Origin of the sequence: Bacillus sp. MYb78, from assembly GCF_002975115.1 — a bacterium.
In the GTDB taxonomy this organism is placed as follows: Bacteria; Bacillota; Bacilli; order Bacillales; family Bacillaceae_G; genus Bacillus_A; species Bacillus_A cereus.
This window is the reverse complement of the sequence record NZ_PCOB01000010.1, coordinates 115343-173013: the sequence shown is the minus strand read 5'-3', so window position 1 is coordinate 173013 and position 57671 is coordinate 115343. Positions and strand designations below refer to the sequence as shown.

Genomic DNA, 57671 nt, shown 5'->3' with positions numbered 1-57671 from the left:
CATTTAGGAAAACTTTAAAAAATCAGACAGTATACTTGAATTGCTCTCCGCAAGAGAATATACTAATAAAGCAGGCTATGACGTTCCTTCCTTCTAACTTCTTTGGCGAAATAGGGATGTTACTTTCCTGCTAAACACATAGGCTATGACAATTCTTCCTTCTTTGTAGAAATTTCAAATTGTTTTAGAGTTGTCAATTTCCTATGAAAATAATTAGACTATAAAACCTCTTTCTTCTTTGGTCCTGAATAAACTTTAGTTTATCAACCATTGATGTAGAGGTTTTCTTTTCTTAATTAACAAATTACCACTTAACACCTAAATGTTATACCCCTAATTTTTCACTAAAAAATAGCTTTATACCCTCAGTGCATTTCTCTACAATTAGTGTGTTTATGCATGTAAAAATAAAAATCTACCACTGAAAGGAGGACAGTCAGACTATTCCCCTCTTTTATAAGGAGTGAATAGCTGGCGTTCTCATGAAAAATTCTATTTACATAAGAAGAAGTTTGAAAGTAATTATAAAAAGAGAAGAAAATAAACTACCGAACATTTATTTAGCCACTGTTTTAAAAAACTTGGAAAGTTTAGGATTTACTTTTTCCGAGCCTTTAATAGAAGAGTTGCAAACACTTTCGGTTGATGCATTCACATCGTTTTACAAAGAGTTGGTAAAACATTTAAAAGAAATGGTTGGTGCACATATTCAGTTTACTCCTATGTATCCAAACTTTCCGCAACAAATGATGGATTTAAGTGACGCTGATTTATACATCAATGCCGTTATTCATTATGTGACGTTGCGCCTACCTGTATCAAAAGTAGAAGAACGACTCCCTCTTTTAGATAGCGTTGATTTGAAAGTTATTGACTTAGGAAGTGAAGAAGATTTCAATCAAATGATTTCTCAATTGATTAGTGCAAACAGCTCTATTTCCTCAACTGATAAGACAGATGTAGAATGGGCTATTACACACACTGAAGATGTTTCCTGTTTTCTACCTAATGTAATTCCTCATAAGGAAAATATGTCTTTTATAATTGGGGTTTTATTAATAAACAGAAAAATATCAGCCGATGCTGCTGCAAAGTATTTTAAAACGGCAACTGATGTTCTTCGCCTTGCAGTTGCTTTATCTGAAGGCGATGTGAGTTTAGCATCCTCCGTTCGATTCAAGAAGTTTAACCGAGCAGAAAGACGCTTCCTTTTAGGATTGTTAGAGCAATGCGGAAACATTACCGAAGATATGATTCGATACAAAAAACGTTGGATTCGTTTAGGTGAAATTCTTCATCCAGCAGAATATCATACTCGTTTCCCAAAAACCCACCGAGCATTTGAGATGCTTCGCAACAACATTAAAGTTGAAACATTTAATGGAAAAATAGAAGCAGCTTTGTTGAATCGTGATATCATGACAGCGAAAAATCTTTTAAAAACTCGCCCAGGGGAATTTGCCAGACGCTTGGATCATTTAATCCGTTTATGTAGTAATAAGTCAACAGATGTTTTCAATATTCTCGAAGATTTTCTAAGTATAATGGGAAACGTTTCTACTCCTGTATTACTTCAACTCACGGCTCATTTTAAGCATCGAAATGATAAAAATGAATTTCGTACCTTTTTTCCAAAGGGAAATGTAGCAAAAGCTATAGGTATTGAAAATACACTTCCATTTATCTCAGAGGATATTTGTTTAATGATTGTAAAAATGTGTGAAGATACTTTAAAAAATCGCTTCACGGAGCTTCCAAGTCTTGGAAAAGTATTTTTGGATGAACAGTTAAAAAATCACTTAGTTCCCTTCTCTCAACGTTCAGCCAGCAAAGCGCTTCGCACATTATCTCGAGGAAGTAAAGTAGATTTGCCAGAAGGAGATACGATTCGTTTTTTCCTATGGTGGAAAGAAGGCTATGTGAATGGACAACATACAGGACGCGTTGACATTGATTTGTCTGCTGCAATGTACGACGAAGATTGGCAATACAAAGAACATGTATCCTTCACGAACTTACGTTCAAAAATTTCAAAGCCTACCATAGCGGAGATATTACTTCTGCACCAAAGGGAGCATCTGAATTCATTGATTTCGATATTCCGTCTGTGCTGAAATATGGTGGACGCTATGTAGTTATGACTTTGCTTTCTTACACAGACCAACCATATAAAGATTTACCAGAATGCTTTACTGGTTGGATGGTTCGTCAATATCCTGGTTCAGGTGAAGTATTTGAACCTTCTACTGTTCAAGATAAAGTGGATATTACTGCCGACACCCAAATCTCTATTCCAGTTATTTTAGACTTAAAGGAACGAAAATTGATTTGGACAGATTTGTCTCTTACAAGAGATCTAACTTATGATAATACCATCGAGGCTAATCAAAAAGGTATGATACTAGTTGGAAAGGCTTTAACTAATTTAGTTAAACCGAATTTATATGACTTGTTCCGATTACATATTGAAGCTAGAGGTGAACTCGTTCAAGAAATCGAAGAAGCAGAAAGCATTTTTTCTTTGGATAAAGGGATTACTCCTTTCGATATCGAAAAAATAATATCTGATTTTATTGCTGATCCACAAGGCTAACTACATTACAAACATTGATAATGTGTGGAAAATATCCATGTATAATGTCTATGTGAAACAGGACCTGATAGATGCATATCAGGTCCTGTTTTTTATTTAGTAGATACTAAATAGTCCGGTTAATCATTATTCATCTAGATACACTATACTAATAAAGTGAAATTTATTAGTTAATACGTAACTAATTAAGAAACATTCATATACCAGCCCAAACATCTTTTCCATATCGCCCTTCATCTTGCACACGATCCAACCAATTTCTTGCTTCTTGTTCACTGACTTCATGAATTTCTTGATATGCTTGACAAAGGGTATCTTCTACATCCGGAGCCATTCTACTTCCATCACCACATATATAAAGATGAGCTCCATTATCTAATAACGAAATTAAATTGATTCTATCTTGTTTTATTAAATGCTGTACATATGTTTTTGGATGTCCCTCTAGACGAGAAAAAGCTGTGTGTAAAGAGATTAATCCATCTCTTTCATCATTTTCTAATTCTGTACGATAGAGATAATCTTTTTCAGGATGACGACAACCAAAATATAGATGCGCTTGTCCTAAGTTAATACCTTTTTGCTTTTGAACACGACGCGCTTGCAAGAATCCACGGAATGGTGCAATTCCAGTACCTGGCCCAACCATAATAATTGGTGTTTCTGGATCTTTAGGTAATTCAAAGTTTGATTGTGGCGTTCGAATGAAACAGATAATCTCATCTTTATTATGACGCTGAGCTAAGTAATTAGAAGCGACTCCTTCATATGTCCCTTCCCCACTCCATGCAGGCGCATTAACAACACCGACCGTAATGCTCAGACGATTGTGTGCAACGAGTGGAGAGCTTGAAATAGAATAGTAACGCGGTTTGAGCGCAGGAAGAAGTTCTAAAAAGCGTTCAAATCGGATTTCACAAGCCTCATACTTTTCAAGAAGGTCCAACATTGAAATCCGTTTCTTTAGTATTTGTTCATGGTAAACTCCTTCTTCTAATAATGCTTCCAATTCTTTTTTATGAGGAGGACATGCTGTGAATGTTACCATTTCTCGTATTTGTGCTCGAGTGGCAGCTTCTTGAACTTCAACACTATAACTAAGAAGGTCCAATAAACTAACAGGACTGTCTAAAGGTATGTGATTTATACTTCGTCCACTTGCACTCAGTATAACTTGATCCTTCCCATTTAATCCAAAACGTTTTAAAATTCGGTTGATATTTTTCTCGCTATTAACTGGCAACACTCCAAGGTGGTCTCCTTCTTTATATGTAGCGCCTTCTGGCAAAGATACCTCGATATGTCGTGTACTTCTATCACTGCTGGGTGATTGGAGTTCACGATTTTCTAGTATAGATGCATAAACTGCTTCATATGTTCGTGCAAGAGGAGATCCTCCAAGACGACTAACAAATTGCAGACTCAAAGTACTGCGCTCTTTTTCTATATTTTTGTTGAGCTCCAATCCAAATGCCTTCATCGCATCAGACCACATGTTTTGTTTCCATTGCTCAAGCTGTTCCTCGAAATCACCACTTGCATCTGCTTCTCCGCGTTTAGAAAATCTTGTTGCTCCTTTTTGAGCCATCTGCTCATCAATGTATCTTGGAATCCGTTGATAGGTACTAGCCCAATTATGATCTCCACAACCAAAAACTGCGTATTGAACACCTTTTAGCTCATCCGGTTTTAGTTCCTCCAACCATTGCACAAACTGTCCTGCATTACTTGGCGGTTTTCCATTATAAGAAGAAGTTACAATAAGAACCGCTCCTTCTTTTGGCAAACTTCCAATCCGATCGTTAAGAGCTACCACTTCCGTTCGAACTCCTTCTAAACTAGCTGTATCTGCTAATTCTCTTGCAATACCTTCTGCTACACCTGTATCCGAGCCGTACAGAACAAGAAGTGAAAGATTATCGGCCCCAATAATAGAAGGTGGCTTCTGAACGTGCTGCTTAATTTCATCGTTTTTCAGCTTGTCCTCTGTAGGTGTAAGAACAGTAGGATGACTAATAGTTTGTTTTCGGGGTAGAATCCTAATCTTAAAATCACCGGGCTTTAGCGTTAATGTTTGTTTTACGTCCAGCTGATAGTTTTGATAATCGATTAATTCAAAATGTTGAAGAAGCATTCCCATTACAAGAGTGGCTTCATGAAGTGCAAATTGCATACCGATACATGCTCTCTGGCCATTTCCAAATGGCTTATAAGCATGATGAGGAACCTTATCCAGCTCTTCAAATCGTTCAGGTTGGAATTCTTCCACATTGTCTCCCCATGCATCTTTATCCCTATGTAGCTGTGGAATAAGAACAGAAATACGATCTTCTCCTTTCTTAATTGGGTATTTCCCGCCAATCACTGTATCTTCTTTTGCATAGAGACTGAATGCTGGAGCGGTAGGCCATAGACGTAGCGATTCATTTAAAATCATCCGTATATACTTCAGTTTCATAACTTGTTGGTATGTTGGAGTAGGATCTGTCAAAACACGGTCTACTTCTTCATAGGCTTTTTTCAACTTATCCGGATTCTTTAATAAAAAATAAATTGCAAAAGATAACAATCCACTTGTTGTCTCATGTCCAGCTATTAAAAAGGTAATAATTTGGAAACGAATATTTTCATCATCTAATTTTTCACCAGTTTCCGGATCTGGCACATTTAACATACGGGAAAGTAAATCATTTTCTTCCTGATTCCCATTACTTTTACGTTCAGCAATAATATTATCTACTAAAGAAAACATAGATTGAATATCATGCTGAAATTGACGTTTCGTTCTCCACATGAGTTTATCTTCTATATCCAGCCTCTGTAATTGGTGCATCGCTTCATCTAGAGCACGGGTCATGCTAGTAATAAAAGGATGAGGGGTCTCACGATAAAAGCTATTGAATCGGTAATTAAAACCACATAGACCAATTGTATCTAACGTAAGACGAGTCATATCCCCCGGAACATCTACGTTTTCATTCGGATTAAGTCGTGCCCATTTTTGAACGAGTTGTACAGCAATATCGACCATCATGGCATGGTAATCTTTCATTGCCCGTTGGCTAAATGTAGGCATCAAAATATTATGAGCTTTTTTCCAGTTAGGCTCGTGAGTCTCGCTAGTAAATAATCCGTCCCCAGCAAAGGCACGAACTTTTGCTAAAGCACCCTCTATACTTTTATCGAACCGTGTTTCATCACAAACTTCTGCTACCAATTCATGTCCAGAAACGACAATGATGGTATCACTTAAAGTTTGAATTTGAAAAATGGGACCATACTCTTCCGCTATCTTGATAAAGGATAGGGTCGGTTTATCTTTATCGATTAATGGGAGATTACCCAGCGGTCCATATGTTTTCGGCTGAGGAATGGCAGATACTTTTTTTTCCATTTAAAACACCCTTTCAAAAAAGCATGAAATAAAGTGAAACTTTAATCAGTGGGGGTTTTGTTCATCCCCCACTGATTATTAGTTGAACCAATCGGGCTTTTACGGGCAGTTGGTCCCCCACCTAACTTCTTTGCTTCCGCTAAATTTTGAGGTGGGGGTCTTACTGCCCGTTAATTCGGGATAACATATCCCATTTAATAAAGAAGAAATAGCAACTAATCGCCTGGGATAAAGATATGTAATTGATTACCTTATTTTATCTTTTCCCTAACTATTCATGATTATGATATTGCGTATAAGCTTGGCAATTAAATTTATAACTTGTAGAAAAATACTAAATTAAAATGAAGCGAATAAATATAATTGGAGCCTTTTAATGTTGGTGTTAAAAGATAATCTAGACTTGTAATGTTTATGAGAAATTGCAAACGGATCTCATCTCTTGTATTTGTTTATAAAAACGATTATTTTGATTTATTTTCTTCTAAAACACCCCAAAATAGAAAAGTTGATGAGCTTAAGATTGTAGTATTCGAAAAATCAGTAGTTTAGTTAAACCAATACGATAAGCAAGTATACTGTGTTACTAATGAAAGAGGACCTGATATGAACATCAGGTCCTCTTTTACTATATAATTATTTCTCTGCTTCTTTTAGTTCTTTTCCAGCTTTAAATACCGGCGCCTTAGCAGTAAAAAACTTGTAGGAATCATTATCAAGCGTTTTATTCTTCTCTACCGATTTAACTTCTCGACAGCTTCCGCACTTGTATCTACACGTTTAACGAAAAAAACTAATAGTAGTGCAACAACATTCATGCCAAGCGCTACATAAAATGAATATTGAATTCCAGATAATAAAGCCTTCTGAGTTACTATTGCCTTCGTAGTTTCTGTAAAGGTTGTTGGATCTATATGAGACATTAAACTTTCAGCTTTTGTTTTTGTTACAGAGTTCATAATCGTAACAAGAATAGCAGTACCAATCGAACCGGACACTTGTTGAGCCGTATTATTAACAGCTGTACCGTGCGGATTTAAGCGAGTTGGTAATTGATTAAGACCATTTGTCATAAGTGGCATCATAACCATCGCCATCCCAAACATCCGCAGTGTGTAGATAAGAATAATATGTGTGTGACTAGAGTCAATTTGCAGACTTGCCAACATATAAGTTGAAACAGCTGTAATGGAAAGCCCCACTATGCCAAGAATCCGAGGACCATATTTATCAAATAGTTTACCTGTAATTGGTGACATAATCCCCATTATAACCGCACCTGGAAGCATCATCAGCCCAGAGCTCAGCGGCGAAATACCACGGACGTTTTGTACATAAGCTGGTGTTAAAATCATACCCGAAAACATGGCCACCGCGTTAACAATTGCAATTACAGACGCAAGTGCAAACATTGGGTACTTGTAAACACGTAAATCCAATAACGGCTCATCCATTTTTAATTGACGAATAATGAAAGCAATTAGGGCAATAGCGCCTATGATTAAGGTTGTTAAGACAACTTTATTTGTCCAACCATCGGAGCTTGCAGAACTGAATCCATATAACAAACCGCCAAAACCGACAGAAGATAATAGTAATGAGAGATAATCAAGTTTTGCATTTTTGTTTTGTTTCATGACATTCTCAGATTTCCAAATCCCTAACAGTAAGCTAATGATTGCTAACGGTAAAATCATTTCAAACAGCAAACGCCAGTCATAATACTCTACAATATAACCTGATAGTGTTGGCCCAATTGCTGGAGCTGTAATCATAACTAGTCCAAAAATCCCCATTGCTGTTCCCCTTTTTTCTCTCGGAAAGCTTACTAGCATAATATTCATTAACAAAGGTCCCATAACTGAAGAGCCTGCCGCTTGAACCATCCGACCAGTAAGTAATAAACCAAAGTTCGGTGCTACAGCCGCTAAGGCAGTACCAAGAATAAAAATCACCATAGATGTAATAAATAGGCTCCTATTTGAAAAACGCGTTATTAAAAATGCTGATGCCGGAATTAATACACCACTTACAAGCATATACCCTGTAGAAAGCCACTGGATCGTTGAATAATCTTGAATGTTTAAATCTTTCATTATTGATGGCAAGGCTACATTTAAAAGGGAGTTATTTAGAAATGAAACAAATGCCCCAATAAAAAGGATTACAAGCATTACATATGGTGGTTTTCTTTTATGTAATGTTTCACTCATATATTTAATTGCCCCTTCATTATAAATTTCATTGATTCGTTTAAATCGTTTACATATTTGCACAAGAAAACATTACCCTTGCAGTATTTTGCCAAACTCTTCGAATGGATATTCTCTTTTTAGCAATTCCACTTGCTCAACATACCATTTTAAAATCTTTTTGTTGATGAAACCTTTATAAAAACGTTTGTTAACGGAATTTAAATTAGGCTGAAATACACAAAATAAGCAACTGAAAATCACCTTCTAAAATAAAGTGAAACTTTAAATCAATGGGTATTTTACGGGCAGCGAGAAAAATCAAAAAGACCACGCACCCATTCCTTTAAATACAGGCTTGTAGATCTAGTTATGTAACCATCCATAAAAAGGAATATTACATAGGCTAAGTCTAACATTACATTTTTAAAGTGAGGAGAATAAGCGTATGGACCAATATTGGTATTTGAATTCAAAGGGAAACGGGGAACAATATACTAACCAAATTTCATTATATTCACAGCCCGAAATAACTAAATCTGAGGTAATGAATGATTTGAAGCTTCCTGAGAATTGGAGTTACCGAGTCTATCCAGTTAGTTGGGATTCATCAGCCAATTATACGAGGTTCAATCCCCAACCTCCTCCCTTCTCTTGGGGGCAGCCAATCAATTATGCAGGGATGATGCCCCAAGGACATCCCGATAATTGGACTCCACTACCAGGTCATGCAGGTTTTAATTTTCAAAAACCTCCCTTCCCCTGGGCGCAACCATTCAATCATACAGGGATGTTCGCACAAGGTCATCTTGCAGCTTTACTATCGCCGCCAGCCAAGCCTTTTCATTTCAATACCAATAACTCGGGTGTTTTTGGAAACCCTCCAGGATGGGGTAGTCCGTGGGCCCCAATGGGATGGGGAAATAACGGAGGTAACGGTCAGCTAGGAATGCTTGGAAACTTACTTACAGCAGGAAAAGGTACCATGAGTGGAATAGGAATGATTAGTAGTCTAATCGGGATGGGGAAATTCTTCTTTTAGTTAATTAAAGTGATAGAATTGGTCCGCAGCTCAGACATTCCAACAAAATATTTCATTTTCCATTGATTTAATGTTTTCAAACATGTACTCCTCAATATATTTATTGTGTGCTTCCAATACTCCATCCAAGTTCGTCTCCTTGTCTTTCAATTTATAAAAAAATCTGTTGCAACTCTTTAGACAACAATTCCAATTCATAAAAAATTGATAAGTTCATAACAAAAACGCCATCTCTTCCTTTGATTCTAGGGAAAGAATAGCGTTTTTGTTACGTAACAATTAAGTTGTTTCATTCTTATTTATTCAATAATTTCATTGTCATTTCTCTGCATTTTTAGCCTGATAGCGATATGATCATAACCCGTAAAATGCCATTTCTTTTACTTATGCTTTGCTAAAAATTCTGTTATGCGACGATATACATATATTTCATTTTCTTTTTTTGAAAATCCATGCCCTTCATCGTCTAATACTAGGTATTCTACATCTACTCCTTGTTCTTGCAACGCGTGAAAAATTTGATCCGATTCTTCCTTTACAACTCGTGGATCATTTGCCCCTTGGATGATAAGGAGTGGTTTATTCATTTGATTTAAGTAAGTAATTGGTGAATCTTGTATAAGCTTATCTTTATCATTATTAATATCACCTATTAAATTAACTGCGAGCGGTTTCCAATTTTCAGGCATAGATGCGATAAAACTAAATAAATTGCTAGGTCCAAAAATGTCAATGGCTGCACGGAAATACTCTGAATGACGCCCGTGAAGCAATAAGGTCATATATCCTCCATAACTACCGCCCATAACAAATAATTTATCAGGAGTTGATATCCCCTGTTCAAATAACCATTCGATCCCTGCTACACAATCTAAACGCGGCGCTTCTCCCCAATCACCTTCAATCATTTTTGTAAACGTTGAACCATATCTTGTACTACCTCTAAAGTTTGGCGCAAAAATATTATATCCCTGCCTTAATAAATATTGAAATAATGCTCTGAAATCTTTCGTCTCAGCACTTTGTGGACCACCATGAGGCCAAAATATTGTATATCCGTTTTGTACTTCTCCTTTCGCCCGGAATAATAATGCTTCTATGTTTAACCCATCAAAAGAGGCATATGTTATAACATCCGGTTCAACAAAAGAAGATTCAGATAGACCAATAACATAGTTTTTTGTTAATGCTGCCCATTCTGTATCTCTATTCTTCTTGTAATAGATGTTTGCTGTTTTCGTCGCACTTTCACCTAGTAAATATAAATTTTCCGATTTTGTAATTTCAATTTGACTTATCGTATCTACCGGAGAATTCAATAGAATTAACTCTTTTTTATCCCATACAAATTTATATAACCTATCTGTAACACCTTTCGACGAAACAATGTAGCCATTTTTTGTTTCAGCATGCCATTTTATATTGGATATATCTTCCTTCTCTATTTTACAGATTGGTTTGAATTCCTGTTTATTTAAATCAAAAGAAGCTACATAGGAAAACTCTTCTTCATAATTTGTAACGAAAATCACTGTATTTTCATCAATATAAGAAATGGAGCCTACAGTATGTTCTTTCTCACTGGAAGGTACTAAACAAATAAGTTCTTCTCCTTTTTTTACATATCCTACATTATATGTATTACTATATGACTTTAAAACAATGTAACTTGATTCATTCGGACTTACTGCCTCTACATATGTAGGTGTCTCCACACCAGTTAACAACAGCGTATCTTCTTTTGTGCGTATATTATAACAACGAGAGTTTAAGAACATTGGGTTATCTTTACTTGTGACATAGTATAATCGTTCCCCATCCTCTGTTAAATGCACAAAGTAATCCTTTTCTGTCTCTCCTGCTGGAATCAATTCAAGCAATCCACCACCCTCTGGTTTTAATGCATAAATATGATAATTTTCATCCCCATCTTTATCAAATCCAGCTAAAATAAATCGATTTAAAGAATCCATTTTAATAAAATTGCTTGATTGATTACAATATGTTAAGGGATAAGGGGATAAATTGGGTAAATCCATCGCCCATAAATTAGAATGACCATTTAAGTTTGTACTAAAAATTAATTTCCCTTCATCTTCACTAACTGTAAACCTACCAATACTATAGGATCTAAAAAATTGTTCAGCATCTTCCATAGGAAATTGAATCATCTTTCTTCCTCCACTCTACCTTATATCTAAAAATTCAGAACATCTTATATATAAAGATTCTACATTTTCCTATTTATCCCTTTTGGGTTTTATTTAGATTTACTTCTACCTTCTACTTCTTCTTATTAACATTACATAACGATGCGGAGAGTTTTTTAAACAACTCTTCTTTTAGCAGTGAATATATTCTTTACTATTTCACGATTACTTCTCATTCGATATTTCTCACTAATTATCCCTCAAAGCGAAAAATAAGCGGGGAATTAGAGAGCAAAATCTACCATATACTTTTATTCAGCTAACTTCTCACCAGTAACAATCTTCATAAAAGCAGCTGCGTCTTTCTCTGCTAATTGAGCGTACTGATTATCCCCCGCCATTATTTCTACTTTATCCTTATTAGGACTAATCCACATTTGATATAAAACAGCTTTCGCTTCTATTTTCGGATTTTTAAACTGAAAAACAAACTGATAATCAGCTGAACGAGACATTTCCACCTTTTTATTTTCAAAGTTAGTATCATTTAATATTTTCTTTACTTGCAATACTTTATTCTTGTCTGTAATTACCTTCAAATCCTCATAATGATTATCACCAGCATGTTTTTGCACTTCGATTGTTTGATTATGATTTCCTATATTATTTGAACAGCTGGTTACTACAAATAAACAAATCACGCTGAAGACTAAATACAAATTTCTAATTTGCATAGCGCTCTCCGCCTTTAGTGTATATAATAGTTCACTTCCATTACGCTTTTAAAATGTAAAATAAGAATACACCCCATAAGCCACAAATAAGATTAATAGAATAGAAATGCCGAGTACCGTATATATAATCCATTTTAAATTTGAATTCATATCATCCTCCTACCTCTCGGTAATTCCAGTATATAACAAAAAAAGCATTGGATACCCAATGCTTTTTACACTTACGCAAATAAAGAAGTATTCGCATATAAAGCTGGTGAACCACCTGAATGTACGAATAAAATATTGTCTTCCTTATTAAATTTACCTTTTCTAATTAAGTCGATTAATCCCGCTACTGCCTTACCTGTATACACTGGATCAAGTAAAATACCTTCTGTTTTCGCAAGTAACTGAACTGCCTCTACCATTTCCGGCGTTGGTAACGCATAGCCTGGTCCTACATATTCATCAAAGCACGTAACAGCGTCGCGCGAGATAAAGTTTGGAATACCAACGTGTGCTGAAGTTTCATCTACAAGTTTTGCTACTTTCTCTTCTTGCTCAGCTTTTCCTCTACTTACATTAATCCCGATTACAGGAATATGGCTTTGTGTTCCAGAAAAACCAGTAATTAAACCAGCATGCATACCGCCGCTACCACTTACACAAACAACTGAACTGAAATCAATTCCTTGCTCAAATGATTGCGCCATAATTTCTTGCGCACAAGCAACGTATCCCATTGCGCCCGTAGGGTTTGATCCACCAACTGGAATTACATATGGTGTACTACCTTTTTCACTTACTTCTTTCGCTACTTTATTCATCTCTTCCATCAGGTCTGCTCCGTTCGGTACAACAATGACGTTTTCAGCACCTAATAAGTGATATAAGAAATAGTTTCCGTTAAAGTCTCTCTTCTCTTCTGGCTCAAGCCCTTCCTCTAATACAAGAATACATTTCATTTTTTCTTTTACCGCAGCAGCAAGTGTCAGGCGGCAATGATTTGACTGAATACCACCAGCTGTAATTAACGTATCTGCACCCTTTTCCTGTGCATCCGCAACTAAAAATTCTAACTTTCTCGTCTTATTACCACCGGCTGTTAAACCAAGTAAATCATCTCGTTTAAAATAAATAGTCGGGCCACCAAGTGCTTCAGAAAAATTGTTTAACTTTTCAATTGGTGTATATGATTCTGTATATTTTTTTCTCGGGAATTTAGCTAAATTCATTGTAACGCTCCTTTTGTACTTCTTTCGCAATATATGTAACGTTACTATTATTACATGTAAAAATGGTGAAGTCACCTTTCTCGGTTAAAAATGTATTAGAATTTCATTTTGATAAGTAAAACCGTATTAATGATTTTAACTTAATTACGGTACATGAAATTTATATCAACGATTTTTTAAATATATCGTTCATTACTTACAATATATCAACGATTTTTCAAATATATCGATCGTAACTTGCAGTATATCAACGATTTTCTTAATATATCGATCTATCGACAAAAAACGACAGACAGGCAACCCCTTTCTCATCAACAAAAAAAGAGCCCACACATTCAAATGCAGACTCCCTCCAATCACTTATTTACCGAAAAACGAAGTAACTGCGTTAATCCCGGCTCTAAATTCATTTCACCTTTATTACGTACGTATACAGTTTTATCTCCATCAAATTTCGGAGGATTTGCTTGACTATACGTATGCCACTCATTCGTTCCTTCTATAGAATACTCCATATATTCATTTGCACCGACAATTATATTTTTACGATCATCTGCCGTTACATTTGGTGCCATCTGCGCAATTTTTGAATCACTAATTAATAACTTCTTTATATCCTTATCACGTTTGTAATCGTAAGCTGTCACAATTACATCGTTACCATATGCTTTCACTTGTAACCCTTGTTTAAATGAATAGCCATCTGGAGCAGTTTTCTCTCCTCCATTTGGTCCTGCTGACATCCAGCCTGTTTCAATCCCGCCCGTATTTACAACAGTGAAACCTTTTTCATCTCCGCCTTTAATTTTCTTTTTACCAGCCCAGTCAGGTAAGTTTAAATCCCAATGTGTATGACTCGTGAAGAAAACAACCTGCGGATAGTCTTTTAATATATCATACAATTTATCCACGTTTAAATAATCTTGTAAATATGGTGATTGCCTTGATCCAGATACTGTATCAGGTAAAACGTGATGAGAGAAAATAAAGATTGGCTTATTTTTATCTTTTTGACTGTACTCTTCTAAATTTTGTTTTAACCAACCTAATTGCTCATCACTCATATATACTTCGTCCCACATTTTTGAATCGTGGTATTTCATATATTTTTCAGTTCCTAAAAATAAAAGTGGATAGCCATCTAATTCTTTTTTATGATATACCTTTTCTTGTCCACTAAATTGTAAGTAGCGACCAAATAGTGTTTCTTCCGTTACACCATTTGGCCATGTACTTTGAGAGAGTTTCCCATCCGCTGTCCATTTACCAGCATAAAACTCATGATTCCCAACAGTAGACCATACATTTTCTGGATGCTTATTTTTATTTAACACACGCTTTACATCATCATATTGTGACTGTTGTCCAGTCGGCGTTATATCCCCATTCATAATAAGCGCTCTAGAAAGTGGCGTCACTTTGTTCATATCTTTTAGCACATGATCAAAATCCCCTAAATCACCTTGAATATCACTAATAACATTAAAAGTTGTAGCTGATTTTCGGGCTTGCTCTTTCCCTTCCGCATGCACTGAAAACGTCGGTAATAATGCCGCCATAACTGCTAACGAAGCAACTGTCTTTTTCATACAAATTCTCCCCCTAATAATAGAATGTACAAACTGACATGTTCTGCTTTCTCTTAGGTGCTTGTCCAATTCACATTATAGGGAGGGATTGTAAAGATAGATGGAGTTAAAAGTTAAGTGTTTTTTAAGAGATTTTGTCGTTTTTACACGCCCCATTTAACAATTAACACTAATTTTTCTATTAACCTACTAATATTAGCTGAATGTAAATTTATACGATAAATCACTTCGTTTAATATGTTGTGTTTTAATTTCCTTTACACAATTTCAATAAAGTACTTTACCATTTTAAATTCTCTTCATTAATCCTCAATTTCTATTCCAGCTTGTTTTAATGGTTCTAATACTTTCGGGTAACACATTGAAATATATTCCACTGTTTTTAAATTTTTTAGATTTTGAAATCCTTCAACAGATATAACATCAAATAAACTGTCTTCACCGTCCCAATCAGGCTTTAAAATATGATAAATTTCATTCCCACCATCAAAGCAAAGGGACTCAATCTTTTCCAAATCACTTATTTCCAAAGTTAACGCTTCTAAAAAAGCTTTGATTTCAACAATTGGCCCAACTCCTGAATACCATTCAAAATTATTCGTATGCTTTTCTATTAAGTCTTTCAATTCTTTTAGAAATAGTGGCTCTTTATCTAATAAAGCTTCAATTACCACTAACTTAAAATTAAAATCCTGAAACATTTCACTCTTTCTCATTTTAACTTCCTCCTATCTTGCCCTGTCCTAGGGTTTTAATCTCCTTTACACAACTTCCAAAAAGCACTTTACCTTTTTAAATTCTCTTCATTTAATCCTAACAGCCCTGGTAAAATAAAACACCCATCTTTTCTAATCAGTACATCATCAAACCAAATTTCACCCCCGCCATACTCTGATCTTTGAATATTCACTAAATCCCAATGTATCGCTGATTGATTCCCGTTTTCTGCACCTTGTAACGAATCCCCAATTGCTAAATGATAACTACCATTTATTTTTTCATCAAATAACGTATTATTCATCGGATGTAGTATGTAAGGGTTAAAAGCCAGTGCAAACTCTCCGATATATCTTGCTCCCTCGTCCGTATCAAGAATTCGATTTATTCGCTCTGTATCGTTTGCATATGCCTCTATTATTTTCCCATCCTTAATATGTAACTTAATATTTTGAAACGCATAACCTTGTTGAATAGATACTGTATTGAACGCTACTATCCCATTCACTGAATTTTTGACAGGTGCTGTATATATTTCGCCATCAGGTATATTATCTGTACCATCTCCCTTTAAAACACCGATTCCTTCAATGGAAAAATTCAAATAAGTACCATTCCCAATGATTTTCACTTGTTTTGTCTTTTCCATTAATTCTTTTAACGGATCCATTGCTTTCGACATTTTTTTGTAATCTAACGTACAAACATCATAATAAAATTTCTCATAAGCCTCGGTACTCATATTCGCTTCTTGCGCTGAAGCCGCATTCGGAATTCGAGTTGTCACCCATCTCGTTTTATACACTGCTTCACTATGAGCCTTTCCAAATACCTTTTGATATAATTTCATTTTTTCTGCTGGTACATCTGCTAGTTCGTATGCATTTCTAGGACTACGGAGATTAATATATACTTGCATCTTACTTAAACGGTAACACTCCCAATCTGCAAATAACTTAAACTGTTCTTCAGATCCAGACAAAATTAATTGCCGCGTAACAGAAACGTCACGCATTGATACATGTGCATATCCACCTGCTTTTTCCACTGACTTAATAATTTCACGAACTACTATAGGGTCTATTTCCGTAACACTTTGAATTAACACATGATCACCAGGTTGCACTTTAGTAGAATGGTTGACTAGTATATCTGCTAATTTAGATAATCCCCTCTTCATTACGTCCCTCATCCTTTCATTTCCGTTTCAATAGCTTAATAAAAAATAAAAAGAGAACTACTCTCTTTAAGCAATTCTCTTTTTCACCCAAACAATAGATATAAAATAAACCCTTAAAAATAATTCCGTAACGTTGGCATTGCAGCTATACTAAAGTACAGAGTCCCAGGTACTAACCACGCGCCACAAAGCATCAGCAACACAGTTTTCCTAACAAGCCCTGCAATAAAAGACGGAAGCACAAAAATAAACAATACAGTGATATATACTTCTTTATCAAGTAATTGAGTGCTATAAGGGTTGAAATATAGAAAAATAATTGAAAGGATAAACATACGTACAGCTGCTTTTACACCTAAATAAACATTTAAATTATTCTTCACAATTTCCCTACTTCCAATAGCACCATGCTTAATACTTTCCAGCACTATACCTCATTACAATAAAAGTTACTCCCCTTCTAGTTCGCCTTAAAATTATAAATCGGCTTAATAATATGTTTAATATCAATTGTGTCCTTTGTATTCTCAACAATCTCATCCATTGGCTTATATACCATTGGTGCTTCATCTAAAGTACTTTCTGCAACAGATGTAGTCCAAACCTCTGTCATTGTATTTTGAAAATCCTCTAAGTTAAGTACTTCTTTCGCCTTCTTACGGCTCATAATACGTCCTGCTCCATGAGGGCCAGAAAAGTTCCAATCTGGATTTCCTTTACCAAATGCAATGATAGAACCGTCTCTCATATTAATTGGAATGATTACTCGTTCATCTTTCTGAGCTGAAATAGCACCTTTTCTTAGAATCATATTGTCCATATCGATGTAGTTATGAATTGTAGTGAATTGATCTGTTACTTTCCAATCCATTTTAGTGACGATTTCATCAATCATTGCTTTACGATTTAACACCGCATATTTTTGAGCAATTTTCATATCATTCATGTAATCTTTAAATCCTTGTCCTTCTAAATAAGCTAATTCTTTGCGAATCACCGGTTTCTTAATTTCACGTAAAGCTTCATGTATTTCTTGTTGTCTACCTTCTTTCGTTAAACGTTCAATGATTTCTTCTTTAATAGATTTAACGTTTATAAGTTGCTCGTAAGCAAAGTTTTGATAATACTCTGCTACCTGTTTCCCTAAATTACGCGAACCACTATGAATGACAATGTATATATTTCCTTTATCATCCTCATTCAGTTCGACAAAATGATTGCCCCCGCCAAGTGTACCAATACTTTTTTGAGCACGTTGCAATGTAAACGGGGCTCTTACACTATCAAAATCAATCATTTTTGAAAATCTATGTTCCTTATCTCGAATACGAAAACCACTTGGGACAAATTTACGTATCGTTTCGTCTAAGTGATCGAAGTTGATTTCCTCTTTTTTCTTATTAATCATAACAACTTCCATGCCACAACCAATATCGTACTTACCTCTCAGTTTCCTGAAAGAGTGGACTATACCTTCTCTACAGTCATCGAGATATGCAGTCTCTACTGTAGGCTCACCGTATTAATTATTCCTCTTCAATTCAAAATGGATGAGGAATAATTCTGTACCTTAGTCTGCTAACATGGTACAAGTCTCTGAACCATTCGATTATGTCACCATAACCACTGGCTGCTGATTGCCCTCGCCTTTTATCGTTAGGGTTCCCAGTCAATTGAGTGAGTAGTTTAAAGTCTGAGCCGATTAGTTAACCCCGACTAAATTAGGAACAATCTTATCTTGAATTGTCATTGTTGTCCCAATCGTACAACCTGCACCCGCATGTGTATCTGGCATAATACGAATCTTGCTATCCTTTACGAATTCTTGGTTACAAAGATCAATAATTTGACCTGCTGCAGTTTTTTCTACATTCGTAGTAAACACTTTCGCTTCATTGTATTTCCCTTGTAATTTCAACATCTTCTATTTCCCCTTTCCTTTAGTTTCTACAAAAAATCAATTCATACATATTATATAAATATATTTCCCACCACTACAGCTCATTTCCTTTTTTATAAAAAAAGACACAGAGATTCCTCCCTATGCCTACTAATTCCCTACCTTTTCACCGCATGTACATAATGCACTGTCTCAAAAGCTTCTAAATAATCGTTTCGTCCTTCAAAATATAATACATCAATATCCTCTGGTGATAAATGCTCATAAATGAGTAAGCCCGCCTTCTCTAACAGTGCTTCCATTTCAGCATAAGAATAACATGATTTCATCGGTTCTCCGCCTACCGCAGCCATTTTCACCATATTTTCAACTCGATTGGACAGTCCCTTTTCTGTAAACAAGTTTTCATCAGGATAATCAAAAACGATAGAACTACCTGCCGGAACCATCTCGAATAAACATTCTAATAAACTAGCAAGTTCCTCTTTCGTTAAATAGTACGTAACACCTAAAAGGCTAAAGAAAGTCTTTTTATGTTCAAACCCTTCATTGCGTAACTGTTCATAGGAAAATCCTTTCGTAAAATCCATTGAAACAAAATGAAGGTTTTTTGGAACTTCAAGTTCTGTTTCTTTTATTCTTTCCTTCTTAAACACCTGCGTAGAAGGATGATCCACTTCAAATATTTCTATTTTATTTTCTAATTCTCGGTGTCTAAAACTGAACGTATCTAAGCCTGCACCGAGTACGACGTATTGTTTCGCTCCTAATGTAATTTCATGTAGTAATACTCTTTCACAATATGCAGCACGTGCTAAAGGTGTTGGTGATAACTGAACTTGCGTAATCCATTTTAATATTTCTTTTGGATTGTCTTGAAACTGCTCTGCAATTTCTTTATTGAAAAAGTGAATCCCTTGAACCATGTTCGTTTCAATATTGTTACGTTCTTTTTGTGAAATGAAATCTTTAGCTACATAATCATCAAAGATTTTAGGATTATCAAATTCACTATGATACGCCCTTCCGAAAGCTGATACTAACGACGTTACACTTGCTTCACCTTGTTTCACGCACATACACTCTCCTTCATGTTCACAACAAAAATAGGGTTCCCCTGGCCAGGAGAACCCTATTATACACCTTATTTTTATATTGGTAAATTATAGCATAAATAAGTTTTTTTGTCAAGTTTTCAGCCTACTACGCTCCAACAATTTGTGTAATCTCTAGCAGGAAGATTTCGATCTACACCGAATATTCCAGTTCATAACAATACAAATGGAGGGCGTCATGAAAAGATTAGTCATCATTACAGTAGGAAAAACACACAGTGGAAAAACTACATTTGCAAAAGAGCTAGAAAAAGAGTTACCTAATTCTTTTATTATGGACCAAGACAACCAAGCTGAATTTATTAACACACATTATGAAAAATTACAGCCGACAGAAGGATCAAATACACTAAAGCACAGTCTTTCAAAATTCATTGTTGATTATGCGAAAGAACATACAAATTTACACCTTATTATTTGTAACTCCAATCGCAGTAAAAACGGAAGGTTCTATTTACTAAACGAATTATTTCCACAGAATGAATATGTACGCATATTAGTTCACTTTGACATCCCAGATGATGTACTTTACGAAAGAGTGGCTAGAAGCACGCGAAGTACGAATATTTTTAGAGGTGGATATTCTAGTTTCAAAGAAGTACTTGATCGACAACAAACTGAATCACTTCACGATGATGTGGTAGATCCTATAGAAAACGAGGCTGATTATTTGTTTGTTATTCGTAACAGTAAGGATGCAAACTCTACTATATTAAAAATTGTCCATCTTGCTAAAGAGTTCTCCCCTATCCGAAATAAGAGATTATAAAAATTACATAATCATAGATTATTATGCAAATACTTCCTCTAGACGGCGTAGATGGTATATAATGATGGAAGAATCTACTTCTATATGCTCATTTTTACACAAAATAGCTCATGCATATGAAAGAAAAGAGGTACAAAAATATGAAAACAAAACAAACAATCGCTGCGTCTACACTAGCTTTAGCAATGATTGCTGGCGCAAACTCTGCTCATGCAGAAGTAAATGATGCTACTCCTCAGCAAAGTACGGGAGATCGATTAGCTGAAATTAAGCAACATAAACAAGAGTTAGATGCGAAATTACAGCAACACAAAGAAAACGTGGATCAAACATTAAATGAACTTAACAAAGTTAAGGAAAATGTTGATACAAAGGTGAATGAACTACATGAACGCAAACAAGTTGCTGATGAAAAAATTAACGAAGTTAAACAGCATAAACAAGAACTAGATGCAAAACTTCAGCAAGACAAACAAATCGCCGAAGATAAAATCGCTGAAATTAAAGAGCATAAAAAACAAGTAGAAGATAAAGTTGCTGAAGTAAAAGAACATAAGCAAAATATCGATAACAAAGTGAATGAGATTAAAGAACATAAACAAACTGTCGATGAAAAAGTGAATGAAATGAAGCAACATAAAGAGAACATTGATCAAAAGGTTAATGAACTTAAGGAAGTTAAAAAACAAGTAGATGAAAAATTAGCTGAGTTAAAGAAAGCGAAACAAACTGCTGAAGACAAACTCGCTGAACTAAAAGAAAACAAGCCGAATACTGGTAACACGTTAGAGGAACTTAAGAAAATTAAAGGCAATTTAGACAGTCTTTCCGCTAACTTAGAACTAGCTAAACAAGATGTAAAAAACAAACTAGCTGAATTACAAAAGGCTAGAGAAGATTTACTAAATAAAATTAACGAAATTAAACAATCGAAACAAACTGTTTCAGACGATTTAACAAAGAAAAAACAAGACTTAGATATTAAAATCAACGACTTTAAGCATACTGAGAAAAAAATTGACGACAAATTAGCTGAGTTACATACAACGAAGCAAAATGTTGATAACAAGATTAATGAAGTATCACAGTCTAAACAAACGCAAGCAGATAATGGTACTAAAAACAATAACGCTAAAGAACTTCCTAACGCTGGTAGCGAGCAATCAAACAATATGGCTCTAGGAATGCTATCTGTATTAGGCGGTGTTTTATTACTTACTCGTAATAAAATTAAAAAGTATTTATAAAACAGCTATCATTTTGATTATATAATCTACTGTCCCTTCTCTAAGAAGCCTATGCATAGGCTTCTTAAGGAAGAGACCAAATATAAGTACGTTTACAAACTAGTTATCCCTCTACAGTTAGATTCTATTTCTATCCACATATCATTTGTTGCAGAGCCCAACCTTTCACTTTTTCATTATGATAATACCTCAAAAATAAATATAATTATCAAATTTCAAACTTAGATTAGTTCCTTATACTTTAACAAAACTGAAAAACTGTCATTCCCCTAAGTCATACTAATAGGAAAGTGTACAATTCTTTAACAATACTAACTCTTAATTCATACACTACTAATAGAACTTGTGTAGCAATAAAATTTTCCAAATCATCTAAATCACCATATATTTAACCTCTACTCGTACCTACATGATATTTTCATCCCCCTCTCATAAAGTTCTTATTCTTCTAATTACTACATGACCATGTTCCATTGCTACATTAGAACGACATCTATAAATATTGATAAGGAGTGAAATACATGGGTTCAACAAAACTTACAGGACGAGTAATTTACAAAGGAGATCCCGGTTATTTAGAAGCTATTAAGAATTGGAATCCTTACGTTGATGTCTTCCCCCTCGTCTTTGTTTTTGCACAAAATTCATATGATGTTAGTAACGCCATTAAATGGGCTCGCGAAAATCATGTTCCGTTACGTGTTAGAAGTGGTCGACATGCACTAGATAAAAACCTTTCTGTAGTAAATAGCGGCATCGTTATCGATGTAAGTGATATGAACAAAGTAAGTTTAGATAAAAAGAATGGTATCGCAACCGTTCAAACTGGAATTCACGTCGGGCCACTTGTAAAGGGACTAGCTAGAGAAGGTTTTATGTCACCGTTTGGAGATAGTCCTACAGTTGGAATCGGTGGCATTACAATGGGCGGTGGTTTTGGAGTAGTCTCACGAACAATCGGTCTAATAAGTGATAACCTTATTGCTTTAGAAACAGTAGATGCGACAGGCCGAATCATTCAAGCAGATCAATGTTGCAATAAAGATTTATTATGGGCTTCTAGAGGTGGTGGTGGTGGAAACTTCGGATACAACACTGAATATACATTGAAGCTTCATCGTGCCCCTAATACTGCCACAGTCTTTAATATCATTTGGCCATGGGATCAGTTAGAAACTGTTTTCAAAGTTTGGCAAGAATGGGCACCTTTTGTAGACTCACGATTGGGCTGCCTTCTTGAAATTTACAGCAAAATAAATGGACTTTGCCATGCAGAAGGTATTTTTTTAGGTTCCAAAAGTGAACTCATCAAACTATTAGAACCTTTAACAAATGCTGGAACTCCAACACAAATTGTTATAGAAGAATTACCTTACCCAGCCGCTATCGATTTCTTAGATCCAGATGAGCCAATCCCTGGTCGATCTGATCAAAGTGTGAAATTCTCTTCTGCCTGGGCACTTAACCTTTGGCCGGAAGAACCTATTTCCATTATGAAACGATTTTTAGAAGAAGCTACTGGAACAGAAGCTAATTTCTTTTTTATTAATTGGGGAGGTGCTATTAGTAAAGTACCTAGCAGTAAAACAGCGTTCTTTTGGCGTAGCCCGTTATTTTATACAGAATGGACTGCTAGCTGGAAAGACAAGTCTGAAGAAGCTGCCAATCTAGCATCAGTTGAAAGAGTTCGTCAATTAATAAAGCCGTATGTAACTGGTTCTTATGTTAATGTTCCAGATCAAAACATCGAAAATTTCGGACAAGAATATTACGGAGCAAACTTTGATAAGCTGCGGAAAGTAAAAGCAAAATATGACCCCGAAAATCTTTTCCGTTTCCCACAAAGTATACCCCCCTCTTCCTCTTGTTAATGCTTGAAAAAACAAAAAAAAGAACTCTTACAATTGTAAGAGTTCTTTTTTTCATCATACCAATTTCCCATCTCTCAGCGTCAATATACGATCACATACATCAAGCATTCTTTCATCATGTGTAATCATAATTGCTGCTTTTTGGCTCTCTTTCACTTCACGTTTCATCATTTCAACAACTTCACGTGCGCGTTTTGAGTCTAAGCTTGCCGTTGGCTCATCCGCTAATATTAAATCTGGGTTGTTCATGAACGCACGAGCAATTGCTACCCTTTGTTTTTCCCCACCAGATAGTTGATTTGGATAATGATTTTTTCTTTCTCCTAATCCAAATGCCGCTAATAAATGATCCGCACGCTTTTCTGATTCTTGTTTACTTTCTTTTTTTAACTTAGCAATGTAAAGCAATTGTTCTTTCACATTTAAATATGGAACAAGATTTGCGAACTGGAAAATGAAGCCGATTTTTTTCAAACGAATGTCTGTCATTTCCTTTTCTGATAGCTTCGTAATATTTTGCTCACGAATGTAAATATCCCCTTTTGACGGTGATAATAGTGCACCCGCGATTGATAATAATGTACTTTTCCCTGATCCAGAAGGACCGACGATGCCGATAAACTCTCCAGCTTTCACATCAAGCGACATCGGATGAAGGGCTGTTACTTCCGTATTTCCTTCTCCGTACACTTTACTTACTTTGTCTAATTTCAATAATGAAGTCATTACATCCCGCCTCCAATTGCTTCTAATGCATCAACTTTTAATACTTGGTATAACGAAATAAGTGTTCCTAAAATACTAATTACAATAAAGATTGCTGCATATTGTGCAATCATCGGTGTTGTTAATAAGAACGGCATACCTGCTGGTAAAATTTGTTCTAACCCTTGTACAAGAACGATACTGATTACCATCGCAACGACTGATAAGAATAACGCTTGCACGACTAAGCTATTTGCTAAATACGAGTTCTTCGTACCAATTGCTTTTAATACACCTAGTTGCTGTGTTTTTTGTAGTGTAATAACATAGAAGAATACACCGATTAATAACGCAGCGATCACAAGTAAGAACGCAATGATCATCGTTAATGTTCCTTGCTCTTCTTTAAATCCTGGAATACTTTGCAGTACTTCTTTTTTATCGATAACGTGAGCATTTTTAATTTCTTTATCTGTGTTAAGTGCAATTGCACTATAATCTTTTTGATTTGGTTGTGAAATAGATCCCCATACGTCTTCATTTACATAAACGACTGGTGTATGGCTAAACATTTGATCTTTCGTAAATCCGACGATTTTAAATTCTTTCTTTGAAACAGGATCGATAATTGTATCTCCAATATCGATTCCCTTCTCTTTAATCGATTCATCAGCAACCATCTCGTTGTTTGCTGTACCTAATTTCTCACCTTTTACAATGTTCGGTTCTAAAAATGAATCTCGTTCGCTTGAAAAAATAGCGATATCAACCTTTTTCGAACTATCTTTCTTTTCATACGTTGAAACTTTCACCCGAAATGGAACTGCCTCTTTCTCGCCCACTTGATTTACTACGTTATCTACATCGTCTTTCTTAATTTGTGAACGAAGTAATTTATTTTCCGCATCATCTGCTAAAACGAACTTATTTGCCTCCATATTTTGAATCGATGAAGCATTATCATATGATAATCCATTTGCTAATCCCGAAATGACAAGAACTAAAAATGATAGTAACACCATAATCAGTCCGATTAATCCGTATCTTAATTTTGATTGTTTCAATTCACGCAGAGCTAAAAACATTTCGCTCGCTCCTTCCTCTTTCTTTCTATGCACTTATCATAAAAAAGAAATATGAACGGAATATGAACAGAAGATTACAGAGTAAAAAAATAAATTTTCTGAAAGTATTGAAAATAAATAGAATCCTTGATACAATTCAGTCAAATAATATTGACCGAGTAATTTAATTCAAGGAGTTGATCATGTTGAAGCCCGTATTAACACTAACTACTTATAGCCAACTAAAAGCATTAAGCGATCCACTACGTGCCGAAATGATGATACGTCTATGCGAACGTCCTTATACTGGACAATTACTATCTGAGAAATTCGGCATTTCAAGGGCGAAAATTCATTATCATTTAAAAGAATTAGAAAAGAATGGTCTTATAGAGATCGTTTATACAGAAGAAAAGAATGGGATTATTCAAAAGTTTTATCAATCTGTCGCGAAAGGCTTCACCCCTGCTGCAGATCTATTACCTCATTTAGAAATATTAAGCGAATCAGGTCGCCAAATCTTTTTACAAATGATAGAAAGAACGAAAAGCCAAATTCTCGCTGCACCAGAAGAAGCTTTTACATTACGAAATGCAAGTGAAGATCCAGCTAAGTGGAATTACGTTTCATCCTGCTGGGAATTTGATGCTACGCCAGAACAATTTCAAGTGTGGGTAAAAAAGTTTTATGAATTAATGGCTGAATTAAACGAAATCACAAAAGGTGCAGATAAAGATCCGAATAGTAAACCTTATTATATTTCTACTACTGCACTTCAAATCGCTGAGAGAACAATGCAGCAATTTATTAAAAAAGAAGAAAAATCGTAATACGATTTTTTTTACATAAACGGTCAAATTTATTTTACCGAATAAATTTATTATAAAGGAGTAGATAAAGTGGACATATTAAAAAACCGGAATTTCCTCTTATTATTTTTAGGAAGAATTTTCACCAACATAGGAGATAGTTTGTATTATGTAGCCGCGATGTGGCTCGTATACAAATTAAGTGGTAATCCTTTTTATTCTGGATTGGCTGGTTCCCTTACGTTATTACCTTCTGCATTACAATTTCTTACTGGTCCATTCGTTGATAGATGGTCAATAAAAAACACCCTCGTCATCACACAAGTTTTGCAATGCATTCTTATTTTAATCATTCCTATTACACACTACTTCGACCTACTAACAGTCCACCTACTACTCATCATCATGCCAATCGTAGCCTTTATTGAACAATTCGCCTATCCCGCACAATCAAAAGCTTTACCACTTCTACTGCATAAAACACAATTATTAAAAGGAAATTCACTCTTCTCATTTGCATATCAAGGCATTGATTTAATTTGTACGACTCTTTCTGGAATATTAGTAGCACTATTTGGCGCCATTACTTTATATGTAATCGACTCCTTTACATTCGCGATTACTGCCCTTTTGTTCTTTTCATTAAAAATGCCAAAACAAACTGAAGCAGACACAACACTTTCAACTAAACAATATTTTACTGATTTAAAAGAAGGGTTTTCAATCGTATTTCGTTCCTTAATGGGCGTCTTCTTAATTGGTTCCGTTGTCGCTAATTTTTCAATCGGTATGACGATGGCAATACTCCCTTCTTTCGCTGATTCTTTAGGCGGTGTAAAATTATATGGTTTCTTTTTAGCCGCTATATCCGCCGGTTGTTTAATTGGAGCACTATTCAGTTCATGGGTTGGTAAACATAATGTTGGCCGTGTCTCCATTATTAGCTTTGCGACTGGCGCTTTCTTTTGGTTTCTCTCTACAGTTGTACCGTTTCAATGGTTATCCATTTTTTTATTCGGCTTAGCTTGGATACCAATTGGTGCGACCAACATATTATTTGCGACTATTGGTCAAATTGTAATTCCAAACCAATATCTTGGGCGTATCAATTCAGTCACACGAAGCATGGGCACAATTGCTATGCCACTCGGCTCTTTAATTGGCGGATACACTGCGAATGTATATAGTAGCCAACTCATTTTCGCGCTTGCTAGCATTGGGATTTTATTCATTTCCCTCGTATGGCTGCTTCATCCAAAATTACGGGCTTTGCCGAAAGCTGATGAAATTACGGCAGATACTTTTGAGCTTCGGTTTAAGGAAGAACGCGGGAAAGGTGCGGCTTTATAGCAACCAAACATAACCCCGTTCTAAATTGGGGACAGGGTTAAAAATATAGTTATTTCATTTTGGATGTAAAATACTTCACTAAAAATATAACAATAAAGTCGTTTGAATATCTAAAATTTATTCAACAATAGCACCAACTAAAAGGTTCCGTTAACGCTTTGATGGCCATGCCCCCTGCATTTTCCTTAATTGAATAATTTGGCCTGTATGATAAGCATCATGAAGCATGATGTCCAGTAATTTACCTTCAAGTGAATTTTGTTCAAGCTCTCTTTCAGAAATTGCACTTAACACCTGTCTTAAATTACGCTGAGCATTTTCAGAGCGTTCAACGACTTCCTTCCATTCCGTATCATTATTAGATTGCTTAGTAAGATAAAAGGTGTCATTACCGTCAAGATTATGTGTCCATTCACGTCCTTCCAAGTTTGCAGCAAGTCTTTCTTTGTAATAAGTGAGATGATTAACATTCTCCCAAATGGTATTTGTTGTCTCTCCAGCTGGTTTCCACATAGCCTGTTCAGCTGTAAGTCCTTCTATAGCATGTTTAAACGGTGCATACCAACTCTCTTTATCGAATGTTGAATCTAGTACGTTTAATAACAAGTCAATTCGTTTCAAAGTAATTTCCTCCCTAAATAGCTAAATTTTCAATAAAATCCTTATAACTCTGTAGAGATTCTACATTTTCAAATAAACTTCCTCCTAATCTTATTCTACAAACAAGTCCAATTATGGATTAGGATTACTCACATCTTTAAAACAACTCTTTTCACTTTACACATAGACTAACGAACAAAAAAGAGGCCGTTCCGAAACAGCCTCTTTCATCTATTTAGGAAGCTCCACCCGAACAGTCGTCCCTTCCCCTTTCGTGCTATATACCAAAACGGTCCCTTTATGCAGTTCAACAATCTTCTGCACAATCGACAATCCTAAACCGCTACCTTCTACGTTTCTTGCCCTTGCTGTATCCACCTTGTAAAAACGATCAAAAATACGATCCATTTCTTCTTGCTCCATACCGATTCCGTTGTCTGATATAGAAATTATAACGTTAGACTCTAACTCTTCCACGAAAAACTCAATCGTTCCACCATCGTTCGAAAACTTAATGCTATTCGTGAAAATGTTACTCCATACTTGATGAAGTAAGTTTTCATCACCTTTTATAGTGATATCTGGCACATCAAATTCAACGGCGATATCTTTTTCCCGCCATTTCCATTCAAGCATAAAAATGACGTCTTTAATTTGTTTTTGTAAGGAAAAGTCTTTTATTTGTAAAACCTTTTCCTCCTTATCTAATGAAGCGAGCGTAAGTAACTGTTTACATAAACTAGACATTCGCTTACTTTCGCCTTCAATAATTTGTAAGTAATGATTTCTTTCTTCCTCACTCATCTTTTCTGTTTGCAACGTCTTTGAAAAACCTTGTATAGAAGAAAGCGGCGACTGAAATTCATGTGAAACGTTCGAAACGAATTCTTGTCTCATTTCATCTAGTTCTTTTATACTTTTCGTCATCTTTTGGAAGCTTGTAGATAACGTTCCTATTTCATCTTTTCGTTTTACATCTAATTCAATTTCATATTCCCCACTCGCAATTTTTTGCGTAGCCTTCGTAAATTTACGGATTGGGCGAACGATATAACCTGCTGCAATCGCTATAAAGATAATGCTTAATAGTACGATAAACCCAAGTAATACCGCTAAGAAAATTCGCATTTCGCCAAATTGGTTCTGAATGTCGGGGCGAATAAATAATGCGTACTGTTTATCACCGTGCTTTACCGGTACACCAACACTATTTATTAATTCATTATCGAAAAACCCTGTAATAAAGAGACGAGTTGGATAGGTGGAAACACCATTAAACGTTTCTCCTTGCAATACTTTATGAACAGTAGCATCGCTAATAGACGTCTTACGAAACGCATTGCCAATACGCTTTCCATTCTTTTGATCATCGACAATATAAATTTCATACCCTAACTTTGCGATAGAATGTAAGTACGCCTCTTGATTTTCTTCACTTTGCTTTTCATATAACGATTTAACTTCTTCAGCATACTTTAAAATCTTTTCACTGTTATACGGTTTTAACTTCACTTGATAATATACGTTCGTTAATAAAAAGCCGATAATACTACTAAGTAGCATAATGCCGACCGTCATAAATACAAATCTAGAATATAGTGATTTCATCTTATTTCAACTCCAACTTATACCCGAGGCCGCGCACTGTCGTAATTTGAAAATCATCCGTTCGTTTTGAGAAACGATCTCGTAGTCGCTTCACATGAACATCAACTGTTCGTTCATCTCCCTCAAAATCCATTCCCCATACTAATTCAATTAATTCTTCTCTTGAAAATGTTCTTCCAGGATAACTAGCAAGTTGTGATAATAGCTCAAATTCCTTTAAAGGAAGCAAAATTGTTTGACCGTTACACTTTACTTCCACACCTTTTCGATCAATTGTCGTTCCGTGCAACGTAATAATATCTGCACTCAGCATTTGATAACGACGTAATAAAGCTTTCATACGGAAAATCACTTCAGCTGGTTCAAATGGTTTCACAATATAATCGTCTGTACCAGAAATGAAGCCTTTTTCTTTATCCACTAACTGGTCTTTCGCAGTTAATAAAATAACAGGAATATCATGATACTTCCGTATTTCTTCACATAACGTATAGCCATCAACAAATGGCATCATAATGTCTACAATCGCAAGATGAATATTTTCCTTCTCTAATACGTCTTGCGCTACCTTTCCATCTTCCGCCTCAAAAACTTGAAATCCCTCTTTTTGTAAATGATAATGCAACAACTCTCTAATATGTTTATCGTCATCAGCTAATAAAATATGTATCATCTTCATTAAACCCTCTCTCGTTCATCCTTCTACATCACTACATTAAGAAACAATTAGATTTTTTGCAAGAAAAAGAAAAAGAATCTATTTTGAAAAAAGATTATTCAAAATAGATTCTCACGTTTTAGTATTAAGATTATTTTAATCAAAAACAATTTTTAAGCCTTCGAAATATCAACAAATCCTTCTCCGAACACATCACGAACATCGTGTATAGCGATGAACGCCGCCGGATCCGTAGTTTGAACAATCCGCTTTAGCTTCACTACTTCTTGCTTATTAATAACAACATAAAGAATTTCCTTCGGAGTTTTCGTGTAATAGCCATGACCTGAGTACACAGTAACCCCTCTGCCCATTAAGGTAGTTACCTTCCCGGCAATTTCATTGGGATTATCAGAAATAATCGTAATGGCTTTCTTCGGATTTAAACCTTCAATTACAAACTCCATCACTTTCGTTGCTACATATAACATAATAATTGTTATCATCAGTTTTTCTGCACCAATGATGAAATACGATGAAAACGCAACGATTAAATCGAAGAACAGTAGACCGTAGCTAATGCTCCATCCTAAATATTTATGTGTCATCCTTGCTAAGATGGTAGTACCTGCAGTTGTTCCGCCAACACGAATGATTAGACCAATCCCGCATCCAATAAATATTCCTCCGAAAATGGCATTTACGAGCATTTCATCCGAAGCGATCGTCCAACCTTCTGTCAAATGAAGAAATAGTGAGTTTGTAACTACAGCAATGATTGTATAAATTGTTGTAATCTTATTTAAAAATTTATAACCGGCTATTAACAAAATCGCATTTAAAATTAAGTTAACTAAACCCGGTGACCATTCAAATAAATAGTACGTAATAATCGTGATACCTGTTACTCCACCCTCACCAAACTCGTTCGGGATAACAAATAAATTGACACCTAACGCAAAAAGAAATGCACCGATAATAATAAAAATAATGTCTGTCGTTCTTTTTTTCATACAGTACCTCACTTCTTATGTAAATATTTATTCTGTCATAAACTCTCACCATTATATCGTGGAATATTCAAATCGAACAGTGGTTTATTTTTATTTTAATATAGGATGATAAGTCAACTTTATCCTATATCCACTTGTAATTAAGAAAGTAAAATAACTGTATTTATTATGTACTACAACTAAAGTTTTGATTTCACATGCAATTCAGCCTAAAAAATGAATATAAACACTCTCACTCGCACAAACTTCAAATACAAAGCAAATAAGCGAAGCTATAGAATAGACTTCGCATCAAGCGTGTGATCATAGAAATTCATATGGGATTTTATATTCATACGTTTCAGAAATAAATTCACTTATCTTTCTCCATATATTCTTTAATCTTTCGTTCTTCCCACTCTTTCCCAAATATCCCAACTGGAAAAGTTGTCAAACCGTGTATAACGATACCTATCCCCCAGCCTGCAAGTGGATATAAAAACCATAATTTACTTGAATCAGAACTTATATTTATAATAAAAAGCATTAAGTTCACTAGTATATAAACCGTTAAATGAATGTAAAAAGCTTTTAAATTCTCTACCCTTTTTTTAGCTCGTAAATAAACCTCATCTTGTTCCACCCTTAAACACCTCTTTCAATCTTGTATTTTTTCACCTTCGCTCTAGTGTTAACATCATATTCTTATTGGAAATCCGTTATTCTCAAAAAACACAAAACAAAAAGTACCCATCAAATTGTTATACACATAATAATTTGATGGGTACTGCATGATACATTTAGTTTTTACATGTATTGTTTGGAGAAAATTGCAAATAACGACTTATACTCGCCTTATTAAGACCAAATCCATACATCATCATTATTTTCAGCGTTCGTCTTTGCTTCATGAACTTTTTCAATATGATCAACTGTGTTCCAATTAATAGAAATACCCCCCCAGCCCACATACTTCATATCAATTTTCACTTTCTCACCCACATTAAATACTTGTCCCTTTGTTAAGAAAACATCAATAATATCTTTCTTCCCATTTAGCGATGGATACTCAACTACAACATATTTAGTAGCACCGTCTCCCTCATCTTCCATCGTTCCTACTTTTGATACTTCTCCAATTACATAATTAGGTGAGCCATCTTCTTTCATGTGCATACCTAACTTGTTTGTTGTATTTTCAACTGCAGTTGCAACCATATATTCTGTAAAATTACGCATCATAGATCCAGTAGCTTTTACTTCATCTCCTACTTTCACGTTTGAAAGTGAATCAATATACACACTAACAGGTTCCTCATATTGCTTAGATTTTACAACAATCACACCGTTATCTACTTCTACTACTCGTCCTTCTAACGTTGAGAAATTCGATTCAATAGAAGCTGCACTCGCTTTTGTTAGTTCTAATCCTGGTACATTTGTTCCTGATAATGCTGCGATCCCTAAAGCACCTGCTAAAATTATTTTTTTCATACCCATATGTAACATCTCCATTCATGATGATTTTATTTTTTTGATTGGTATCGACCAACCTGTAATCATTATAGTTACAGGTTATAAAAATAACAACCGTTTTCCTCATGCAATGATGCATACTGTGATTTTCAAATATAAATTTTAGCAAAAAATATTTGTAGATTATTCCTATATTCAGCACTAATACTAAATTCTCAAATTACAGCAGGTGAACTTATTGAAGGCGGAGAAACTAATGTCATGTACAATGTTCTTCAACTCTACGGTTTGTATAACCGTAGTTCATTAAATTATATAGGAGCGGGATTCATATGTTAATAAAGCCAAAGAGATTACAGCCAGGAGATATCGTAGCGACAGTAAGTCCTTCATGGGGCGGTGCAGGTGATTCTGAAATAAGATGGCGATATGAACAAGGAGTAAAAAGATTAGAAGAAGTTTTTAGTCTTACGGTTATCCCAATGCCAAATAGCTTAAAAGGTAGCGAATACCTTTATAACAATCCAGAGGATCGTGCGGAAGATATAATGACAGCATTTAAAGATACACGCGTGAAAGCAATTATCGCGAATATTGGCGGTGAAGATAGCATCCGGTTACTTCCCTATATAGATTTTAATGTGATACGCGAAAACCCGAAAATTTTTATGGGGTACTCTGACGTTACTATTTCACATTTATTTTGCCATAAAGCAGGGCTTTCCTCTTTATACGGTCCAGCAATTCTGACCGATTTTGCCGAAAATGTAGAAATGGATCCATACACAATTGAACTGGTAAATCGTACCCTCTTTTCAAATGAAACGATTGGAGAGATTCAACCAGCTCATGAATGGACAAGTGAGCATTTAGAATGGATTGAAATAAATAAGGATACAAGACGTACGATGCAGCAAAACAATGGATATGAGGTACTTCAAGGCTCTACCACTGTACAGGGGCGCTTAATTGGTGGTTGTATTGAAGTATTGGAATTTGCAAAAGGAACGGAACTTTGGCCTGAGAAAAAACATTGGGAGAATAGTATTCTCTTCTTTGAAACTTCTGAAGATCATCCAGAACCAAGTTATATAAAGTATTGGTTACGAAATTATGCAGCGCAAGGTATTCTTCAAAAAGCAAAAGGAATCATTTTTGGTAAACCGAAAGATGAACAATACTATGAAGAATATAAACAGGAAATATTGCAGGTTATGAAGGAACATAACTTAGAAGATTTGCCGATTCTTTATAATTTAAATTTTGGCCATACTGAACCGAAGTTTATTTTACCTTACGGTGCAATGGCAGAAATTAATTGTGAAAATGGATCTTTCTCTATTTTGGAAAGTGGCGTGGAATGAATAAAAACACTCCTATGAGATATGTCTGTGAATTGGTACTTTTTAAAAGTATATAATTGGAGGGAGATTACGTGTATGGAAGTAACATTTACAGTAAGTAAGTGGGATGAAAAACCAATCGATGATAATAAAAAAGATTTCCCTATTAATATTGCTCATGTCGAATATGATATTGATGGGGAATTAAAAGGAAAGGCTTTTGTTGAATACTTATTATATTATTTAGACTCAAATATAAATGATGGTCACTTAGCTACTGCTAAAATTTCTGGATTTTTACACTTTGAAGGGATTTATAAGGAGCAACAAGGGACATTTACAGCTCTAGAGCAAGGAATATTTGATAAAGGAAATTTAGATTCCCCAGGAACAATTATTAAAGCTACCGGTAACTTAGAAAACCTGAGAGGATCCTATAATTATCAGTTTACAGGTCAAACTAGTAAACTAATTTTAGAGTTTGAATTTCAGCAAAATACCTTATAATTTAGTGGAAAGGACATTTCTTGTAATACTAGGAATGTCCTTTTTGTTGACGAGTTTATTCAAGTTAAAAATGAACAGAGTATATTATCAGTATTCAGCAATGCATAAAATTTTCTTCATGGGGGAATTAAAAATCTACGCCCTAGAGACATCATGCCCCCACCTATTCATTTCTTTTCTTACTAATTAAAGAATAATCCCCGAAAAACTCCCCTTCATAACTTCCTTTTCAAGTTGATTCCTACATATAAACGTCGCAATAATTTTTGTACGATTTTTTTCATCAGGCTCAAATTGTTCAATAGTTACGTCACAACGAATCGTATCGCCGCTAAAAACAGGACGTAAAAATTCAAAATCCATTTTGCGAGCTAGTACGTTATAATCACCGCCAATTTTTGTAGGCAATGTTGATGTTAACAGCCCTTGTACAACAAATCTTCCCTGCTCATCTGGTGTAACATGATGAACGCCTTCATCTTTTGATACTTCTGTAAATAACGCAACATCCTCTTTCGTAAAAGTTCGTTCAAAGGTGATTTTTTCGCCTACTTGCAATTTCATCCATACCCCTCCTCAAAAACACTTGTAAAATAAGAAAAACCGAAACTAAAAATCATTTCGGTTTTTCTAACTAAAGAAGTCTATTTATTTTAAAGAATGAACAAACAACCCGCTGCGAAGTTTCGGTTCAAACCACGTTGATTTTGGCGGCATGACTTCACCGGCATCTGCGATTGCTAATAAAGCTTCCATTGATGTCGGATATAGTGAAAACGCCACTTTATATTCACCGCTATTTACAAGACGTTCTAGTTCTTTTAATCCACGGATTCCTCCGACAAAGTCGATGCGTGAATCAGATCGCGGATCATGTATTTCAAGCACTTGGCTTAATAAATGATCTTGCAGGATAGATACATCTAAACCTCTAACAAGATCATTTGCATCAAATGTTTCCTCTTTCACAGTAAGCTTATACCACTTCTCATTTACATACATACCAAATGATTTGGGCTCATTTGGTTTATACGGAGAAACAGTTGCTCCTTCTACATAAAAGTACTGCGTAATTTGATTTAAAAACTGTTCCTCTGATAAGCCATTTAAATCTTTCACAACTCGGTTATAGTCCCAAATTGATAATTCATCATGAGGGAATAGAACCGATAAGAAGAAATTAAATTCCTCTTCTCCTGTGTAATTCGGATATTGTTCTCTTCGCATAAGTCCTACTTTTGCAGCTGATGCAGAGCGGTGATGCCCATCCGCAATATAAAGATTAGGAATATCTTCAAATGCGTTTACTAAAGTCGTAATTACATCTTCCTCTGCAATCTTCCACACAACATGCTTAACACCGTCTTCTGCTGTAAATGTATAAATTGGCGCATGTTCTTCTTTCCAGCTTCTAATTAAATGCTTTACTTCATCTTTTGTACGGTACGTTAAAAAAATCGGACCTGTATTTGCGTCACACACATCTACGTGGCGAATACGATCTAGCTCTTTTTCATGACGTGTTCTTTCATGTTTTTTAATTGTATCATCTTCATACTCATCAATAGATGTACAAACGACAAGGCCTGACTGCGTTCTTCCTTGCATCGTCAGTTCATAAATATATAGCGCTGGCTCTTCATCTTGTATGAACACTTCTTCTCGTATAAATTGCTTTAAATTGTCTCCCGCTTTTTCATACACGCGATCATCATACGGTGACAGTTCAGGATCTAAATCAATTTCTGCTTTATCAACATGCAAGAAAGAATATGGATTCCCTTTTACAACTTCCCTTGCCTCTTCACTATTTAATACGTCATACGGTAAAGCTGCCACTTGTGCCGCTTTTTCCTCTACTGGACGAATGGCCCGAAACGGTCGTATTTTTGCCACATTCCTCTCTCCTTTACACAATCATTCGAACGGCTACAACACCTGTAATTTTGCTTATATTTTCTACAATATTCTCTTTTATTATATCATCAATTCCGTTATCGATATCAATCATTGTGTATGCCCAAGAATGTTTACTACGATTAATCATATCGGCAATATTAATATGATGTTCCGCTAAGCATCCTGTAATTTGCCCTACCATATTCGGGACGTTTTGATGCATAATTGTAATTCGTTTCTTTCCGATATACGGTAGCTCTACGTTTGGATAATTTACTGAATTACGAATATTTCCTGTCTCTAAATATTCACGTAATTGACGTGCTGCCATTACTGCACAATTTTCTTCTGATTCAGACGTAGATGCACCAAGGTGAGGCGTCGCTGTTACATTTTTCATCTTTATTACATTTTCATTCGGGAAGTCCGTTACGTAATGTGTAATAATATCTTCTTCTAATGCTTTTTGAAGAACCTTTTCATCTACAAGTTCTCCTCTAGAGAAATTAAATAGACGCATCCCTCTTTTCATCTTCTCTACAGCGTGTTCCCCAATAATCCCCTTCGTTTGATTCGTAAGAGGAATATGCAGTGTAATATAATCACACGTTGCAAAAATTTCATCAAGGCTAAATGCTCTTTGCACATGTGTAGAAAGACGCCAAGCTGTTTCAACTGAAATATAAGGATCATATCCGATAACATCCATCCCTAATGCTAACGCATCGTTCGCAACTAAAGCACCAATTGCGCCAAGTCCGATAACACCTAGACGTTTCCCTGCAATTTCTGATCCAACAAATTGTTTTTTTCCTGATTCAACAAGCTGTGGTACTTCTTCACCCTCTAAGTTTTTCGTCCAACTTACACCATTAATAATGTTACGTGAAGACATAATAAGACTGGCAATAATGAGTTCCTTTACAGCGTTTGCATTTGCCCCCGGCGTGTTAAATACTACAATTCCTTTTTCTGTACATCGCTCGACAGGAATATTATTTACACCAGCGCCAGCTCTTGCAATCGCCTTTAAGTCTTTTGAAAACTCTTCTTGATGTAAAGAGTAGCTACGAAGCAAAATCCCATCTGGGTGATTGATTTTATCCCCTACTTCATAACGTTCTTCAGTAAAAACTTGTAAACCTTTTTCTGCAATTTGATTTAACGTTTGAACACGAAACATATCCCCATCTCCCTATCTATTCTCAAGCTCAAATTCCTTCATATAATCTACTAATTGTTTTACACCTTCCACTGGCATCGCATTGTAAATACTTGCACGCATACCGCCGACTGAGCGATGTCCTTTTAGCGTAACGAAACCGCGTTCCTTCGCCTTTTGTAAAAACTCATTGTTAAGTTCTTCTGACGGTGTTGTAAATGGAATGTTCATAAGTGATCGATACGTAGGATCAACTGGTGAAGTAAACAATTTAGATTCATCTAAAAAATGATAAAGAAGTGAAGATTTCATTCTATTTTGTTCTTCAATCGCAGATACTCCGCCTTGCTCTTTCAACCACTCTAGTACAAGTTTTGTTACGTAAATACTAAAGGATGGCGGTGTATTATATAAGGAGTTATTTTTACTGTAAGTTTCATAATTTAACATTGTCGGACAAGAGCGATCTGCTCCCCCAATTAAATCTCTTTTTATAATAGCAATCGTTAAGCCCGCAGGTCCTAAATTCTTTTGCGCCCCCGCATATATAAAACCAAACTTCGAAACATCATATCGCTCTGATAAAATATTTGAGGACATATCCGCAACGAGCGGCACTCTTTCTACATGTGGAATGTCCACATATTTTGTCCCCTCAATTGTATTATTCGTTGTAATATGTACATAATCTAGTTTTTCATCACTTAATAAACCGTCCAGTTTAGGAATCGTAGTAAACTTCTCTTGCTCGGAAGAAGCAATCACTTGTACTTCCCCAACTTTTTCGGCTTCTTGTAGTGCCTTTTTAGACCATGAGCCAGTTAATACGTATCCAGCTTTTTTATACGTATTCATTAAGTTCAGTGGTATCATAGAGAATTGTAATGACGCACCGCCTTGTAAAAATAAAACTTCATACTCATCAGGGATGCTCATTAATTCACGAAGTAAGTTACTTGCTTCCTCTATAATACTTTGAAAATAAGAAGATCGATGACTCATTTCCATAATAGACATGCCTGTCCCGTTATAATTTAAAAGCTCCTTTTGCACTTTCTCTAAAACTGGCAAAGGGAGTATTGATGGTCCTGCTGAAAAATTATAGACTCTCTCCATTACCCTCATAACCTCCCTATTTCTCATTTGATTATTTTTTAAACTTTCTGAATTATAACCTAAAATATAATATACGGTCAATTTGTTTTCTATTATTACGGCGCAAGACGCGATGGAATCGCTTGCAAGTGCAGACTTTTTATTTATACATAAAAAAGTGTTAAGTACATAATCGTACTTAACACTCTAATAATGAAAGAATAATAGCTAGTCGTTCGTAAAGAACCGATCAAAGATTTGATAAATAGCAGAAAGACCAAAGAGCCAATAAATAGTGTCCACAAGCGCCGGCATAGAACCAAACCATTTCTCAACTACATTGTAATCTAACGCTACAAATAACCAATTCAAACCGCCAAGAATCACCAAAATTACTGTAAGGTAAGACAAAAATTTCATTATGATTGCCCCCTAGGTGATAAGATGGTGAAAGGCCTTTCACTAGAAATATATGTAGTAAACTTTAAAACTTACCTATTTTATAAAATTTATTTTCTGTACCACCCGTTAATAACTGCCTCTGCTTCTTTACTATGTATTTGATACGCATGTGTACTATCATTAGAGCCAATAAACCAAATTGAAAAACCTTTAAAATATGGTTTCGGTTCTAATACATCGCGGTAAGCACGCCATCCATTTAATTGCACATCCTTCGAAAACACATTTGAAACATCTGGATTCCATGGATTTTGTAATCCAAGTTCACGTGCTGGAACATTAAATCCACCGAAGTAAACTGGCTTTCCTGTTGCATTATGTAATTGTTCCAATTGCTGAACAACATTTTGCCCACGATTATATACTGTTGTCGCAAACAAACTTTGCTTCACTTCTTCATATGTTGGATTTCTTTTTCCTGAAACTTCAAACCAACTGTCTATGCTAACAATATCCACCTTTTTTAAATACGGGCGATTGATTTTCTCTTTAAACTTCGCTTCATAAGAAGGGTCCCAGCTTGCTGTTAACCACCAGTTCATTTGATACAAAACATTTCCTTTATACTGATTACGAACAAAATCAATTGTATCGCTCCAGTATCCTTCTGCATACTCCATATTCACGAAATTAGAAGCAATCTTTAGTCCATACACATTGTATTTACTTGTAATGGAATTAAAAATATCTTGCAGAATAACCGTCTTCCAATTCCAGAAGAAATCATTAATGTTACTTGGGTTCCATTCTGTCTCTCCAACATTCCCCTGCTGAATATACGGGAACGGTTCCACTATAACTTGAATATTACGCTTTAATAATTCTTGAATTAAAATAATAGCTTGTTGCTTTTGCGCTTGATTAATTACCATATTCGTAGAAGTCACATTCGGGATATCCACTTGAATCGGTACATTTACTGTATTTAAATTTAAGCGCTCCACATCCGCTACTACTTTCGCTACATTTCCAACTTCCCATACTGTTACGTTTCCTGATTTGATTTTTCCAGATTGAACAGTATTTACATCTGCCTGTACATTTCCTTGAAAACAAAAAGAAAACAACATAATAAACACTCCTAAAAAACTTATTAAACTCTTATTTTTCTTCACAACTTTCCCCCTATAATTTTTGGCTTTCTTGATTATTTTATACAACGTTTCATATATATTCCACAAAAAATCCAATAAATTTTTATTGATAAAAATGCTATTCATCCTTTATTCACATCTTACTCATACTAAGCTCCTAAAAATAGTAAGATAAATAAAAAAGGAACGGGTTTCCGCTCCTTTTTTATCTTTTTACGATTATCAATCCATTTCCCTTTTAGGCTCTACCAACATGATGTGGGATTCCTTTTCAGTGAAAGGTTTATGCTCAACGCCTCTCGGGACAATAAACATCTCGCCCTTAGAAATTTTCACCTGTCCATCACGGAAATCGATGAACATCTCCCCTTCAAGCACAATAAATAGCTTATCCGTATTAGGATGCTCATGCCATATAAAATCTCCATTAGCTTTAAAAAGCTGAATTTGATCATCATTCATTTCACCAATCACTCGTGGATACCAATAATCGTTAATTTTAGATAACTCGTCATTTAGTTTAATAGGTTGGTAATGGATAATAATCCCTCCTCATTTTTAACTTCCACTATATTACAATAATCTAAGTAAAAAAGTCGTCATTACGCTTAAAAAGAAAATGCTCCGGCCAGAACTTTTCATTCAGATAGTACAAAGGAGTGATTTCAATAAAAGTTCTTTCAATCCAATGTTTCCTTTAACTCTCCATAAGTATAGAACAGTGATTTTCAAATAAGAATGGACCCCTGTTGACATTAGTATGGATTATTGATGAACTTCTCGCGATATTTAGTAGGCGAAATGCCAACTCGCTTCTTGAAAACTCTACTAAAATAAAAAGGGTCTGCGATTCCAACAGCCTGCGCAATTTGTTGTACAGGCACATCACTTGTACATAACATTTTTTGAGCCATCTTTATACGATAGTTCAATACATATTCTGCTGGCCCCATACCTGCATGCTTTCTAAACACGTAAGAAAGACGATTTCGATTAACATTATTTTGTTCTGTAAGCGCATGTATTGTAATATCTTTATAATAGTATTTACGAACGTAACTAGATATTCGTTCGAATAAAGTATGCGACTCATAGTTGTTTTCTCTATTGACAACACTTAATAAAGCTTCATTCAACGCTTCGCGAAACAGCATTTCGGTCTGAAGCATCGAAATGCCTCCACGCTGATTATACACATCCCAAAGACGCATAAGTAATTCGACAAGACGAGGAGATTGTCCTGTTAATAATTCAAAATGCTGATGAGTAAAGCAAGAGTCTTCTCGTTCTGAATTGCTTATCTGATATAAAACAAGAATATATTCCCAGTTTATTTCACCAAGCATTTTATGGGCTAATGTCATTTTTGCACCCCCATGTATAACTTTTCCTGGGGAAAGGATATACGGCGTACCATTAAATTGAAATTGCGTCTTCCCTGTAAGTGGAAATACAAATCCTGGGAAAGAATCTGTAGACTCAGCACAAGGCACACCTGGATTTTTAGCATAACGATATACTCCTTCTACTCGGAAAGGATTATTGGCAAGATACTCTGCTAACTCATTCACGTCCAACTTCACAATGCACGCCTCATTTCAATAATAGTTTTCTTGTAATTCGCGAGATTAATTGGTGTACATTCTGGGCAACGCTAAACTAAAAATAGTACATACGACTTAACAAGATCTGGTTATTAACCTATAAATATATTGTTTTTCATTTATTGACAAAAGTATCCTTCCTATATTATTGATAATGATTTTCATTGTAGTTTGATAAAAAAACATTTGTCAAGTTGGATGTCCTAGAAAAATGACGAAACAAGGGGTACAGAGGGACCGTTCTGTTGCAAATAATACCTGGTCTTTGTTAACTAATTCCCCTCAAAACTGAAATAATCATGTTAATAGTTGTAATGGCTTTATTTGTTACAGCACTTGCAGCATGTGGAAATAATCGTAATCCTGAAGAAGTTGCTACAGCGTATTTCGAAGATGGAAACAGCCTACTATCAAATTAAATGATAGTAGGCTGGCTGTTAAAATTATTTAAGCACTGGGTTATGTTCTAAATGATAAGCTTTCATTATCAAAAAGATTATTACTAGTCCCTCCACAAACAAAAACACCCTATCACTTCGGTTCTAAATTTAGCACCTTCCCCTCTATTCCCTCCGTATTCAATGTAGTCGTATGATACGTTCCACTTACCCAATCATCTATTTGATCATGATACCAATCGCTTCTAAAATGTCCCGATTGTCCTGGCCCTACGATATGATAACCGTTTGACATATCTTTCGTATCAATAACAAATCGCCAAGAAGCCCCGTGATTTACAATGCCGTTATCGCCGTAACTCGCTGCTTGAACGGTAACTTGACTTCCGCCAATTGGAACTGGTTTCTCACGATTAAAAGCGAGTAACGCTAACATACTAGATGATTTCGAAATTGGATGTGTAAAAGCGAGTTGATGATAATCGCCCCACTTCCAGGCCCCAACATCGGGTCCATATTCCTTCTGCAATTTCTTCATTACATTCTCGTACGATGTATGCACAACTTTTGTGAAACCTCCGTACTTAGAAAACCATGCACTATTTTCTCCTGCTACTTGTTTCCGGATTAATTCATCCACAACTTGTGACTTCCCTTTAAATAACTCCATTACATCTTTCGGTATTTCTTTTGAAAATAACGTATTTGAAATCTCTTTCATTAATAAATGGAATATTAATGGTGCCGCTTCATCTTTACTATCGTAAAAATTCCACTTTGTTAATTGGTTTACACCTTCTTTCTCTACCTCATTTAAAGATGCTTTATTTAACTCTTTTAAAAATATAGGAGTAAACTCTTTCCCGTATAAATTCTTTTGATCCATCTGTAACTCTTCTAAATCTTTCACCGTATACTTTTCCTTCTCTTGCAAAAATTCTTGAATACGCATTTGCCTATATGGCTGTGCCCACGTATTGCTAATATGGTACGGATAATCATCATCAACAATTTTATTATTCGCAGTTGAAATAAAACCTTCTTTCGGATTTATAACTTTCGGCAGCTGATCAAATGGAATATATCCTTCCCATTCATATTCATCTGTCCATCCTGGAACAGGCAAGCTACCATCGCCTTTTTTACGCACTGGTATATTTCCATTCGCTTTATAAGCAATCGTGCCATCGTTTGATGCAAACACAAAGTTTTGGGTTGGTGTATGGAAATCTTGAAGAGCGGTTTCAAACTCCGTCCAGTCTTTTGCTTTGTTCATATTTAATACAGCTTTTAGCTCAGCTGACGGTTCTAAAGCAGTCCACTTTAAAGAGAATACTGTTTCCTTCCCCTTATCCGCAAACTCTGAAATTACTGGCCCATGCCTCGTAATCGTAACGTTATAAGGAATTGTCTTCCCGCCTTTTACTTTAATCGATTCATCAACTACCGTAGCTTTCTCCCATTTATCGTTATACAGAAATTCATTTTCATTATTAGGATTTCTCTTCTCAATATATAAATCTTGCACATCAGGCCCCGTATTCGTAACGCCCCACGCTATTTTGTCATTGTGGCCTAATATAACACCTGGTACTCCAGCGAAAATAACGCCACTCACATTTAAACCTTTCATTTCAAGTCTCGTTTGATACCAAATAGAAGGCGTCGCAAGAGATAAATGAGGATCATCTGCTAAAATTGGCTTACCTGACGCACTCTTCTCACCGCTCACAACCCAGTTATTACTACCGTTAAACTCCGGCGGAATTATCGTTTTTGAAAAACTTTGTGCTACGTCCACATTTGTATTTTTCAGTTCAGCTAGCAATCTAGGAGCATCTTTCGGATATGCAGGAAATAGCTCATTCGCTTGCTCTTTCGGAAGATTTTTCAGCGCCCAATATCGAAATGCCTGTCCGTGCCAATGTCCTCCTAAGTCAAACGCCATATACTTCCCAATCGTTAAAGTATCAACAATTGACCACTCAGCAGGTTCATAACCTAATATAGTAAACTCAACTGGTAATTTCTTTTCCTTTTTCGCCTCACGTATAAAAGCGTTCACCCCATCAGCAAATGACTGCAGGGCATCTTTCGCTTCTCCATTATATTGACTAACTGAAGCTTCGGCCGCTCGCCGTAAACCGAGTGTTCGAAACAATTTATCTCGGTCAACAGCTGCTTCCCCAACAACTTCACTTAACATACCAGACGCTTGTCTTCTACTTAAATCCATTTGAAACAAACGATCTTGCGCTTGCACATATCCTTGTGAAAAATATAAATCATGTGCATTTTCCGATTTAATATGCGGTACACCTTTACTATCACGCTTCACCGTAACAGCCTGTTGTAAATCCTCTAGCTTTATCGTTCCATCTATCTTTGGCATAGATTTCAGCGTATATATGTTCAAAAAAATCGCAGCGGAAATAACTAACAAGAGAACGATACTACTAGCCCAAATAAAAATTCTTCTTCCCCTTTTTCGTTTCTTCTTTATAACTACCTCCATATAACCACCCCTTTCTCACACTATTCGCTTCTTTTTGAGAATGAACCTTTTAAAAACATTAAAAAACCCCCTTCATTTTCCTACCAATGAAGGGGGTCTTTCTTATCGTTTGCTACGCCAACTTTCATTATGCCCAAGATTTGCACCTGTCGCTACTTGCACATCATATAACATTTCACTAAAGAAGCGTTTATCTACTTCTTTTGGTACAATGCGTCTTTCATCATCAATTTCATCGTATTCATATGAACCACGATTTACCGTACCTGCTTTATAAAATTGAATGTCAAATACACATACATCTTCTTCATCTTCATAACCAATCGGCGCTCCGCTAAATGAAAGCTCTGCCACACGCTTCGGTAATATGTAAATACCACATTGCTTCGTTTTCGTACCAGTTAACAAATATATGTAAAAATAACGCTCCTCTGGCGTTAAATCTAATATGAATTCATCTTGCCAAAAGTTCACCTGCACATTACGGTATACCGCCATATGTTTCCCTCCACTCTTTGCTAGTAAATAAGAAGATTTTAATCCTTCATTATAAAAATAGGAATGCGGGAATGGTTTTGGCATTCGAATTACAATTTTTTTTACTACTACAACGCCGGTTTCATTTTTTCGTGCTTGTTTTGTTCTTGTAGTTGTTTTTGTGTTTGTTTTTGTTTTTTCTGAGTGATTTATTACTTGGTAGGGGCTTATGAGGGGCTTGGAAGGGCATTCTACATTACAATCTATGAAATACAATTTGTTCTTCCTACTAAATAGGAGCTATTCCAAATTATTATTTTGGATAGCTCCTTTCAAATTCTTCTTATTTTTTACTTCTACCAATGTCAGCTTCTACATACAATTTATTCTGCTATTTGCAGGCAGTAAAACTCTCATTTCAAAATTCGGTGAATAAACTGCTCGATTGCAACGCGAGTGGCCCCACTGATTAAAGTTTTATTTTATTTTTGCATTGAATCTAACATCTTCACAATAAAGGCAGCTGCCTGTCCACGAGTTGCTGTGCCTCGAGGATCAAACTCATTATTTCCAATACCATTAACTACCTTTAGACTGTATAATCGTTGAACCGATTCTTTGTATGTTATTAAATGCTTATCTGTAAATGGTAATGCTACTAACTCACCTGTAATTCCTTTGTATCGTAATGCTTTGTCAATCATAATAGATACTTCTTCACGAGTAATTGGTGAGTTAGGATCAAAAATCCCTTCACCACGACCATTAATAATTCCTGCACTTGCACAACGTTTAATACCGTCATGAAGTGATGGATGTGCCTCATTAATATCTACAAATGATTTATTTCCCTCTGGTAGTTTAAGAGCATTCGAGATTAATTTCGCAAACTCGGCTCTCGTTACATTTCGATATGGCGCAAATACACCATTGCCTTCGCCTTGCATAATACCTAGACTGTTTAATTTACGAATATGCCCTTCAAACCAGCCACCTGTAATATCATCTTTTGGTTTTTGTACTTCTTCCTTAGGTTTTTGTACTTCTTCCTTAGGCTTTTGTACTTCTTCCTTAGGTACATTGTAGTTAATTTTAATCCAACTTGGGTCATAGAAAATCCATTCTCCATTACCTACTTTATACCAACCATTTTTAACCGCTAATACTTTGTAACGATCTCCGTTTGAAGCTTTACGTACAACACGATGTTCAATACCCGCATCACTACGTACATTGATGCCACTACCATTTACCACTAGTTCCATGCTAGGTTCAGCTGGATTATTTTCATTTGGATCAAATGATTCATTTTTATCTTGTAAAGGCGTATCAATCTGCGCATTTATATTTGCATACCATTGAATTCCTTGTACGAAACCAGCCCAATTACCACGTGAAATTAAAATGTCAGGACATTTTTTCCCGCTCCATTGTTGATGCTTGTAAATATGATCTGCACCAATTCCTTCTTTGTTCATTAAATAACCTGCAAGTCGTTTTGCGTTTTCTAAAGCTTTATTGTAATCACCGTCTTGGTTAACCGCAATCTCGATACCGATAGACTCCCTGTTTCCTGATCCATCTCCATCTCCTGCATGCCAACCGTTTTCATTTGTTGGTAAGTGCTGATAGATTTGTTTATCGTCTACTGTAAAATGCCATGAAGCTGTTCGGAACGTCCCCTCTGTTGCTTGTTTATACAAATATTTCGCATGATTTTCAGCATTAGCACCAGCGGCCGTATTTGCCGTCTCATGGATTGTAATGTAACGTGCTTTCATCGGATTTGCAGGACGAATATCAGAGTTTCCTGCTGGAACAATCCACTCTACAAATGGAACTCCTGCAAGTGTTCCATATTTCTTCGTACTCGGTGCACTATATTGAATACCTCTTGGCTTTGCAACAGGTTTCATTTGACGATCAGATCCATCATTTCGACCATCTACAGATTCAAATGCCTTTTCAATATTTGAAATAGCTTCCTTTTCTGCTACTTGCCCCTTCTTTGCATCTTTCATTTTGTTTAATTCTTCTGTTTCATCATGTTTATGCTTATATTCTTCTAAAAGCATTTTTTCATTTTCAGATACTTCTGCTTCGTTAACTTGTACATGATCAGGAACTTCCAACTTGAAATTAGAATAATTTAATCCGCTCGTTCCATGTTCTCCTTCAGCAATATTTAGTTGATCAGTTTGAGATTTGTTTATCTCTTCTGCTGATGCTGATAAAGGTACACTCCCTAAAATCACTAGACTTGTTGATAGTGCGATTACTTGTTGTTTGATTGTCTTATTCATTATTATAAATAGATATACACACATTTTCGCCGTGTATATATCTCAACCTCCTTTTGTTGTCATATTAATTTTAAAAATACGAATCTACTATGTACTTCTAATATATTTTCTTTTTATTTATATATTTAAATTATATTATTTTATGCCCATTAAGAAAATATTTATATGTCATCCCTACAAATGAATTTCATCTAACATACTTTTTACAAAATCCGTCAACAAAAATTATTTTACAACTAATTACCAATACCGTCAAAAGCATTTTCAACGATCCACACTTTAATAGCTATAGTAAATGCTATTTCTTTCACATTATATACTATTACAAATTACCTTTAACTTGTCCGACAATTTCGTTTATCGTATTTCGATCAAACTTATCACTAATTTCGTATGGCTCACGATCTCCTACGAATTGCACGCCTACAATATCATTGCGATCCTTACCGTATTGCACTTCAATAATAGATCCACGCTCTATTTGTTTCCAAATGAGACCTACTTCATCTTTATTATCTAAAATAATGCAGTCTTCAATATTTTCATCAATCCCAATTAACTTGTTATCATCTATATATCCAATCTCGTATTGTTGCCGTTCTTTCGCTTTTCCGCTTACTAGTATACCTTTGCTACCATATGAGTAATCCGTATAGTCCTTTTTCTCCTTTTGTACCCCTTTCGGCTTTTGTGCTTCAGTTTTTTCAGCAGCTCCACAACCTGTAATAAGACTGATTGGCATAACCATAGTTAATACTACTCTAGTAAATTTCTTTATCATTTATAACTAACCTCACATACTTAATTTAAAATGCTATTTATTTCCTTATTATAAAATAACATGATAATACAGAGAAAGAGCCAAAGATAAAATATTATTTACATCCGTATTGTCCCTCCCTTTACATTAATATAGTATCCTCATAAGTATGAATAGCTAGGCTTTCAAAATTAATACGGGAATATTATAGAAAGTAGACATCCTACTCACATACGATTAGTATTAGAATTGAAAATATATAAGCTAGATGATTACTTATATTAAGGAAGGAAGTGCACAGCTATGGATTTTAAAACAGTCATGCAAGAGCTTGAAGCCCTTGGTAAGGAAAGAACGAAAAAAACATACATCTCTAACGGTGCACACAAGCCAGTTTTTGGCGTAGCTACAGGTGCTATGAAACCAATCGCTAAGAAAATAAAAGTAAATCAAGAGTTAGCTGAGGAACTTTATGCTACAGGTAACTACGATGCTATGTACTTTGCAGGCATTATTGCAGATCCAAAAGCTATGAATGAGTCTGATTTTGATCGCTGGATGGACGGGGCATATTTTTATATGCTATCTGATTATGTGGTAGCAGTAACTTTATCGGAGTCAACTATCGCCCAAGACGTTGCGGATAAATGGATTGCAAGTGGGGATGAGCTACGAATGTCAGCGGGCTGGAGTTGCTACTGCTGGCTTTTAGGAAATCGCAAAGACAATGAATTTGTCGAAAGCAAAATTTCCGATATGCTTGAAATTGTAAAAAATACAATTCATGCTGCGCCAGAACGAACAAAATCTGCTATGAATAATTTTATAAATACTGTAGCAATTTCATATGTGCCACTACACGAAAAAGCAATCGAGACTGCAAAAGAAGTTGGTATAGTTGAAGTAAAACGTGATAATAAAAAAAGCAGTTTGTTAAATGCTTCCGAAAGTATTCAGAAAGAAGTCGATAGAGGAAGAGTTGGTTTCAAACGTAAATACGTTAGATGTTAGATTATTAAAAAAGGTGTCAATCAAGAAAGATTGGCACCTTTTTTAATGTAGAAGTAGAAAATGAACTACCTCCCTAAAAATAATTCATTTCCCTCTTTACAACTTATATGTTAGAAATTTCTTCTTTCACTTTATACACCCTATCTCTTTTCTCATCGTTTTTAACAAAAGTAAGCTTTCCTTCTGTAACAAAACCTTCCAATGCTAAGCATACTTGTCCATATGCTTTTGGCTTATTCGTTGTAAATCTTTCATCTGATATTTTACCAGATCGTATTAATTGTTCGCATAACTCCAGTGCACTTATTTCTTCAGAATCCATTAATTCCAATATATCTTTTTGCAATGCTGATAAAGGTGCAGGTATTTCGGCTACCTCTACCTTTTCTTTTTTATCTTCTTTTTCGTCTTCAAATAAATCTTCAAATGAAATTTGATTCATTACATCTTTTCCTTTCTCATAACGAATTTGCTTAACATGAACTGAACCCTATATGTACTAGAACTTTTACATTTAGTTATTGTTATGTAGTCCTTACCTCTTTACATAGATTTTATAACTCATGTACATTATTTTAAGTAGTATATTTCCATTATACCAAATATACGTTCTGTCATCTATTGTAGAATTCGTTATTACTGAACTGAAATCAATAGTGAATATCCGGTGCACAAATCATGCAAACAAAAAAATGCTAATCGCATTGTTTGAACTACTTCCACATGTCTATCAAGCTAAGAAAAACGAACATCCAAAATAAAAAAGCGAGGTTACTATTGTAGTACCTGAAAAGCAGGCAGTCTTTAAGGCTTAGTTAAGTAAGTATTCTATGTTGTGAATGAAAAAGGATCTGATATGAATATCAGATCCTTTTTCATTGCTTCTTTTATAAATGTAACTTTTTTATACATACATCGTTTCACACGATAACTGGTTCATACGTGCTTACATTATCATACACTGTTTTCGCAATTCTAGGAGGAAGATTAACACACCCTCCAAATCTGACTTTTTAATAGAATCAAAGTGTATTTTTACTTACCAGACTTAATTTTTTCGTTATATTCTTCTAAAGTTAACCCTTTTTCTTTTAGATAAACAGCAACTTCTTTTCCTACATAACGATAGTGCCATGGCTCATACTTAATGCCAGTAATATTCTCTTTATCTTTTGGATAGCGGAGAGTAAATCCATACTCTGCAGCATTCTTATCTAACCATTTGAATGCATCGGTAGTTTCAAATTTTGCATTTAAATCTTCTACAGTATTCTGCCATTCAACTGAAATAATGTCTAACGCTAATCCAGTATGATGTTCACTTGCACCAGGATACTGAAGATATTCCAATGCTTTAGCACTAGCTTCTTTGTCCGACAAACCTTGAGATTTATAGCTTTTAACTGAAGCATCATAATACGTTTGTTGTAATTTTATAGCTCGATAACCTGATCTTAAATAAAGATTGATTCCCTCTTTTTTTGCAGCTGCTACCATATCCTGATAGGAAGTTGCAATTCTACTATCTATTTTCATATTCGGCTTAGCATTTTGGGTAATACTTGTTAATTCAATTCCTAGTTCCTTTGATAACATATGCTCTCTATTTACAAGAATAATTCTCCAATCATTAGGATCAGAGATAGGTAAAACATCTTTTTTATTCGCATGTATCTCTTTTTTATTTTTATCGTTATTATTAGTAGTTTCCTGAGATGTTTGCTTTCCACTACAAGCAGCAAGACTCCATCCCATTGCCAATACCAATGCTAAAATTATAAATTTTTTAATTGTATCTCATTCCCTTTTTGTTTATTAGTCTTTATACCAATTTCCCAACACGTCTCTAGGAATCTCCTTGAAATCCTTCAAAGAAACGGGGCCGACAAATTTTTTAATTCCATGTTTTTTAGACTCTTCATCCGAATAATCTTTTAAAAATTGAATTTTAAATTGTTTCTTACCATCAGCGTAGTCGGTTACTGTCGGTACGATTGCCGCTTGTCGTATACCAAAAGTTTTATCTTCATACTCAACAAATTGTACATAAGATAATCCTCCAACCAATGTTTCTAATTTTTCTTGCGCAGAAATAAGATTTCCAAGAGAATAATAGATTAGCGTTTCATGTCCATCTTTATTTTGTTTCCACTCAATTGGTTGAATTACATGTGGATGATTTCCAATTACTACATCTACACCTAAATCTGTTAAATATTGAGCAACTTCTTTTTGTTGCTTTGAAGGTGTAGATGTATATTCTACTCCCCAATGCACCATAACAATCACCATATCAGAGCTACTCTTTGCCTTTTCCACATCATTTTGTATCGCTTTTTTATCAATTAAATTTAAAGCCCAAGACTTATCAGCCGGAATTTTAATTCCATTCGTACCATATGTATAATTTAGTAACGCAAAGCGAATACCATTTTTTGTAATCGTTTTTATTTCATTACGCTCGTTTTGACTCTCATTAATGCCTACTGGGATAACATCCGGATATTTCTTCCAGTATTCTCTTGTATTCGCAACACCTTTAATACCCATATCCATAGCATGATTTGTCGCTTGAGTCACTATATTGAATCCAGTGTCCACTAAAGATTGGCCTACTTCTTCAGGTGTATTGAAAGTCGGATATCCCTGTACTTTTAGATTATTTCCTGCAATTGGAGTCTCCTGGTTCACGATAGCAAGATCACTTGATTTAACAGCTTTTTTGATATTTTCATAAATATAGTTATAATCATATGAACCGTCTTTTTGTTTGCCATCTTTAATTACTGCGTCATGATATAAATTATCACCCGTTGCTAGTAAATTCACAACCGATTTTACTTTTTTATCTTCCGTAAAATTAGGAGACTGTTGGATAGGACTCTTCTCTACCCAATTTGGTGCTTTTAATGATGTATCTATATTAGATTCAGCCGGTGGTAATGAAGCTTTAGATGTCTTAACATCTGTATTACCACAAGCAGTTAAAAGCACTAAAAAAATAAGACATAATAAAAAAAACTTTTTACTTCTCTGTAAAGTATCTAACATGTGATCCTCTTTTCTGTTTTATTACTTATAACCAGTTCTAACAAATCATTCTTTAAAACAACGTATTTTGGTTTTACCCTTAATTATGGAAGGACACTCTGTTACATCTGCTTCGGAATATACAGATAATCATTTTCCATTCTCTAGCAATCTATCAATTCCATCAGAATTGATAGATTGCTAGAGAAACATGATCCATCAGGATGTCGACTAGTTTCATATACCTGTTCCAATTGCAGTAACTCGTTTAATCTAAACAAGATAGAAGAATAGTTCATATAGCCTCTTCTCTTGCTTTACGTTTGTGAGTGGCTCCAAAAAGAGGGGATCGTTGCTGTACCCCCTTTAAATATTATGGAATCATTGTAACTAATTTCTTTACGTTAAGCGACAAACATTATACCGATAACAATAAGTAAGACCCAAGAACTTATTTTACCAATATACAAAAAAAGTAGCAATCTTTTGACCCATATAAAGAAGCCAATTAGGAGAAATGAAAGGGAGATTCATTTTAATTAATTCCTTCCTTCATTGATTAATAAAAAAACAAGCCACCCAGCTATTGGATGGCTCTATACGATAAAGAGAATTTGTTATTGGATTACTTCAATTTCCCTTCAAAAACAATCTTCCTACCGCACGGCTCAACTACTGTTTTGCCGTCTTTCTTTACTTCATGAAAGATCGGCTCTTCCATACGACGAGACGGAGCGTAGCCTTCTTGCTCCATACGTGTTAAGCAGTCTGTAATTGTTTCATTTTCTAGTACTTCAAATTTCTTTTTATTAGGTTGTTTTGTCATGCCCTAACCTACTTTCTATTTTTCTTGATGCGAATTGATTCTTCATGTAGACCATATATAACATTGCTAGAATTCCCATTATAATCATAACCGCAATAAAAAAGCTTGTATACTGTATTTTCTCTATAAATACGCCGCCTAATACAGGCCCTATAATACTTCCTAAACTAAAAGCGATTCCGGATAATATATTACCTGCCGGTAGTAAATGTCTCGGTAATAAATCAGTCATAAATCCAAGCCCTAAAGAGAAACACGATCCAATAACCATACCCGCTAAAAGCATGCAGGCAAAGACGATCCAGTAATATTGATCAAATACGGCGGCAAGTAGAAAAATGCCCGTACTTATGCTAAACGTCCACGTTAATATACGATCCCTTCCGTATTTATCACTCAATATACCGAGCGGAATCTGTGTAATAATACCCCCAACTGCAAATGCTGGTAATAAGAAGGATACATCTGAAACAGACCACCCTTTACGAAGTGCGTATACTGGTAAGTTACTATTTAACATCGCCTCAAGTACACCGTATGCAAGTGGTCCTAGTAACGCAATCCACCCTAATCCAACAACTTGTTTATAACGAGAAAATGATGATTCACTCTTCACTTCTCTTTCATCTTGCGCTGGGAATGCATTTTTTGTTAGAAGTAGTAAAAGCCAACCTATTAAACAAAGTATAGTAGATATAATAAATGGTGTCGCAAGACCGTACTGCACAGTGCTTGCTAAATACGGACCAACAGCAAAACCAATTCCGAAGAATACACCGTATATCGATACTTGTCTCCCTATTTTACTTGGGTCTGATGTTGTCGTGATCCACGTTTGTGTTCCGACATGAAGCATATGATCTCCGACTCCAACTAGAAATCTAAGGATAAACCATACCCAAAACGAAAATGTTTGTGTAAAAAAGAATAATGAAATAATAACGAGAAACCCACCTATAACAATAATTGGCTTCATTCCAAACCTTTGCATCGGTTTTTCAAGAAACGGCGAAATAACTAATATCCCGATGTACAATGCCGTCGCATGAATACCGTTAATACTTGAACTAACCCCTTCTTGTTCAAAAATCATTGCAATGGCAGGTAAGAGCATTCCTTGTGATAAACCAGAAATTGCTACAATCCCAACCATAATCCAAAATGTAAAACGCATTGACATCCTTTGTCCCTCTCCTTCTCACGCTTCCACTTTTCATTATAAACTGTTTTTTCAAATGCGTGTACGAATATTCACAATAAAAAAGAAGCTAAAAGAATGAACCTTTTAGCTTCCTACCCTTCCCAAACTTGCGCTTTCACATTGTAATGAAAGTGTTTAAAATATGGATTTTCATAAAATGAAGATCCATATAAGTAATGTTGCATATGAGCTGTTAGTGGCTGCTGCATTTGTAAAGGGACTACAGCTGGTGAAACTTGCATATACATCGGATCTATCATTATTTTTGTATAGATATGATGATCATATGGCGAATAAGCGATTAAGGATGGTTTATGCATTGATAATCTCCCCTTATACATACAAATGTTATAGTATATGCAAAACTTTTCATTTTGGGGATTCTTTCTATTCTAGCCAATCTTCTACATGTTTTATAAATACATCTAAACAATCAATAAACGGTGAGTGTCCGCAATCTTCTAACACCTTCAACTCTGCATTTGGCAAATGTTTCGCTAATTCCTCACCGACTACTTGCGGTACGACATAATCTCTATCACCTTGTATGACAAGCGTTGGAGCTTTAATATGATGAATTTGCTTACTTCCCTCTACAACCCCATTATGTTCATCTGAAATATTAAATGTAATAAGCGCATAATTCACATCTACGAAATTACGTTGCGTTAACATATCATCTAAATACTTTTCATAACGGTCCGGTTCAGGTTGATTATGTGTATATATTAATAGATTCCATACTGTACGGTAATATAGTTTGTTCATATTTTTTATCGCGTCTAATACTGGAGCGATTTGTACTGGATCTTGCGCAATTTCTTCTTTCGTCTTTACTAAACTTGATACGATTGGCTGCCCATTCGTATCTTTTTTAAAGATTGGGTATCCTTTCATTCCTACTGATTCTACTAAAATTAACTTTTCTACAAAAGTTGGGTGATTCGCTGTAAATTGCATCGCAACACCACCGCCCATTGACCAGCCCATTAATGAGAATTTCTCTAGCTTTAACTCGTCGATAAATAATTTTACATCTTCTGCAAAATCTTGTAATGAATCTATCGACTTATTATATGTTGATTGTCCAAATCCTCTTAAATCAAGAGCGTAAATATGATATTGATCTTGCAACTTTTCAATGACTAAATCCCAGTGTTGTGACGATGTCATGTTCCCGTGAATGAGTACAAGAATATCTGTATTTCGCCTTCCAACTTCCTGATATGCAATCGTTTCTCCGTTCGATAGTGAAACAAACTCCATTGTTGCAGGCTTAATCATCACAAGTTCCCCCATTCTATTTAATAGAAAGAAAATTCTTTACTTAATTAAAGAATAGCATGTAGAATATACGTTCGCAACATAAAACCTATAAGAATTTTTTACATAAATCAACATGTCTATTACTAGACAATTATTATAAAAAAGTATATAGTTAGCTAGGTAACTAATTTGAAAGGATCAAAATACATGGACGAAAAACAACATTTTTTTCATATCGTCAGCCAGACTTCTCGAAAGTTTACGAAGAAATTTAATGAACGTGTATCTCCAACTGGGTTATTTAGTGCGCAGTGGGCTGTTATTTTCCGCATTAATCAAACTGGTTCTTGTACGCAAACAGAATTATGCCAATATTTAAATGTTGAATCACCAACGATGACTCGTACGTTAACACGTATGGAAACGATGGGATGGATTATTCGTACAGAAGGTAAAGATCGCCGCGAGAAGCTCATTTCTTTATCCGAAACAGCGATAAAGATGATTCCAGTATGGCAAGAAGAAGTTGATACTTTCGAAGAAAAAACGCTAGAAGGTATTAATGAAGATGATTTACATCAAGCATTTCAAGTGTTACAACAAATTATTAAAAATTTAGATTAAATTGGAGGGATGACGATGCAAAGTGAGAAACTTTGGACGAAGGATTTCCTCGGAACTTGTTTTAGTAGTCTATTTCTCTTCTTAACATTTTACATGCTTATGACTACTCTGCCTGTCTATGTAATAGACGGCCTAAAAGGAAAACCTGAGGAAATTGGTTTAGTTGCAACTGTGTTTCTTATTTCTTCTGTTTTATGTAGACCATTCACAGGAAAATGGCTCGATGATTTAGGAAGAAAGAAAATATTATTTATTTCACTTTCATTATTTTTAGCCGCTACTGTTATGTATTTCGGTGCGCAAAGTTTATTCTTATTACTTGCCCTTCGCTTCTTGCACGGTATTGGGTTCGGGATGGCAACGACAGCTACTGGTACGATTGTAACTGATGTTGCGCCAGCTCATAGACGAGGCGAAGCACTTGCATATTTCGGCGTATTTATGAGTCTGCCGATGGTAATTGGTCCTTTTTTAGGTTTAACAATTATTTCTCATTTTTCGTTTACTGTGTTATTTATCGTTTGTTCCGTATTTTCATTACTTGCATTTTTATTAGGACTACTTGTAAATATTCCGCATGAAGCACCTGTGAGCAAACAAAAACGTGAAAAAATGAAATGGAAAGACTTAATCGAACCATCTTCTATTCCGATTGCACTTACAGGATTTGTTTTAGCCTTTTCTTATAGTGGTATTTTATCCTTTATTCCTATTTATGCGAAAGAACTCGGTTTAAGTGAAATTGCAAGTTATTTCTTCATTGTATATGCACTTGTCGTTGTCATTTCTCGTCCATTTACAGGAAAGATTTTTGATCGCTTCGGTGAAAATGTACTTGTTTACCCTGCTATCATTATTTTCACAATCGGAATGTTCATATTAAGCCAAGCACAAACTTCATTTTGGTTCCTTGGCGCAGGTATGCTAATCGGTTTAGGTTACGGAACATTAATTCCGAGTTTCCAAACGATTGCGATTTCTGCTGCTCCAAACCATAGACGTGGTTCTGCGACAGCTACGTATTTCTCATTCTTTGATAGTGGTATTGGCTTTGGTTCTTTCATTTTAGGTATTGTCGCAGCGAAATCTAGTTATCATAATATGTATTTTATCGCAGCTATT

General features: G+C 35.3%; 49 protein-coding genes and 2 pseudogenes (1 of these 51 cut by a window edge). 12 read left to right on the top strand and 39 right to left on the bottom strand.

What is annotated here, in order from left to right; translation table 11 throughout:
- The first annotated feature begins 482 nt into the window (after positions 1 to 482).
- A pseudogene (locus CQ064_RS33170) lies at positions 483 to 2593 on the top strand (TerD family protein).
- A gap of 196 nt (positions 2594 to 2789) precedes the next feature.
- Here the strand turns inward: CQ064_RS33170 and cypD are convergent.
- Together cypD and CQ064_RS19680 are read right to left on the bottom strand one after the other, a co-directional pair.
- A complete protein-coding gene (gene cypD, locus CQ064_RS19685) occupies positions 2790 to 5987 on the bottom strand; it encodes a bifunctional P-450/NADPH--P450 reductase (protein ID WP_000412775.1) in 3198 nt (1065 codons plus the stop codon).
- A gap of 734 nt (positions 5988 to 6721) precedes the next feature.
- The gene (locus CQ064_RS19680) at positions 6722 to 8200 is read right to left on the bottom strand and encodes a DHA2 family efflux MFS transporter permease subunit (protein WP_000005140.1); all 1479 of its coding nucleotides are present in this window, start codon (positions 8198 to 8200) and stop codon (positions 6722 to 6724) included.
- 427 nt (positions 8201 to 8627) lie between these two features.
- Between CQ064_RS19680 and CQ064_RS19675 the strand changes: the two genes are divergently transcribed.
- Positions 8628 to 9221: a hypothetical protein gene (locus CQ064_RS19675; protein ID WP_000373136.1), complete on the top strand. Its 594-nt coding sequence runs from the start codon at positions 8628 to 8630 to the stop codon at positions 9219 to 9221.
- A gap of 380 nt (positions 9222 to 9601) precedes the next feature.
- On the opposite strand, the gene CQ064_RS19670 is transcribed toward CQ064_RS19675, so the two are convergent.
- The 10 genes from CQ064_RS19670 to CQ064_RS19620 all read right to left on the bottom strand — a co-directional run bounded on the left by CQ064_RS19670 (position 9602) and on the right by CQ064_RS19620 (position 19787).
- The gene (locus CQ064_RS19670) at positions 9602 to 11392 is read right to left on the bottom strand and encodes a S9 family peptidase (RefSeq protein WP_000614109.1); all 1791 of its coding nucleotides are present in this window, start codon (positions 11390 to 11392) and stop codon (positions 9602 to 9604) included.
- Positions 11393 to 11682: 290 nt separating this feature from the next.
- Positions 11683 to 12105 carry a YhfM domain-containing protein gene (locus tag CQ064_RS19665; RefSeq protein ID WP_001167092.1) on the bottom strand — a complete coding sequence of 141 codons (423 nt, stop codon included), beginning with the start codon at positions 12103 to 12105 and terminating at the stop codon, positions 11683 to 11685.
- Between the two features lie 221 nt (positions 12106 to 12326).
- Entirely contained in the window at positions 12327 to 13322 is a 996-nt protein-coding gene (gene cuyA / locus CQ064_RS19655; RefSeq protein WP_001046608.1) for a D-cysteate sulfo-lyase, read from the bottom strand.
- 356 nt (positions 13323 to 13678) lie between these two features.
- Positions 13679 to 14911 carry a DUF4073 domain-containing protein gene (locus CQ064_RS19650; RefSeq protein WP_000754289.1) on the bottom strand — a complete coding sequence of 411 codons (1233 nt, stop codon included), beginning with the start codon at positions 14909 to 14911 and terminating at the stop codon, positions 13679 to 13681.
- Between the two features lie 302 nt (positions 14912 to 15213).
- Entirely contained in the window at positions 15214 to 15627 is a 414-nt protein-coding gene (locus CQ064_RS19645) for a DUF6892 domain-containing protein (protein WP_001231958.1), read from the bottom strand.
- A 68-nt stretch (positions 15628 to 15695) separates the two neighbouring features.
- Positions 15696 to 16808, bottom strand: coding sequence for an aminopeptidase (locus tag CQ064_RS19640; protein ID WP_000820295.1), 1113 nt, complete (start codon positions 16806 to 16808; stop codon positions 15696 to 15698).
- 113 nt (positions 16809 to 16921) lie between these two features.
- Complete coding sequence (locus tag CQ064_RS19635; protein WP_000893997.1) at positions 16922 to 17236, bottom strand: hypothetical protein; 315 nt, start codon at positions 17234 to 17236, stop codon at positions 16922 to 16924.
- Between the two features lie 32 nt (positions 17237 to 17268).
- Entirely contained in the window at positions 17269 to 18228 is a 960-nt protein-coding gene (locus CQ064_RS19630) for an RtcB family protein (protein WP_000454385.1), read from the bottom strand.
- A 282-nt stretch (positions 18229 to 18510) separates the two neighbouring features.
- Positions 18511 to 18729: an RtcB family protein gene (locus tag CQ064_RS19625; RefSeq protein ID WP_000916240.1), complete on the bottom strand. Its 219-nt coding sequence runs from the start codon at positions 18727 to 18729 to the stop codon at positions 18511 to 18513.
- 137 nt (positions 18730 to 18866) lie between these two features.
- Positions 18867 to 19787: a class I SAM-dependent methyltransferase gene (locus CQ064_RS19620; RefSeq protein ID WP_014482074.1), complete on the bottom strand. Its 921-nt coding sequence runs from the start codon at positions 19785 to 19787 to the stop codon at positions 18867 to 18869.
- Between the two features lie 214 nt (positions 19788 to 20001).
- On the opposite strand from CQ064_RS19620, the gene CQ064_RS19615 reads away from it, so the two are divergent.
- From CQ064_RS19615 to CQ064_RS19605, 3 genes are all read left to right on the top strand, one after another.
- On the top strand, positions 20002 to 20592 hold the full coding sequence (locus CQ064_RS19615) for an ATP-binding protein (RefSeq protein WP_000826976.1): 591 nt from the start codon (positions 20002 to 20004) through the stop codon (positions 20590 to 20592).
- Between the two features lie 140 nt (positions 20593 to 20732).
- Positions 20733 to 21839, top strand: a complete 1107-nt coding sequence (locus tag CQ064_RS19610) for an LPXTG cell wall anchor domain-containing protein (protein ID WP_000851005.1) — start codon at positions 20733 to 20735, stop codon at positions 21837 to 21839.
- Positions 21840 to 22360: 521 nt separating this feature from the next.
- On the top strand, positions 22361 to 23710 hold the full coding sequence (locus CQ064_RS19605) for an FAD-binding oxidoreductase (protein WP_000535922.1): 1350 nt from the start codon (positions 22361 to 22363) through the stop codon (positions 23708 to 23710).
- A gap of 54 nt (positions 23711 to 23764) precedes the next feature.
- Here CQ064_RS19605 and CQ064_RS19600 read toward each other — a convergent pair whose 3' ends face one another.
- The gene (locus CQ064_RS19600; RefSeq protein WP_000202605.1) at positions 23765 to 24436 is read right to left on the bottom strand and encodes an ABC transporter ATP-binding protein; all 672 of its coding nucleotides are present in this window, start codon (positions 24434 to 24436) and stop codon (positions 23765 to 23767) included.
- Positions 24436 to 25500 (bottom strand): ABC transporter permease, encoded by a 1065-nt coding sequence (locus tag CQ064_RS19595; RefSeq protein ID WP_000477752.1) that lies wholly within the window; start codon positions 25498 to 25500, stop codon positions 24436 to 24438. Before CQ064_RS19595 ends, CQ064_RS19600 begins: the two co-directional genes overlap by 1 nt.
- A gap of 185 nt (positions 25501 to 25685) precedes the next feature.
- On the opposite strand from CQ064_RS19595, the gene CQ064_RS19590 reads away from it, so the two are divergent.
- Both CQ064_RS19590 and CQ064_RS19585 read left to right on the top strand, forming a co-directional pair.
- Positions 25686 to 26309, top strand: coding sequence for an ArsR/SmtB family transcription factor (locus CQ064_RS19590; protein ID WP_024927960.1), 624 nt, complete (start codon positions 25686 to 25688; stop codon positions 26307 to 26309).
- A gap of 69 nt (positions 26310 to 26378) precedes the next feature.
- On the top strand, positions 26379 to 27638 hold the full coding sequence (locus tag CQ064_RS19585; RefSeq protein WP_003270977.1) for an MFS transporter: 1260 nt from the start codon (positions 26379 to 26381) through the stop codon (positions 27636 to 27638).
- 150 nt (positions 27639 to 27788) lie between these two features.
- On the opposite strand, the gene CQ064_RS19580 is transcribed toward CQ064_RS19585, so the two are convergent.
- From CQ064_RS19580 to CQ064_RS19555, 6 genes are all read right to left on the bottom strand, one after another.
- The gene (locus CQ064_RS19580; protein WP_000821001.1) at positions 27789 to 28259 is read right to left on the bottom strand and encodes a DinB family protein; all 471 of its coding nucleotides are present in this window, start codon (positions 28257 to 28259) and stop codon (positions 27789 to 27791) included.
- Between the two features lie 210 nt (positions 28260 to 28469).
- Positions 28470 to 29846 carry a sensor histidine kinase gene (locus CQ064_RS19575; RefSeq protein WP_000839489.1) on the bottom strand — a complete coding sequence of 459 codons (1377 nt, stop codon included), beginning with the start codon at positions 29844 to 29846 and terminating at the stop codon, positions 28470 to 28472.
- 1 nt (position 29847) lies between these two features.
- Positions 29848 to 30525: a response regulator transcription factor gene (locus CQ064_RS19570; RefSeq protein WP_000781973.1), complete on the bottom strand. Its 678-nt coding sequence runs from the start codon at positions 30523 to 30525 to the stop codon at positions 29848 to 29850.
- A gap of 152 nt (positions 30526 to 30677) precedes the next feature.
- Positions 30678 to 31517 (bottom strand): YitT family protein, encoded by an 840-nt coding sequence (locus CQ064_RS19565; protein ID WP_000747488.1) that lies wholly within the window; start codon positions 31515 to 31517, stop codon positions 30678 to 30680.
- Between the two features lie 352 nt (positions 31518 to 31869).
- Positions 31870 to 32139, bottom strand: coding sequence for a 2TM domain-containing protein (locus tag CQ064_RS19560; protein ID WP_000434263.1), 270 nt, complete (start codon positions 32137 to 32139; stop codon positions 31870 to 31872).
- A 215-nt stretch (positions 32140 to 32354) separates the two neighbouring features.
- Positions 32355 to 32996 (bottom strand): F0F1 ATP synthase subunit alpha, encoded by a 642-nt coding sequence (locus CQ064_RS19555; protein ID WP_000525484.1) that lies wholly within the window; start codon positions 32994 to 32996, stop codon positions 32355 to 32357.
- 308 nt (positions 32997 to 33304) lie between these two features.
- On the opposite strand from CQ064_RS19555, the gene CQ064_RS19550 reads away from it, so the two are divergent.
- Together CQ064_RS19550 and CQ064_RS19545 are read left to right on the top strand one after the other, a co-directional pair.
- Positions 33305 to 34336 (top strand): S66 family peptidase, encoded by a 1032-nt coding sequence (locus CQ064_RS19550; protein WP_000905880.1) that lies wholly within the window; start codon positions 33305 to 33307, stop codon positions 34334 to 34336.
- Between the two features lie 75 nt (positions 34337 to 34411).
- Complete coding sequence (locus CQ064_RS19545; RefSeq protein WP_000454086.1) at positions 34412 to 34822, top strand: DUF3224 domain-containing protein; 411 nt, start codon at positions 34412 to 34414, stop codon at positions 34820 to 34822.
- Between the two features lie 186 nt (positions 34823 to 35008).
- On the opposite strand, the gene CQ064_RS19540 is transcribed toward CQ064_RS19545, so the two are convergent.
- From CQ064_RS19540 to CQ064_RS19470, 12 genes and pseudogenes are all read right to left on the bottom strand, one after another.
- Positions 35009 to 35386 (bottom strand): MaoC family dehydratase, encoded by a 378-nt coding sequence (locus CQ064_RS19540; protein WP_000776360.1) that lies wholly within the window; start codon positions 35384 to 35386, stop codon positions 35009 to 35011.
- Between the two features lie 84 nt (positions 35387 to 35470).
- Complete coding sequence (locus tag CQ064_RS19535; RefSeq protein ID WP_001063080.1) at positions 35471 to 36718, bottom strand: DUF1015 domain-containing protein; 1248 nt, start codon at positions 36716 to 36718, stop codon at positions 35471 to 35473.
- A 13-nt stretch (positions 36719 to 36731) separates the two neighbouring features.
- Complete coding sequence (locus tag CQ064_RS19530; RefSeq protein ID WP_000490222.1) at positions 36732 to 37904, bottom strand: 3-phosphoglycerate dehydrogenase family protein; 1173 nt, start codon at positions 37902 to 37904, stop codon at positions 36732 to 36734.
- Between the two features lie 12 nt (positions 37905 to 37916).
- Entirely contained in the window at positions 37917 to 38999 is a 1083-nt protein-coding gene (serC, locus tag CQ064_RS19525) for a 3-phosphoserine/phosphohydroxythreonine transaminase (RefSeq protein WP_000442923.1), read from the bottom strand.
- A 207-nt stretch (positions 39000 to 39206) separates the two neighbouring features.
- Positions 39207 to 39398: a DUF378 domain-containing protein gene (locus CQ064_RS19520; protein ID WP_000670801.1), complete on the bottom strand. Its 192-nt coding sequence runs from the start codon at positions 39396 to 39398 to the stop codon at positions 39207 to 39209.
- Between the two features lie 89 nt (positions 39399 to 39487).
- A complete protein-coding gene (locus CQ064_RS19515) occupies positions 39488 to 40555 on the bottom strand; it encodes a glycoside hydrolase family 113 (protein WP_000739783.1) in 1068 nt (355 codons plus the stop codon).
- Positions 40556 to 40756: 201 nt separating this feature from the next.
- Entirely contained in the window at positions 40757 to 40996 is a 240-nt protein-coding gene (locus CQ064_RS19510; RefSeq protein WP_000997182.1) for a cupin domain-containing protein, read from the bottom strand.
- A gap of 293 nt (positions 40997 to 41289) precedes the next feature.
- Positions 41290 to 42117 (bottom strand): helix-turn-helix transcriptional regulator, encoded by an 828-nt coding sequence (locus CQ064_RS19500; protein WP_000762794.1) that lies wholly within the window; start codon positions 42115 to 42117, stop codon positions 41290 to 41292.
- 552 nt (positions 42118 to 42669) lie between these two features.
- A complete protein-coding gene (locus CQ064_RS19490; protein WP_000454334.1) occupies positions 42670 to 45051 on the bottom strand; it encodes a penicillin acylase family protein in 2382 nt (793 codons plus the stop codon).
- A 102-nt stretch (positions 45052 to 45153) separates the two neighbouring features.
- A pseudogene (locus CQ064_RS34100) lies at positions 45154 to 45399 on the bottom strand (MolR family transcriptional regulator); the annotation flags it as partial.
- Between the two features lie 611 nt (positions 45400 to 46010).
- Positions 46011 to 47831 (bottom strand): S-layer homology domain-containing protein, encoded by a 1821-nt coding sequence (locus CQ064_RS19475; RefSeq protein WP_003271071.1) that lies wholly within the window; start codon positions 47829 to 47831, stop codon positions 46011 to 46013.
- A 322-nt stretch (positions 47832 to 48153) separates the two neighbouring features.
- Positions 48154 to 48612: a hypothetical protein gene (locus CQ064_RS19470; protein ID WP_000591650.1), complete on the bottom strand. Its 459-nt coding sequence runs from the start codon at positions 48610 to 48612 to the stop codon at positions 48154 to 48156.
- A gap of 282 nt (positions 48613 to 48894) precedes the next feature.
- Between CQ064_RS19470 and CQ064_RS19465 the strand changes: the two genes are divergently transcribed.
- Positions 48895 to 49602, top strand: a complete 708-nt coding sequence (locus tag CQ064_RS19465; RefSeq protein WP_000346348.1) for a DNA alkylation repair protein — start codon at positions 48895 to 48897, stop codon at positions 49600 to 49602.
- A 103-nt stretch (positions 49603 to 49705) separates the two neighbouring features.
- On the opposite strand, the gene CQ064_RS19460 is transcribed toward CQ064_RS19465, so the two are convergent.
- The 7 genes from CQ064_RS19460 to phaZ form a co-directional block, all read right to left on the bottom strand.
- Entirely contained in the window at positions 49706 to 50044 is a 339-nt protein-coding gene (locus CQ064_RS19460; protein ID WP_001071898.1) for a DUF3895 domain-containing protein, read from the bottom strand.
- A 593-nt stretch (positions 50045 to 50637) separates the two neighbouring features.
- On the bottom strand, positions 50638 to 51369 hold the full coding sequence (locus CQ064_RS19455) for a M15 family metallopeptidase (protein ID WP_000241993.1): 732 nt from the start codon (positions 51367 to 51369) through the stop codon (positions 50638 to 50640).
- Between the two features lie 48 nt (positions 51370 to 51417).
- Positions 51418 to 52653 carry a CapA family protein gene (locus CQ064_RS19450; protein WP_000887596.1) on the bottom strand — a complete coding sequence of 412 codons (1236 nt, stop codon included), beginning with the start codon at positions 52651 to 52653 and terminating at the stop codon, positions 51418 to 51420.
- A gap of 604 nt (positions 52654 to 53257) precedes the next feature.
- Positions 53258 to 53458, bottom strand: a complete 201-nt coding sequence (locus CQ064_RS19445) for an NETI motif-containing protein (RefSeq protein ID WP_000166307.1) — start codon at positions 53456 to 53458, stop codon at positions 53258 to 53260.
- Complete coding sequence (locus CQ064_RS19440) at positions 53442 to 54638, bottom strand: MFS transporter (RefSeq protein WP_000062795.1); 1197 nt, start codon at positions 54636 to 54638, stop codon at positions 53442 to 53444. The genes CQ064_RS19445 and CQ064_RS19440 overlap by 17 nt, the downstream gene beginning before the upstream one ends.
- A gap of 113 nt (positions 54639 to 54751) precedes the next feature.
- Entirely contained in the window at positions 54752 to 54979 is a 228-nt protein-coding gene (locus CQ064_RS19435; RefSeq protein ID WP_000549497.1) for a hypothetical protein, read from the bottom strand.
- Positions 54980 to 55046: 67 nt separating this feature from the next.
- Positions 55047 to 55943 (bottom strand): intracellular short-chain-length polyhydroxyalkanoate depolymerase, encoded by an 897-nt coding sequence (gene phaZ / locus CQ064_RS19430; protein WP_000594875.1) that lies wholly within the window; start codon positions 55941 to 55943, stop codon positions 55047 to 55049.
- Positions 55944 to 56132: 189 nt separating this feature from the next.
- On the opposite strand from phaZ, the gene CQ064_RS19425 reads away from it, so the two are divergent.
- Together CQ064_RS19425 and CQ064_RS19420 are read left to right on the top strand one after the other, a co-directional pair.
- The gene (locus CQ064_RS19425) at positions 56133 to 56549 is read left to right on the top strand and encodes a MarR family winged helix-turn-helix transcriptional regulator (protein ID WP_000343680.1); all 417 of its coding nucleotides are present in this window, start codon (positions 56133 to 56135) and stop codon (positions 56547 to 56549) included.
- A 15-nt stretch (positions 56550 to 56564) separates the two neighbouring features.
- Positions 56565 to 57671: the 5' portion of an MFS transporter gene (locus tag CQ064_RS19420; RefSeq protein WP_001190333.1), read on the top strand. The gene runs 93 nt beyond the window's last position; the window shows 1107 of its 1200 coding nt (coding positions 1–1107); its start codon is at positions 56565 to 56567; the stop codon falls past the right edge of the window.

What these genes read in the sequence shown, in the direction of transcription:
- cypD (WP_000412775.1), bottom strand. Translation starts at nt 5,987, where the DNA reads ATGGAAAAAAAAGTATCTGCCATTCCTCAGCCGAAAACATATGGACCG.
- CQ064_RS19680 (WP_000005140.1), bottom strand. Translation starts at nt 8,200, where the DNA reads ATGAGTGAAACATTACATAAAAGAAAACCACCATATGTAATGCTTGTA.
- CQ064_RS19675 (WP_000373136.1), top strand. Translation starts at nt 8,628, where the DNA reads ATGGACCAATATTGGTATTTGAATTCAAAGGGAAACGGGGAACAATAT.
- CQ064_RS19670 (WP_000614109.1), bottom strand. Translation starts at nt 11,392, where the DNA reads ATGATTCAATTTCCTATGGAAGATGCTGAACAATTTTTTAGATCCTAT.
- CQ064_RS19665 (WP_001167092.1), bottom strand. Translation starts at nt 12,105, where the DNA reads ATGCAAATTAGAAATTTGTATTTAGTCTTCAGCGTGATTTGTTTATTT.
- cuyA (WP_001046608.1), bottom strand. Translation starts at nt 13,322, where the DNA reads ATGAATTTAGCTAAATTCCCGAGAAAAAAATATACAGAATCATATACA.
- CQ064_RS19650 (WP_000754289.1), bottom strand. Translation starts at nt 14,911, where the DNA reads ATGAAAAAGACAGTTGCTTCGTTAGCAGTTATGGCGGCATTATTACCG.
- CQ064_RS19645 (WP_001231958.1), bottom strand. Translation starts at nt 15,627, where the DNA reads ATGAGAAAGAGTGAAATGTTTCAGGATTTTAATTTTAAGTTAGTGGTA.
- CQ064_RS19640 (WP_000820295.1), bottom strand. Translation starts at nt 16,808, where the DNA reads ATGAAGAGGGGATTATCTAAATTAGCAGATATACTAGTCAACCATTCT.
- CQ064_RS19630 (WP_000454385.1), bottom strand. Translation starts at nt 18,228, where the DNA reads ATGGAAGTTGTTATGATTAATAAGAAAAAAGAGGAAATCAACTTCGAT.
- CQ064_RS19625 (WP_000916240.1), bottom strand. Translation starts at nt 18,729, where the DNA reads ATGTTGAAATTACAAGGGAAATACAATGAAGCGAAAGTGTTTACTACG.
- CQ064_RS19620 (WP_014482074.1), bottom strand. Translation starts at nt 19,787, where the DNA reads ATGTGCGTGAAACAAGGTGAAGCAAGTGTAACGTCGTTAGTATCAGCT.
- CQ064_RS19615 (WP_000826976.1), top strand. Translation starts at nt 20,002, where the DNA reads ATGAAAAGATTAGTCATCATTACAGTAGGAAAAACACACAGTGGAAAA.
- CQ064_RS19610 (WP_000851005.1), top strand. Translation starts at nt 20,733, where the DNA reads ATGAAAACAAAACAAACAATCGCTGCGTCTACACTAGCTTTAGCAATG.
- CQ064_RS19605 (WP_000535922.1), top strand. Translation starts at nt 22,361, where the DNA reads ATGGGTTCAACAAAACTTACAGGACGAGTAATTTACAAAGGAGATCCC.
- CQ064_RS19600 (WP_000202605.1), bottom strand. Translation starts at nt 24,436, where the DNA reads ATGACTTCATTATTGAAATTAGACAAAGTAAGTAAAGTGTACGGAGAA.
- CQ064_RS19595 (WP_000477752.1), bottom strand. Translation starts at nt 25,500, where the DNA reads ATGTTTTTAGCTCTGCGTGAATTGAAACAATCAAAATTAAGATACGGA.
- CQ064_RS19575 (WP_000839489.1), bottom strand. Translation starts at nt 29,846, where the DNA reads ATGAAATCACTATATTCTAGATTTGTATTTATGACGGTCGGCATTATG.
- CQ064_RS19570 (WP_000781973.1), bottom strand. Translation starts at nt 30,525, where the DNA reads ATGAAGATGATACATATTTTATTAGCTGATGACGATAAACATATTAGA.
- CQ064_RS19565 (WP_000747488.1), bottom strand. Translation starts at nt 31,517, where the DNA reads ATGAAAAAAAGAACGACAGACATTATTTTTATTATTATCGGTGCATTT.
- CQ064_RS19555 (WP_000525484.1), bottom strand. Translation starts at nt 32,996, where the DNA reads ATGGGTATGAAAAAAATAATTTTAGCAGGTGCTTTAGGGATCGCAGCA.
- CQ064_RS19550 (WP_000905880.1), top strand. Translation starts at nt 33,305, where the DNA reads ATGTTAATAAAGCCAAAGAGATTACAGCCAGGAGATATCGTAGCGACA.
- CQ064_RS19545 (WP_000454086.1), top strand. Translation starts at nt 34,412, where the DNA reads ATGGAAGTAACATTTACAGTAAGTAAGTGGGATGAAAAACCAATCGAT.
- CQ064_RS19540 (WP_000776360.1), bottom strand. Translation starts at nt 35,386, where the DNA reads ATGAAATTGCAAGTAGGCGAAAAAATCACCTTTGAACGAACTTTTACG.
- CQ064_RS19530 (WP_000490222.1), bottom strand. Translation starts at nt 37,904, where the DNA reads ATGTTTCGTGTTCAAACGTTAAATCAAATTGCAGAAAAAGGTTTACAA.
- serC (WP_000442923.1), bottom strand. Translation starts at nt 38,999, where the DNA reads ATGGAGAGAGTCTATAATTTTTCAGCAGGACCATCAATACTCCCTTTG.
- CQ064_RS19520 (WP_000670801.1), bottom strand. Translation starts at nt 39,398, where the DNA reads ATGAAATTTTTGTCTTACCTTACAGTAATTTTGGTGATTCTTGGCGGT.
- CQ064_RS19510 (WP_000997182.1), bottom strand. Translation starts at nt 40,996, where the DNA reads ATGAATGATGATCAAATTCAGCTTTTTAAAGCTAATGGAGATTTTATA.
- CQ064_RS19490 (WP_000454334.1), bottom strand. Translation starts at nt 45,051, where the DNA reads ATGGAGGTAGTTATAAAGAAGAAACGAAAAAGGGGAAGAAGAATTTTT.
- CQ064_RS19475 (WP_003271071.1), bottom strand. Translation starts at nt 47,831, where the DNA reads ATGAATAAGACAATCAAACAACAAGTAATCGCACTATCAACAAGTCTA.
- CQ064_RS19470 (WP_000591650.1), bottom strand. Translation starts at nt 48,612, where the DNA reads ATGATAAAGAAATTTACTAGAGTAGTATTAACTATGGTTATGCCAATC.
- CQ064_RS19465 (WP_000346348.1), top strand. Translation starts at nt 48,895, where the DNA reads ATGGATTTTAAAACAGTCATGCAAGAGCTTGAAGCCCTTGGTAAGGAA.
- CQ064_RS19460 (WP_001071898.1), bottom strand. Translation starts at nt 50,044, where the DNA reads ATGAATCAAATTTCATTTGAAGATTTATTTGAAGACGAAAAAGAAGAT.
- CQ064_RS19450 (WP_000887596.1), bottom strand. Translation starts at nt 52,653, where the DNA reads ATGTTAGATACTTTACAGAGAAGTAAAAAGTTTTTTTTATTATGTCTT.
- CQ064_RS19445 (WP_000166307.1), bottom strand. Translation starts at nt 53,458, where the DNA reads ATGACAAAACAACCTAATAAAAAGAAATTTGAAGTACTAGAAAATGAA.
- CQ064_RS19440 (WP_000062795.1), bottom strand. Translation starts at nt 54,638, where the DNA reads ATGTCAATGCGTTTTACATTTTGGATTATGGTTGGGATTGTAGCAATT.
- CQ064_RS19435 (WP_000549497.1), bottom strand. Translation starts at nt 54,979, where the DNA reads ATGCATAAACCATCCTTAATCGCTTATTCGCCATATGATCATCATATC.
- phaZ (WP_000594875.1), bottom strand. Translation starts at nt 55,943, where the DNA reads ATGATTAAGCCTGCAACAATGGAGTTTGTTTCACTATCGAACGGAGAA.
- CQ064_RS19425 (WP_000343680.1), top strand. Translation starts at nt 56,133, where the DNA reads ATGGACGAAAAACAACATTTTTTTCATATCGTCAGCCAGACTTCTCGA.